Source organism: Homoserinimonas sp. A447, from assembly GCF_054489325.1.
Genome location: NZ_JBTMWW010000001.1, coordinates 2934514 through 2989605 on the forward strand (window position 1 = coordinate 2934514; position 55092 = coordinate 2989605).

At 66.0% G+C, this 55092-nt stretch carries 58 protein-coding genes and 1 tRNA gene (2 of these 59 cut by a window edge); 40 read left to right on the forward strand and 19 right to left on the reverse strand.

Annotated features, from left to right (window positions below):
* From ACX3O0_RS14515 to ACX3O0_RS14525, 3 genes are all read left to right on the forward strand, one after another.
* Positions 1-109 carry the 3' end of a heme-binding beta-barrel domain-containing protein gene (locus ACX3O0_RS14515; RefSeq protein WP_459093074.1) on the forward strand. 497 nt of this gene lie to the left of the window's left edge, so 109 of the gene's 606 nt are visible here — the last part of the coding sequence; the start codon falls outside the window, past its left edge; its stop codon occupies positions 107-109.
* Between the two features lies 1 nt (position 110).
* Entirely contained in the window at positions 111-1205 is a 1095-nt protein-coding gene (ygfZ, locus tag ACX3O0_RS14520; RefSeq protein WP_459093075.1) for a CAF17-like 4Fe-4S cluster assembly/insertion protein YgfZ, read from the forward strand.
* A gap of 69 nt (positions 1206-1274) precedes the next feature.
* A complete protein-coding gene (locus tag ACX3O0_RS14525) occupies positions 1275-2018 on the forward strand; it encodes a phosphoglyceromutase (protein ID WP_459093076.1) in 744 nt (247 codons plus the stop codon).
* Positions 2019-2192: 174 nt separating this feature from the next.
* Here the strand turns inward: ACX3O0_RS14525 and phoU are convergent, their stop codons facing one another.
* Positions 2193-2846, reverse strand: a complete 654-nt coding sequence (phoU, locus tag ACX3O0_RS14530; RefSeq protein ID WP_459108182.1) for a phosphate signaling complex protein PhoU — start codon at positions 2844-2846, stop codon at positions 2193-2195.
* 172 nt (positions 2847-3018) lie between these two features.
* On the opposite strand from phoU, the gene ACX3O0_RS14535 reads away from it, so the two are divergent.
* Positions 3019-4173, forward strand: a complete 1155-nt coding sequence (locus tag ACX3O0_RS14535) for a sensor histidine kinase (RefSeq protein WP_459093078.1) — start codon at positions 3019-3021, stop codon at positions 4171-4173.
* A complete protein-coding gene (locus ACX3O0_RS14540) occupies positions 4170-4853 on the forward strand; it encodes a response regulator (RefSeq protein ID WP_459093079.1) in 684 nt (227 codons plus the stop codon). The genes ACX3O0_RS14535 and ACX3O0_RS14540 overlap by 4 nt, the downstream gene beginning before the upstream one ends.
* A gap of 21 nt (positions 4854-4874) precedes the next feature.
* Here the strand turns inward: ACX3O0_RS14540 and ACX3O0_RS14545 are convergent, their stop codons facing one another.
* Entirely contained in the window at positions 4875-5339 is a 465-nt protein-coding gene (locus tag ACX3O0_RS14545) for a hypothetical protein (protein ID WP_459093080.1), read from the reverse strand.
* A gap of 195 nt (positions 5340-5534) precedes the next feature.
* Between ACX3O0_RS14545 and ACX3O0_RS14550 the strand changes: the two genes are divergently transcribed.
* The 12 genes from ACX3O0_RS14550 to ACX3O0_RS14605 all read left to right on the forward strand — a co-directional run bounded on the left by ACX3O0_RS14550 (position 5535) and on the right by ACX3O0_RS14605 (position 17369).
* On the forward strand, positions 5535-6017 hold the full coding sequence (locus ACX3O0_RS14550; RefSeq protein ID WP_459093081.1) for a CarD family transcriptional regulator: 483 nt from the start codon (positions 5535-5537) through the stop codon (positions 6015-6017).
* A gap of 94 nt (positions 6018-6111) precedes the next feature.
* On the forward strand, positions 6112-7278 hold the full coding sequence (gene ispD / locus ACX3O0_RS14555; protein ID WP_459108183.1) for a 2-C-methyl-D-erythritol 4-phosphate cytidylyltransferase: 1167 nt from the start codon (positions 6112-6114) through the stop codon (positions 7276-7278).
* A 112-nt stretch (positions 7279-7390) separates the two neighbouring features.
* Positions 7391-8809, forward strand: a complete 1419-nt coding sequence (gene cysS / locus ACX3O0_RS14560; RefSeq protein WP_459108184.1) for a cysteine--tRNA ligase — start codon at positions 7391-7393, stop codon at positions 8807-8809.
* A gap of 43 nt (positions 8810-8852) precedes the next feature.
* A complete protein-coding gene (gene rlmB, locus ACX3O0_RS14565) occupies positions 8853-9857 on the forward strand; it encodes a 23S rRNA (guanosine(2251)-2'-O)-methyltransferase RlmB (RefSeq protein ID WP_459093084.1) in 1005 nt (334 codons plus the stop codon).
* 169 nt (positions 9858-10026) lie between these two features.
* Positions 10027-10896, forward strand: a complete 870-nt coding sequence (locus tag ACX3O0_RS14570; RefSeq protein ID WP_459108185.1) for a branched-chain amino acid ABC transporter permease — start codon at positions 10027-10029, stop codon at positions 10894-10896.
* Positions 10893-11918, forward strand: a complete 1026-nt coding sequence (locus tag ACX3O0_RS14575; protein WP_459108186.1) for a branched-chain amino acid ABC transporter permease — start codon at positions 10893-10895, stop codon at positions 11916-11918. Before ACX3O0_RS14570 ends, ACX3O0_RS14575 begins: the two co-directional genes overlap by 4 nt.
* A gap of 12 nt (positions 11919-11930) precedes the next feature.
* Entirely contained in the window at positions 11931-13211 is a 1281-nt protein-coding gene (locus ACX3O0_RS14580) for an ABC transporter substrate-binding protein (RefSeq protein WP_459093087.1), read from the forward strand.
* 80 nt (positions 13212-13291) lie between these two features.
* Positions 13292-14110 carry an ABC transporter ATP-binding protein gene (locus ACX3O0_RS14585; RefSeq protein ID WP_459108187.1) on the forward strand — a complete coding sequence of 273 codons (819 nt, stop codon included), beginning with the start codon at positions 13292-13294 and terminating at the stop codon, positions 14108-14110.
* A 2-nt stretch (positions 14111-14112) separates the two neighbouring features.
* Positions 14113-14820, forward strand: a complete 708-nt coding sequence (locus tag ACX3O0_RS14590) for an ABC transporter ATP-binding protein (RefSeq protein ID WP_459108188.1) — start codon at positions 14113-14115, stop codon at positions 14818-14820.
* A 10-nt stretch (positions 14821-14830) separates the two neighbouring features.
* On the forward strand, positions 14831-15772 hold the full coding sequence (locus ACX3O0_RS14595) for an NAD(P)-dependent oxidoreductase (RefSeq protein ID WP_459093090.1): 942 nt from the start codon (positions 14831-14833) through the stop codon (positions 15770-15772).
* A complete protein-coding gene (locus ACX3O0_RS14600) occupies positions 15769-16665 on the forward strand; it encodes a cupin domain-containing protein (protein ID WP_459093091.1) in 897 nt (298 codons plus the stop codon). Before ACX3O0_RS14595 ends, ACX3O0_RS14600 begins: the two co-directional genes overlap by 4 nt.
* Entirely contained in the window at positions 16662-17369 is a 708-nt protein-coding gene (locus tag ACX3O0_RS14605) for an SDR family oxidoreductase (RefSeq protein WP_459093092.1), read from the forward strand. Before ACX3O0_RS14600 ends, ACX3O0_RS14605 begins: the two co-directional genes overlap by 4 nt.
* Before the next feature lie 25 nt (positions 17370-17394).
* Here the strand turns inward: ACX3O0_RS14605 and ACX3O0_RS14610 are convergent, their stop codons facing one another.
* Both ACX3O0_RS14610 and ACX3O0_RS14615 read right to left on the reverse strand, forming a co-directional pair.
* Positions 17395-18069, reverse strand: a complete 675-nt coding sequence (locus tag ACX3O0_RS14610) for a GntR family transcriptional regulator (protein WP_459108189.1) — start codon at positions 18067-18069, stop codon at positions 17395-17397.
* Between the two features lie 2 nt (positions 18070-18071).
* Positions 18072-18596 (reverse strand): VOC family protein, encoded by a 525-nt coding sequence (locus ACX3O0_RS14615; protein WP_459108190.1) that lies wholly within the window; start codon positions 18594-18596, stop codon positions 18072-18074.
* A gap of 210 nt (positions 18597-18806) precedes the next feature.
* On the opposite strand from ACX3O0_RS14615, the gene ACX3O0_RS14620 reads away from it, so the two are divergent.
* Together ACX3O0_RS14620 and ACX3O0_RS14625 are read left to right on the forward strand one after the other, a co-directional pair.
* Positions 18807-20993 (forward strand): alpha-ketoacid dehydrogenase subunit alpha/beta, encoded by a 2187-nt coding sequence (locus ACX3O0_RS14620; RefSeq protein ID WP_459108191.1) that lies wholly within the window; start codon positions 18807-18809, stop codon positions 20991-20993.
* Positions 20993-22273 carry a dihydrolipoamide acetyltransferase family protein gene (locus ACX3O0_RS14625; protein ID WP_459108192.1) on the forward strand — a complete coding sequence of 427 codons (1281 nt, stop codon included), beginning with the start codon at positions 20993-20995 and terminating at the stop codon, positions 22271-22273. Before ACX3O0_RS14620 ends, ACX3O0_RS14625 begins: the two co-directional genes overlap by 1 nt.
* 93 nt (positions 22274-22366) lie before the next feature.
* On the opposite strand, the gene ACX3O0_RS14630 is transcribed toward ACX3O0_RS14625, so the two are convergent.
* Positions 22367-23650, reverse strand: a complete 1284-nt coding sequence (locus ACX3O0_RS14630; RefSeq protein WP_459108193.1) for a DUF4032 domain-containing protein — start codon at positions 23648-23650, stop codon at positions 22367-22369.
* A gap of 93 nt (positions 23651-23743) precedes the next feature.
* A complete protein-coding gene (locus ACX3O0_RS14635; protein ID WP_459108194.1) occupies positions 23744-24838 on the reverse strand; it encodes an ABC transporter ATP-binding protein in 1095 nt (364 codons plus the stop codon).
* 260 nt (positions 24839-25098) lie between these two features.
* Here ACX3O0_RS14635 and ACX3O0_RS14640 point away from each other — a divergent pair, with 260 nt between their 5' ends.
* The 3 genes from ACX3O0_RS14640 to ACX3O0_RS14650 all read left to right on the forward strand — a co-directional run bounded on the left by ACX3O0_RS14640 (position 25099) and on the right by ACX3O0_RS14650 (position 27791).
* On the forward strand, positions 25099-26040 hold the full coding sequence (locus ACX3O0_RS14640; protein WP_459093099.1) for a DsbA family protein: 942 nt from the start codon (positions 25099-25101) through the stop codon (positions 26038-26040).
* A gap of 147 nt (positions 26041-26187) precedes the next feature.
* The gene (locus tag ACX3O0_RS14645; RefSeq protein ID WP_459108195.1) at positions 26188-26766 is read left to right on the forward strand and encodes an RNA polymerase sigma factor; all 579 of its coding nucleotides are present in this window, start codon (positions 26188-26190) and stop codon (positions 26764-26766) included.
* Positions 26763-27791: a CU044_5270 family protein gene (locus ACX3O0_RS14650; protein ID WP_459108196.1), complete on the forward strand. Its 1029-nt coding sequence runs from the start codon at positions 26763-26765 to the stop codon at positions 27789-27791. The genes ACX3O0_RS14645 and ACX3O0_RS14650 overlap by 4 nt, the downstream gene beginning before the upstream one ends.
* A 171-nt stretch (positions 27792-27962) precedes the next feature.
* Here ACX3O0_RS14650 and ACX3O0_RS14655 read toward each other — a convergent pair whose 3' ends face one another.
* From ACX3O0_RS14655 to msrB, 5 genes are all read right to left on the reverse strand, one after another.
* A complete protein-coding gene (locus ACX3O0_RS14655; RefSeq protein ID WP_459108197.1) occupies positions 27963-28388 on the reverse strand; it encodes a GntR family transcriptional regulator in 426 nt (141 codons plus the stop codon).
* 11 nt (positions 28389-28399) lie between these two features.
* Positions 28400-29311: a hypothetical protein gene (locus tag ACX3O0_RS14660; RefSeq protein ID WP_459108198.1), complete on the reverse strand. Its 912-nt coding sequence runs from the start codon at positions 29309-29311 to the stop codon at positions 28400-28402.
* Positions 29312-29422: 111 nt separating this feature from the next.
* Positions 29423-29499 (reverse strand) — tRNA-Thr (locus ACX3O0_RS14665).
* Between the two features lie 43 nt (positions 29500-29542).
* Entirely contained in the window at positions 29543-30067 is a 525-nt protein-coding gene (locus ACX3O0_RS14670) for a nitroreductase family protein (RefSeq protein ID WP_459108199.1), read from the reverse strand.
* Positions 30068-30093: 26 nt separating this feature from the next.
* Complete coding sequence (msrB, locus tag ACX3O0_RS14675; protein WP_459108200.1) at positions 30094-30498, reverse strand: peptide-methionine (R)-S-oxide reductase MsrB; 405 nt, start codon at positions 30496-30498, stop codon at positions 30094-30096.
* Positions 30499-30634: 136 nt separating this feature from the next.
* On the opposite strand from msrB, the gene ACX3O0_RS14680 reads away from it, so the two are divergent.
* Positions 30635-31372, forward strand: coding sequence for an HtaA domain-containing protein (locus tag ACX3O0_RS14680; RefSeq protein ID WP_459108201.1), 738 nt, complete (start codon positions 30635-30637; stop codon positions 31370-31372).
* Here ACX3O0_RS14680 and ACX3O0_RS14685 read toward each other — a convergent pair.
* Entirely contained in the window at positions 31369-32475 is a 1107-nt protein-coding gene (locus ACX3O0_RS14685; protein ID WP_459108202.1) for a heme/hemin ABC transporter substrate-binding protein, read from the reverse strand. The genes ACX3O0_RS14680 and ACX3O0_RS14685 overlap by 4 nt on opposite strands.
* A gap of 115 nt (positions 32476-32590) precedes the next feature.
* Between ACX3O0_RS14685 and ACX3O0_RS14690 the strand changes: the two genes are divergently transcribed.
* The 4 genes from ACX3O0_RS14690 to groL all read left to right on the forward strand — a co-directional run bounded on the left by ACX3O0_RS14690 (position 32591) and on the right by groL (position 35766).
* Positions 32591-32851, forward strand: a complete 261-nt coding sequence (locus tag ACX3O0_RS14690; RefSeq protein ID WP_459108203.1) for a DUF3263 domain-containing protein — start codon at positions 32591-32593, stop codon at positions 32849-32851.
* A gap of 70 nt (positions 32852-32921) precedes the next feature.
* Entirely contained in the window at positions 32922-33524 is a 603-nt protein-coding gene (locus ACX3O0_RS14695) for a LytR C-terminal domain-containing protein (protein ID WP_459108204.1), read from the forward strand.
* A 194-nt stretch (positions 33525-33718) separates the two neighbouring features.
* Complete coding sequence (locus ACX3O0_RS14700) at positions 33719-33925, forward strand: cold-shock protein (RefSeq protein ID WP_459093108.1); 207 nt, start codon at positions 33719-33721, stop codon at positions 33923-33925.
* Positions 33926-34137: 212 nt separating this feature from the next.
* Positions 34138-35766, forward strand: coding sequence for a chaperonin GroEL (groL, locus tag ACX3O0_RS14705; RefSeq protein WP_459108205.1), 1629 nt, complete (start codon positions 34138-34140; stop codon positions 35764-35766).
* 344 nt (positions 35767-36110) lie between these two features.
* On the opposite strand, the gene ACX3O0_RS14710 is transcribed toward groL, so the two are convergent.
* On the reverse strand, positions 36111-37307 hold the full coding sequence (locus ACX3O0_RS14710; protein WP_459108206.1) for a trans-sulfuration enzyme family protein: 1197 nt from the start codon (positions 37305-37307) through the stop codon (positions 36111-36113).
* Positions 37308-37410: 103 nt separating this feature from the next.
* Between ACX3O0_RS14710 and ACX3O0_RS14715 the strand changes: the two genes are divergently transcribed.
* Positions 37411-37929, forward strand: a complete 519-nt coding sequence (locus ACX3O0_RS14715; RefSeq protein WP_459093111.1) for an Lrp/AsnC family transcriptional regulator — start codon at positions 37411-37413, stop codon at positions 37927-37929.
* 75 nt (positions 37930-38004) lie between these two features.
* On the opposite strand, the gene ACX3O0_RS14720 is transcribed toward ACX3O0_RS14715, so the two are convergent.
* The 4 genes from ACX3O0_RS14720 to ACX3O0_RS14735 are packed head-to-tail and all read right to left on the reverse strand — an operon-like array spanning position 38005 to position 41490.
* On the reverse strand, positions 38005-38295 hold the full coding sequence (locus ACX3O0_RS14720) for a WXG100 family type VII secretion target (protein WP_459093112.1): 291 nt from the start codon (positions 38293-38295) through the stop codon (positions 38005-38007).
* A gap of 50 nt (positions 38296-38345) precedes the next feature.
* Entirely contained in the window at positions 38346-40028 is a 1683-nt protein-coding gene (locus ACX3O0_RS14725) for a sensor histidine kinase (protein WP_459093113.1), read from the reverse strand.
* A gap of 42 nt (positions 40029-40070) precedes the next feature.
* Complete coding sequence (locus ACX3O0_RS14730; RefSeq protein WP_459093114.1) at positions 40071-40763, reverse strand: response regulator transcription factor; 693 nt, start codon at positions 40761-40763, stop codon at positions 40071-40073.
* A 40-nt stretch (positions 40764-40803) separates the two neighbouring features.
* The gene (locus ACX3O0_RS14735; protein ID WP_459093115.1) at positions 40804-41490 is read right to left on the reverse strand and encodes a helix-turn-helix transcriptional regulator; all 687 of its coding nucleotides are present in this window, start codon (positions 41488-41490) and stop codon (positions 40804-40806) included.
* 109 nt (positions 41491-41599) lie between these two features.
* Here ACX3O0_RS14735 and ACX3O0_RS14740 point away from each other — a divergent pair, with 109 nt between their 5' ends.
* Genes ACX3O0_RS14740 through ACX3O0_RS14760 form a run of 5 tightly spaced genes read left to right on the forward strand, consistent with a single transcriptional unit; the run spans position 41600 to position 45576 of the window.
* Positions 41600-42049 (forward strand): hypothetical protein, encoded by a 450-nt coding sequence (locus tag ACX3O0_RS14740; protein ID WP_459108207.1) that lies wholly within the window; start codon positions 41600-41602, stop codon positions 42047-42049.
* Positions 42042-42647: a GTP cyclohydrolase I gene (gene folE / locus ACX3O0_RS14745; protein ID WP_459108208.1), complete on the forward strand. Its 606-nt coding sequence runs from the start codon at positions 42042-42044 to the stop codon at positions 42645-42647. The genes ACX3O0_RS14740 and folE overlap by 8 nt, the downstream gene beginning before the upstream one ends.
* A gap of 2 nt (positions 42648-42649) precedes the next feature.
* Positions 42650-43876, forward strand: a complete 1227-nt coding sequence (locus ACX3O0_RS14750) for an NAD(P)/FAD-dependent oxidoreductase (protein WP_459108209.1) — start codon at positions 42650-42652, stop codon at positions 43874-43876.
* A 43-nt stretch (positions 43877-43919) separates the two neighbouring features.
* A complete protein-coding gene (gene folP / locus ACX3O0_RS14755; RefSeq protein WP_459108210.1) occupies positions 43920-44840 on the forward strand; it encodes a dihydropteroate synthase in 921 nt (306 codons plus the stop codon).
* Positions 44830-45576, forward strand: coding sequence for a pyrimidine reductase family protein (locus ACX3O0_RS14760; RefSeq protein ID WP_459108211.1), 747 nt, complete (start codon positions 44830-44832; stop codon positions 45574-45576). Before folP ends, ACX3O0_RS14760 begins: the two co-directional genes overlap by 11 nt.
* On the opposite strand, the gene ACX3O0_RS14765 is transcribed toward ACX3O0_RS14760, so the two are convergent.
* Positions 45573-47030, reverse strand: a complete 1458-nt coding sequence (locus ACX3O0_RS14765; protein WP_459108212.1) for an aldehyde dehydrogenase (NADP(+)) — start codon at positions 47028-47030, stop codon at positions 45573-45575. The genes ACX3O0_RS14760 and ACX3O0_RS14765 overlap by 4 nt on opposite strands.
* Positions 47031-47196: 166 nt before the next feature.
* Between ACX3O0_RS14765 and ACX3O0_RS14770 the strand changes: the two genes are divergently transcribed.
* The 7 genes from ACX3O0_RS14770 to ACX3O0_RS14800 all read left to right on the forward strand — a co-directional run bounded on the left by ACX3O0_RS14770 (position 47197) and on the right by ACX3O0_RS14800 (position 53721).
* On the forward strand, positions 47197-48090 hold the full coding sequence (locus ACX3O0_RS14770) for a LysR family transcriptional regulator (protein WP_459093122.1): 894 nt from the start codon (positions 47197-47199) through the stop codon (positions 48088-48090).
* 133 nt (positions 48091-48223) lie between these two features.
* Entirely contained in the window at positions 48224-49138 is a 915-nt protein-coding gene (kdgD, locus tag ACX3O0_RS14775; RefSeq protein ID WP_459093123.1) for a 5-dehydro-4-deoxyglucarate dehydratase, read from the forward strand.
* Between the two features lie 100 nt (positions 49139-49238).
* A complete protein-coding gene (locus ACX3O0_RS14780; protein ID WP_459093124.1) occupies positions 49239-50018 on the forward strand; it encodes an amino acid ABC transporter ATP-binding protein in 780 nt (259 codons plus the stop codon).
* 44 nt (positions 50019-50062) lie between these two features.
* A complete protein-coding gene (locus ACX3O0_RS14785; RefSeq protein WP_459108213.1) occupies positions 50063-50956 on the forward strand; it encodes a glutamate ABC transporter substrate-binding protein in 894 nt (297 codons plus the stop codon).
* Between the two features lie 86 nt (positions 50957-51042).
* Positions 51043-51687 (forward strand): amino acid ABC transporter permease, encoded by a 645-nt coding sequence (locus tag ACX3O0_RS14790; protein ID WP_459108214.1) that lies wholly within the window; start codon positions 51043-51045, stop codon positions 51685-51687.
* Entirely contained in the window at positions 51684-52532 is an 849-nt protein-coding gene (locus ACX3O0_RS14795) for an amino acid ABC transporter permease (RefSeq protein WP_459108215.1), read from the forward strand. Before ACX3O0_RS14790 ends, ACX3O0_RS14795 begins: the two co-directional genes overlap by 4 nt.
* Positions 52525-53721: a pyridoxal phosphate-dependent aminotransferase gene (locus ACX3O0_RS14800; protein ID WP_459108216.1), complete on the forward strand. Its 1197-nt coding sequence runs from the start codon at positions 52525-52527 to the stop codon at positions 53719-53721. The genes ACX3O0_RS14795 and ACX3O0_RS14800 overlap by 8 nt, the downstream gene beginning before the upstream one ends.
* Before the next feature lie 126 nt (positions 53722-53847).
* Here the strand turns inward: ACX3O0_RS14800 and ACX3O0_RS14805 are convergent, their stop codons facing one another.
* A protein-coding gene (locus ACX3O0_RS14805) for a DNA repair helicase XPB (RefSeq protein ID WP_459108217.1) crosses the window boundary here: on the reverse strand, positions 53848-55092 show its 3' portion. 399 nt of this gene lie beyond the right edge of the window; the window shows 1245 of its 1644 coding nt (coding positions 400-1644); its start codon lies off the right edge, out of view — the gene reads right to left on this strand; it ends in the stop codon at positions 53848-53850.

The following is a 55092-nucleotide window of genomic DNA, read 5'->3' on the forward strand; positions in this document are numbered from 1 at the left end:
CAGGCTCTACGGGCTGGTCGAGAACCACCTGCTGTGGGCCTGGGACATCGCCGCCCTCGGCCAGAACCTGACCTCGCACGCGTCGGCCAGGCTCGCGAAAGTCGAGTGAGATGACCACCAACTTCCTGAACCTGCCCGGTGCCGTTGATGGCACCGGTCTCGATGCGGGGGTGCCCGCGCACTATGGCAACCCGTCCCTCGAGCAGCGGGCGCTGGCATCCGGTGATGCCATCGTCGACCTCTCGCACCGGGCCGTCCTCTCGCTGACCGGGCCGGACCGGCTCACCTGGCTCGACTCGATCTCCAGCCAGGCGCTGAAGGGCCTGAAGCCCGGGGAGTCGAGCGAGACGCTCATCCTGGACCCGAACGGCCGCATCGAGCACGTGCTGCGGCTCATCGACGACGGCGTAGCGCTGTGGATCCTTCTCGAGCGGGCGGAGGTGGACGCCCTGGTCGCCTGGCTGAACCGCATGAAGTTCATGATGCAGGTCGAGGTCGCCGACCGCTCAGACCAGTTCAAGACCGTGGGAACACTCGGCACACCTGAGTTGCCGGTCGCCGCCCCGAACGGTGTCCCGCTGGTGTGGGAGGACTCCTGGCCGGTGGTTCGGGCCGGTGGGCACCAATACGCGGCGAGCATCCATCCCGGTGCCGAGTTCAGCTACCGCGAGATCATCATCGACCGTGACGACCAGCTCGCGGTCACCGCGCTCCCGGTGGCCGGCATGCAGGCGCTGGAGGCGCTGAGGATCGCGGCGTGGCGCCCGCGCTTCTCCACCGAGGTCGACGAGAAGTCGATCCCGCACGAACTGGACCTGCTGCGCTCGGCCGTACACCTGAACAAGGGCTGCTACCGCGGGCAGGAGACGGTCGCCAAGGTGCACAACCTCGGGCATCCGCCGCGCCGTCTGGTGATGCTGCACCTCGACGGTTCGGAGTCGGTGCTGCCCGCGCACGGCGACCCGGTGCAGCTGGGGGAGAAGGTGGTCGGCGCGGTGACTTCTGCGGCACGCCACCACGAGTACGGACTGATCGCGCTCGCCGTCATCAAGCGCAACACCGATCCGGATGCCGTGCTCACGGTGGTCTCGGACGGCACCAGCATCGCCGCCTCCCAGGAGGTCATCGTCCCGCCGGATGCCGGTGCAACAGCCGACGTGCCCCGGCTCCCTCGTCTCGGACAGGTGCGTCGACCCCGCGAATAGTCCGCGGGTCGAGTAGCGCCCGAGCGAAGCGAGGACGCGTGTCGAGACCCGGTTCGCTACCCTTGGTGCATGACCTACAAGCTCATTCTCCTCCGCCACGGGCAGTCCACCTGGAACAAGAGCAACCAGTTCACCGGCTGGATGGATGTTCCGCTGACCGATCTCGGTCGCGAGGAGGGCCGGCGTGCCGGTGAGCTTCTGGACGAGTCCGGCCTGCTGCCGGACATCCAGTTCACCAGCCTGCTGAAGCGGGCCATCCACACAGCGAACCTCGCGCTGGAGACTGCCGATCGCGACTGGATCGACGTCAAGCGCAGCTGGCGGCTCAACGAGCGTCACTACGGCGCCCTCCAGGGCCTCGACAAGGCGGAGACCCTCGAGAAGTACGGTGAAGAGCAGTTCATGGCCTGGCGCCGGTCGTTCGACACCCCGCCGCCACCGCTCGACGACGACAGCGAGTTCTCGCAGGCGCACGACCTGCGGTACGCCGGACTCGGCGACGACCTGCCGCGCACCGAATGCCTCAAAGACGTCATCGAGCGGATGCTGCCCTACTGGGAGTCGGACATCAAACCCGAGCTGGCCACCGGCAAGACCGTGCTGGTGACGGCGCACGGCAACTCGCTACGCGGGCTGGTCAAGCACCTCGACAACGTCTCGGACTCCGAGATCGTCGGGCTCAACATCCCGACCGGCATCCCGCTGGTCTACGACCTGGGTGACGACTTCCTCCCCACGAAGGCGGCAGAGTACCTCGACCCGGAGGCGGCAGCCGCTGGCGCGGCCGCGGTGGCGTCGCAGGGCAAGAAGTAACCCGTCCGCACCGCGGAGGTGCTGCCGAATCGGGTCGTTCTGTGGGTGCCATTCGGCGCGCACCCGCACATTGACCCGACTCGCGCACTGTAGGTGACCGCACTGTAGGTGACCGCACTGTAGGTGACCACAGTGCTCGGGCGGCGGTTCAGGCGTGAGTGGCAGAGACTGTGCCTAGTAGTCGCCCGCGACCCAATCGCCGGTCGCGAGGTACTGCACCTTTTTGGCGATCGACACCGCATGGTCGGCGAAACGCTCGTGGTAGCGGGAGGCCAGCGTGGCATCCACCGTGTCCTCCGCGCCGCCCTTCCACGACTCGCCGAGCACCTTGTCGAACACACTGAGGTGCAGCGCGTCGATCTTGTCGTCCTCGTTGCGGATCTCCTCCGCCAGCCGCACGTCTTCGGTGCGCAGCAGCTCGGTGAGCTTGCGGGCGACCGTCACGTCGAGCTGGCCCATCTCGGCGAACGTGCCGCGCAGGGTCTTCGGAACGACCTTCTCGGGGAAGCGGTACCGGGCCAGCTGGGCGATGTGCTCGCTCATGTCGCCCATCCGCTCGAGTGATGCCGAAATGCGCAGTGCGCTGACGACGATCCGCAGGTCGCGGGCGACCGGCTGCTGGCGGGCCAGGATGTTGATGGCCAGCTCGTCGAGGTTGACGGTGAGCTCGTCGATCTTGTCGTCGTCGGCGATGACCTGCTCGGCCAGTGTGACGTTCGACTCGTTGAAGGCGCGGGTGGCGTTCTCGATGGAAACGGCAACCAGCGTCGCGATCTCGACAAGGCGCTCCTGTACTTCTTCGAGCTCCTGTTGGAATACTGCGCGCATGGATCCCTCCCGGGGCCGTCTTCTGGGGCGGGCACGTTCCCGCGCACCATCTCCGCCATGCTGCCCGGTGGAGGTTAACGTTCGGTGATTGCCTGGTGAACAACCGCCGAAATCGCGTGCCGATCTATCTGGGCGGCGTGGGCGTGCCGGAGATGTAACTAGTCTAGTGCTCATGGATCCCAGCCTGCTGGTGGCCCTGTCGCTGGTCTTCGGCCTTGCCGTGGGTGCCGGGCTGGTCGCCCTGATGCACTTCGCCGCGCGCCGCGGTTACCGTGCCGTTCAGGTGGTCAGCGGGGCGGTTCCGGACGGTGTCGGACAGGTTCTCGACGCCCTCGAATCGGCCGGCGTCGTGCTCGACCCGTCGAACAACGTGGTGAAGACGTCCCCGGGGGCGCACGCGCTCGGCCTCGTGTGGGGGCAGTCCCTGATCCACCCCGAGCTGGTGGCGCTGGTCGACGAGGCGAGGCGCAGCGGCGAGCCGCAGACCGACGACGTCGAGCTCGCCCGCGGGCCGTTCGGTGAGGCGAACATCCACCTGCACATCCGGGCGGCGCGACTCGGCACCCGCTACGTGTTGCTGCTCGCCCAGGACCGCACCGAGTCGTACCGGCTCGAGGAAGTGCGGCGCGACTTCATCGCCAACATCAGCCACGAGCTGAAGACCCCGATCGGGGCGGTGAGCCTGCTCGCCGAAGCACTCCAGGCGGCATCCGACGACCCGGAGCAGGTGCGCAAGTTCGCCAAGCGGCTCACCAAGGAGTCCGAGCGGCTGGGCCGGATCACGCAGGAGATCATCGAGCTGTCGAGGCTGCAGGCGGCGGATGCGCTCGGCGCCCCCTCGGTCGTCGACATCGACAACGTGGTCGCCCAGGCGATCGACCAGAACCGGGTCCACGCCGACTCGAACCACGTCACCATCGCCAGCGGCGGCGACGCCGGGGCGCAGGTGTACGGCGATGAGGCACTGCTGGTGGTCGCACTCGACAACCTCATCTCGAACGCGGTGCAGTATTCGCAGAAGCGGTCGCGGGTGGGCGTCGGGGTGAGCGCGACGAACGGTGTCGTGGAGATCGCCGTCACCGACCAGGGCCCCGGCATCCCCGAGGCGGAACGCGACCGCGTGTTCGAGCGGTTCTATCGCATCGACGATGCGCGGTCCCGGCACACCGGCGGCACCGGACTGGGCCTCAGCATCGTGAAGCACGTGGTGCAGAACCACGGCGGCGACCTGCGGCTGTGGTCGCAGCTGGGCAGCGGATCGACGTTCACCATCCGACTTCCCGAGGCGAGCGACGCCGGGGCAACTGAGCTTAAGGAGATTTCTTGACCCGCATCCTGATCGTCGAGGACGAGCGTTCCCTCAGCGAACCGCTGGCCTACCTGCTGGAACGTGAGGGCTACGAAACGGTGGTGGCCGACGACGGGTTGAAGGCGGTGGCAGAGTTCGAGGCGAACGGCGCCGACCTCATCCTCCTCGACCTGATGCTGCCCGGGATCTCCGGCACCGAGGTGTGCAGGCGGGTGCGGATGCAGTCCCAGGTTCCGATCATCATGCTGACCGCCAAGGACAGCGAGGTCGACATCGTGGTCGGGCTGGAGCTGGGGGCGGACGACTACGTGACCAAGCCGTACTCGACCCGGGAACTGCTGGCACGCATCCGCGCGGTGATGCGGCGTCGCGTCGACGACGGCGACGACGACGGGGACACCGTCATCGAGATCGGCCCGGTGCGGATGGACCTCGAGCGCCACACGGTCGCGGTCGCCGGCGAGGACATCGCCATCCCGTTGAAGGAATATGACCTGCTCGAGGTGCTCATGCGCAACGCCGGCCGGGTACTGACCCGCGGGCAGCTGATCGACCGCGTCTGGGGAGAGAACTACTTTGGCGACACCAAGACGCTGGACGTGCACATCAAGCGCATTCGCTCCCGCATCGAGGAGTCGCCGTCAGAGCCGCAACTGCTCGTCACGGTGCGAGGGCTCGGCTACCGTTTCGAGGCCTGACCCGCGAGTTCTGCGCCGAACCTACGGAAGCAGGTCGGCGTAGTGGTCCATCCCGCCGGCGAGCACCGGAACCAGCAGCTGCTTGCCCTCCGCGTCGCCGTACTGCAGGTAGATCGGGAACAGGTCGCCCGGCTTCGCATCGATGTTTTCAAGCACCAGGTCAAGCCCGCTGCCACCAAGGTTCTGCACTTCGCCCGCCCCGATGGTGAACTTCTTGTCGATCTTCTCGCTGCCTGACTCGTACTGCAGTTTCAGCTGCACCCGCGAGGTCGACGAGTTGACCACACTGGCGACCAGGTTCGCTTCTTCCCCGGTCTCGGTGAACAGCATCGCGTTGAGCACCTTGACATCGCCGATGGTGGCTGCCGTGCCGTCGCTCGCCGCGTACACGTCGAGCGTCGCCTGCGGTGCGACGAAGTTGCAGGCAGAAGTTCCGAGCAGCACCAGGGCCGCCACGGCAACGGATGCGACAGCGCGCCTTCTCACAGTGCCCTCCAGGGGGTAGTCACGGGCTTTTCAGGCCACCGGATCAGGTGGTCCGCTGCGGAGCTGTCCGCGCAAGCCAGAACAGAGTTTAGCTTACCGGCCAACGGGGGCCAGGTCGCGGTGCGACCGGCGTCCGGCCCGGCGGGAGACCCTGGCGCTGTGGTATTCTAGTAGTCAATGAACGGAGCTTTACCCATGCTTTTCGAGGTCGGCGAAACCGTCGTTTACCCCCACCACGGTGCCGCAACAATCACCGAGGTCAAAAAAAGAACCATCAAGGGCGAGGAAAAACTCTACCTGAAGCTCAATGTCACCCAAGGTGACTTGACCATCGAGGTTCCCGCCGAGAACGTCGACCTGGTCGGCGTTCGCGATGTCATCGGCCAGGACGGCCTTGACCAGGTGTTCGAGGTGCTGCGCGCGCCGTTCACCGAGGAACCCACCAACTGGTCCCGCCGTTACAAGGCGAACCTGGAGAAGCTGGCATCCGGCGACGTCATCAAGGTCTCCGAGGTCGTTCGCGACCTGTGGCGCCGCGACCAGGACCGCGGTCTTTCCGCCGGCGAGAAGCGGATGCTGGCCAAGGCACGCCAGATCCTGATCTCCGAGCTGGCACTGGCCGAGAAGACCGACGAAGAGAAGGCGTCCAGCGTTCTCGACGAGGTGCTGGCCTCCTAGCTAACGCTGGTCGAGCTTGTCGAGACCTCATCGAGGTTCTTCCAGGCGAGGTCTCGACGAACTCGACCAGCATTGGTCGCGCTAACCTCGACGCATGAGTAATGCGCCGCGGGTTGCCGTCATTGTTGTCGCTGCCGGCTCGGGCTCCCGACTGGAGCGCCCGGAACCGAAAGCGTTCGTCACGGTGGGCGGCCACAGCCTCCTGGCGCACGCCCTCGAATCGATTTTCGGGATCGCCGAGCCTGTGCAGGTGGTCGTGGTCGCGCCGGAATCCCACCTCGATGACGCGAGGCGCATCGGCAAGGCCGTCGCCGGGCCCGCCGCCGTCTACCTGACGACGGTCGCCGGCGGGACAACCAGGCAGGACTCGGTTGCCAGCGGGCTCGCGGCGCTGCACCCGGACGCCGAGACCGTTCTCGTCCACGACGCCGCTCGCGCTTTCACCCCTCCCGCGCTGTTCAATGCGGTGATCGCGCGCGTTCGCGAGTTTGGTGCCGGCGTTGTTCCCGGCCTCCCGGTCAGCGACACCATCAAGCAGAAGGACGCCATCGGTACGGTGCAGCGCACCCTCGACCGGTCCAGCCTGGTTGCGGTGCAGACCCCGCAGGGGTTTCCCCGCGCAGCACTCGCCGCCGCCTATGCGGATGCAGACCAGGAGTTCACCGACGACGCCGCCCTGTTCTCCGCGGCTGGGCACGACGTGACGGTCGTGGACGGCGATCCCCTCGCTTTCAAGATCACCACGGCGTGGGACCTGCGCCGGGCGGAAACCCTGACCGGTGGTGCGCCATCGGTCAGCACCGGCGTCGGCATGGACATCCACGCGTTCGACGATGACCGCCCGCTGTGGCTGGGCGGGCTCTACTGGCCGGATGAGCCCGGACTGGCCGGGCACAGCGACGGCGATGCCCTCTGCCACGCCATCTGCGATGCCCTACTCTCGGCTGCCGGGCTGGGTGACATCGGCGGACGCTTCGGCACGACAGAGGAGCGGGTGAAGGGTGCCCACGGCGATGTGTTCGTGAGCGAGACCGTGCGGCTGGTCACCGGTTCCGGGTTCACGATCGGCAACGTCGCCGTGCAGGTGCTGGGCAACCGGCCGAAGCTCGCGTCTCGCCGCACCGAGTTGGAAACGTATCTCAGCGGCCTGGTGGGAGCATCCGTCAGCATCGCCGCGACGACGGCGGACGGCCTCGGCTTCACCGGCCGCAGCGAGGGCATCCTCGTGATCGCCACCGCCCTCCTCAACCGCACTCCCTGACCTCCTCCTTCCTCTTCCTTCCGCGAGACCGCAGTTTCGGCTCAACCTTCCTGCGTTTTCGAGCCGGAACTGCGGTCTCGGGATGCTTGGGCGCACCAAATAGGCTTAGGGCATGACCGTGCGCCTCTATGACTCCAAATCCCAGGAGCTGACCGACCTGGTTCCCCTCGTCCCCGGGCAGGTCGGAATCTACGTCTGCGGTCCCACGGTGCAGTCATCGCCGCACATCGGCCACCTGCGGTCGGCGCTCGTCTACGACCAGTGGCGCCGGTGGCTGAGCTATCGCGGCTACCGCGTAACGCTGGTACGCAACGTGACCGACATCGACGACAAGATCCTCGACGCGGCCGATGACGGCGAGGAATGGTGGGCCCTCGCCTACCGCTACGAGCTGGAGTTCACCGCCGGCTACAACCGCCTCGGCATCCTTCCGCCGACCTATGAGCCGCGCGCGACAGCCAGCGTCGGCCAGATGCAGGAGCTCATCCAGCGCCTGATCGATGGCTGCAACGCCTACCCGGCAGCGGATGGCTCTGGTGACGTCTACTTCGACACCGCCAGCTGGCCGCAGTACGGCACGCTCACCCGGCAGAAGCCGGCCGACATGGCACCGGCAGCGGATGCGGACCCGCGCGGCAAGAAGGACCCGCGCGACTTCGCCCTCTGGAAGGGCCACAAACCGACCGAACCGGCATCCGCCGCCTGGCCTTCGCCGTGGGGCAGGGGACGGCCGGGCTGGCACATCGAATGCTCCGCCATGGCGGCGCGTTACCTCGGCGACCGGTTCGACATCCACGGCGGCGGGCTCGACCTGCGCTTCCCGCATCACGAGAACGAGCTGGCGCAGTCGACTGCGGCCGGCGACCGGTTCGCCACCTATTGGGTTCACAACGGGCTGGTGAACATCGGCGGGCAGAAGATGAGCAAATCGCTCGGCAACTCGATCTACGCCGCCGAGTTCCTCGAGCTGGCCCGCCCGCTGGTCATCCGCTACTACCTGGGATCGGCGCACTACCGCTCGACGATCGACTACCACGACGGCGCATTGGTGGAGGCGGAGGCCGCCCTCGAGCGCATCGAGGTATTCCTCGACCGCGCTGAGCGCAGGCTGGCCGACACCCGCTTCGCCGGCAAGGCCCTCCAGCAGATTCCGGAGGAGTTCGCCGAGGCGATGGATGACGATCTCGCCATTCCACAGGCGATGGCAGTGCTGCACGAACACGTCCGTGCCGGCAATGCGGCCCTCGACGCGGAAGACCTGGGCGCGGTCGCCACGCTGTCCGGCGAGGTGCTCGCCATGGCAGAAGTTCTCGGAATCAACCCACTGGCCGTAGAGTGGCAGACTGCCACCAACGAGCCGACCGCCGGTGCACTGTCTGCGCTGGTCGAGAAGTTGCTCGAAGACCGCGACGCCGCCCGCAAGGCGAAGGACTTCGCGTCTGCCGATCGCATCCGCGACGAGTTGACGGCGGCCGGCATCCAGATCGAGGACACCCCGGCTGGTTCCCATTGGAGCCTCGGCACAGACTGACAATGCAGAATGCCTGCAGCAGCCAACCCAGGAATTGAGAATCATGAAGAGCAGCGGAAACAAGCCCCGGGCGGGTGCCGTGCGCAAGACGCGCCGCGGCCCCCAAGTCGGCTCCGGCGGGCAGGGGCGCCAGGCGCTCGAAGGCAAGAAGCCCACGCCCAAGGCTGAGGACCGCCCGTACCACCCGGCCGGCAAGCGCAAGGTCGCACAGGATCGCCTGGCCGAGAAGCGCGGTGGACGTAAACCAGCGGATGCCGGCCAGCGGCCCCAGCGCCAGTCACGCCCCAAGCAGTCAGAAGACATCGAAGTGGTTACCGGCCGCAACTCGGTGCTCGAGGCACTGCGCGCGAAGATCCCGGCCACCGCCCTCTACGTGGCGACCCGCATCGAGTACGACGACCGCGTCAAGGAGGTCATGTCGATCGCCACCAAGCGCGGCCTGCCCATCCTGGAGGTCATGCGCCCGGAGCTCGACCGGCTGGCCGGGTTCGACTCGGTACACCAGGGGCTGGCATTGAAGGTTCCGCCGTACCAGTACGCACACCCGATCGAGTTGCTCGACAAGGTCATCTCACGCGGGCAGGTTCCCCTGTTCGTCGCCCTCGACGGCATCACCGACCCGCGCAACCTGGGCGCGATCATCCGCTCGACTGCAGCTTTCGGCGGGCAGGGCGTGATCGTGCCGCAGCGTCGTTCTGTCGGTGTGACCGCATCGGCTTGGAAGACCTCGGCCGGTGCGGCTGCCCGCACACCGGTGGCCATGGCCAGCAACCTGACCCAGACGCTCAAGGCGTTGAAGGAGCGCGGTGTATTCGTGTTGGGCCTCGACGGGGGAGGCGACGTGTCGCTTCCCGGGCTGACCTGGTCGAAGGAGCCCGTTGTCGTTGTCGTCGGCAGCGAGGGCAAGGGCTTGTCCCGCCTGGTGACCGAGACCTGCGATGCGGTGGTCTCGATTCCGATCAGCGCATCGACGGAGTCGCTCAACGCGGGAATCGCCGCCAGCGTCACCCTGTACGAGATTTCCAGGCAGCGCGCTTCCGGGAAGTAGTCGCAAGCCGGAAGGCCTCCCAACGGTGTCAAGAGCCACACCTTGTGGCGCCTTTGGCGACCGCAGAAACCCGGGCCGCGTCAAAGAACGTTGGTAAGCTGTACTGAACATAGGGTAATCTCTACTGAACGGAGAGTCCTACCCGGGCTCGACGCGACGAGGGAGTTGCGTGGACGCAGTACTGGTGATTCAACTGGCCCTGAACGGGCTGAGCTTCGGCGCGCTGCTGTTCCTGGTCGCGAGCGGGTTCACGCTCATCTTCGGGCTCATGCGGATCTCCAACCTCGCTCACGGCGCCTTCTATGTGATCGGCGCGTACGTGGCGATGGTCGTCGTCACGGCAACGCACAACTTCTGGCTTGCCCTGCTCTGCGGTGCCGTCGTCGCGGCCGTCATCGGGCTCATCGTTGAGCTCGGCCTGCTCCGCCGGGTGCGCAACAAGGAGATGCCCGAGGTTCTGGTCACGGTCGGAGTTCTGTTCGTGCTCACCGACGTGGTGCTCGCCTTATTCGGGGGCGACGCGAAGACCGTGAGCTCGTCGAGCGGGGGCGCGCCATCCGGAGCCTTCATCCTCGGGGACTTCGCCTACCCGCAGTACCGGCTGTTCGTCATCGCGGTCACAGTGGTGATCGCCGTCCTGCTGTTCGTGCTGCAACGCAAGACCAGACTTGGAGCCATCGTCCGCGCCGGCGTCGACGACCGCGAGATGGCCGCCGCCATGGGCATCGGCATCGACAAGGTGTTCACCGGGGTGTTCGCCTTCGGTGCGCTCCTGGCCGGAGCCGCCGGCGTGATCGGCTCCGGGCTGGTGAGTTTCACCCCGTACTCCGGAACCGAGATCCTGCTCTACGCCATGGTCGTCGTCATCATCGGCGGACTCGGGAGCGTCGGAGGGGCGGCCGTCGGCGCAGTCCTGATCGGCCTCATCGACGCCTTCGCGAAAGCCTTCATCCCCGAACTGTCGTACTTCACCATCTTCGCCCCGATGGCAATCGTGCTGGTCCTCCGGCCACAGGGACTGTTTGGGAAGGTCGCATGAGCGCGCTCACCGAGAGGTTCATCGACCAGCGGCCGCGCCGGGGAGGCGCCACGCGCTGGATCGCCAGTGGCGTGCTGCTGGCGTTCGCCGTCGCGCTCCCGTACATCGTCACCGGCTACTACGTGAACCTGGCATCGCTGATCCTCGCCTCCGCGATCTTCGCGGCAAGCATCAACCTGCTCGCCGGGGACGGCGGACTGGTCTCCCTCGGGCATGCCGGCATCGCCGCCGCTGCCGGATACGGGCTCGCGTGGTCGTCAAAACAGGGCCATGAGATCTGGATGCAGCTGCTCATCGCACTCGCCATGACGCTCCTGGTGAGCGCCATGTTCGGCCTTGTATCAATGCGCACCCACGGCGTGTTCTTCCTCATGGTCACCCTGGCGGCCGGCATGATCTGCTACGGCATCGCCTACCGCTGGTCGGCGGTGACCGGCGGAGACAACGGGCTGTCCGGCATCCGCCGCCCGGAAACCATCAGCGACTACTGGACCTTCTACTTCGCGGTTCTGGCCGTCTTCGTCATCGTCACCGTCATCCTCTGGGTCATCTCCCGCTCCCCATTCGGGCTCGTGCTGCGCGGCATCCGCGACAGTGAGAGCCGCATGCGCAGCATCGGCTACTCGATCGCCGCCTACAAGTTCGCCGCGATGATGCTCTCCGGGCTGTTCGCAGGCACCGCCGGCGTACTGCTGGTCTGGCGGGCGGAGTTCGTCAGCCCGCCGATCGGCGACTTCATCGCCTCGGCGCTCGCCCTCATCATGGTCGTGCTCGGTGGCCTCGGAACGCTGAGCGGCCCTCTCGTCGGAGCCGCCCTGGTCATCCTCATCCAGCAAGTGCTCAGCAGCTACTTCGACCGGTGGGAAACCGTGCTCGGACTGCTGTTCATCGCATCCGTGATCCTGGCGCCCAAGGGCCTGGTCGGAGGTTTCCACTCACTCGTCTCCTGGACCGGTGAGCGGATGGAGAAAAAGCGTTCCCGTGAACGCGAAGCAGCGAAAATCCCCAGAAAACAAGAGTGAAGGGTTAGACAAATGCACAGTCGCATTCCCATCCGAAGCATGGCCGTGGTGGCGGCGGTCGCCACCACGCTGGCACTCGCATCCTGTGCGCCCCCCGGTGCTGAGAACGAGGAGGAAGACACCGGAACGGCGGGCGCAGTCAAGGTCGGCCTGATCGCGTCGGAGACCGGATTCGCCGCGGCATTCGGTGCCGACATGAAGAGGGGCTGGGACCTGTACTGGGAGCAGCACGACAACACCTCCGGCGAGTTCACCATCGAGTCCATCTACGAGGACGACGCGAGCGACGCCGAGACGGCGCTCAACAAGGCCACCCGCCTGGTCGAAGAAGTGAACGTCGACCTCCTGGTCGGGCCGATCCTGGCGAACAACTCCCTCGCGGTGGCCGACTACGCCAACCAGGCCGAGGTGGCGGACCTCACCCAGACGTCCGCTGACGACCTCACCCAACGTCAGTCAAGCCCGTACGTCCTGCGCACGGGTGCGTTCGCCGGCAGCCAGATCACCTTCGCAGCCGGACAGTGGGCCGCGGATGAGGGCTACGAGACCGCAGCGACGATCTGCCCGGACTACGCATTCGGGTGGGACAACTGTGGCGGATTCTCCAGTGCATACCTGGCCGCCGGTGGAGAGATCACCGAGCGTCTCTGGTACCCGCCGGGAACCGCGGACCTCAGCACCTACATGACCCAGTTGGCCAGCGCTGACGTCGACGTCATCTTCACCGGTACAACCGGTGGAACGGATGCCATCGGCTTCCTTCAGGCGGCCAATGACTTCGGAGTGCTCGACAGCACGCCGATCATCACCGGTGCTGCGACCACGAGTGCCGCACCGCTGGAGCAGGTGGGTGACATCGCCATCGGCGTGCACTCGGTCACTTACTACGCCGAGGACTCCGACGAACCGGTGAACGTGGAGTTCCGCGAGGCGTACGAGGCGGCTTACGGCGTTGTTCCATCCGTCTACGCCTCCGGCGCGTACCTGACCGCGCAGTTGCTCGACAAGGCGCTGTCGAACGCAGGCAGCGAGAAGCTGACCGGCACCGACCTGATCGATGCGATCAAGACGGCGGCGCCTGAGTCCGACGACCTGGTCTGGGGCGACGTCTCGTTCGATGAGTACAACGGAATCGTTGCACCGCTCTACGTGAACACGGTTGAGAAGCGCGACGACGGAAAGCTCTGGAACGCGGTCGACAAGACCTACGAGGACGTCAGCCAGTTCTGGACCTTCGACCCGGAGGAGTGGCTGGCGAACCCGACATTCAGCCAGAGCTTCACCAACCAGTAACACCCACCGCTGGAACCGGTGTTCCGGACGGCGATCGCCCGGAACACCGGCGCAGCAGCACAGAAACGGAAGGCACGACAATGACGCCGAGCTCACAGTCGGGAGCAGTGCTTTCGGTCGGCGCGCTGCCAGGAGCCGATCTCGTCGACCCGGATGCCGCGGCGCTGGTCCTGAGGGGAGTCACCAAGAAGTTCGGCGGCCTGACCGCGGTGAACGACGTGAGCGTCGTACTCCCGGCCGGCGGCAGACTCGCCGTCATCGGCCCGAACGGTGCAGGCAAGACGACACTGTTCCGCACCATCGCCGGTGAGATGAAACCGACCAGCGGAACCGTCACCCTGTTCGGCGAGAACGTGTCGCAACTCAGTGAGCGGGCGAGGGCCCGCCGAGGATTGTCCCGCACCTTCCAGGTTTCCAACCTGTTTCCGACCTGCACCGTCGAGCAGAACATCCGCATCGCCGCCATGGTCGGGACGCCCGCCAGCCGCCGATTCTGGGCCCCGCTGCGGAAGTCCGACGATTTCGCCGACCGGGTGGCCGAGGCTGTCGACCGGGTCGGCTTGCAGTCCCGCGCGAATGAGACCGTCTCGCTGCTCTCCCACGGCGAGCAACGCCAGGTCGAAATCGCCATGGCACTCGTGACCCGGCCGCGCCTGATCCTGCTCGATGAGCCGGCCGCCGGACTTTCCGCAGCGGAGCGGGCGGTGCTCCGGGCCATGCTGGAAGAGCTGCCGAAGGACGTGACCTTCCTGCTGATCGAGCACGACATGTCGCTCGCGCTCGAACTGGTGGAGCGAGTGCTGTGCCTCGACAACGGAACGACGCTCGCCTACGGAACGCCCGACGAGATCCGCGCCAACGACACGGTCCAGTCCGTCTACCTCGGCCGGAGGAAGTGACCGTGCTCGAAGTCACCGACCTCAAGGTCTCGTACGCCACAGCCCAGGTGCTCGACGGCGTGTCCCTGTCGGTCGCCGAGGGCGAGACGGTCGCCCTGCTCGGTCGCAACGGAATGGGCAAGACCACCCTGGTACGGGCCTTGTGCGGGCTCACGCCGCCGACGGTCATCTCCGGCAGCATCCGCCTGGACGGCAAGAACATGGTTGGTGCCCCACCGCAGCGCATCGCCAGGGCGGGCGTCGGGCTGGTTCCGCAGGGGCGGCGGATCTTCGGCAGTCTCTCCGTCGAAGAGAACCTCGCCGTCGTCGGCAAGCGCCGCCCGGCCGAGGGCAGCTGGACGACGACTCGGGTCTACGAGTTCTTTCCCCGGCTGAAGGAACGGTCGGGTTCCCAGGCGCGAACGCTTTCCGGCGGCGAGCAGCAGATGCTCGCCATCGGGCGGGCGTTGATGACCAACCCGCGACTGCTCATCATGGACGAGCCGTCCGAAGGTCTGGCCCCCGCCGTGCTGCGGATCATCGAAGACCGGCTGCAGGAGTTGCGGCAGACCGGGCTGGCCGTCCTGGTGGCGGAACAGAACGTCGACCTGGCCCTCTCGCTGAGCGACCGGGTCTTCATCCTCGGCGATCACGGCCGCCTCAGCTGGTCGGGAGCATCCGCCGACCTGTTGGTCGACTCGTCGCCGATCCACAAGCATCTCGGACTGTGAGGGCGACAACATGACCGCTTCCATGAGGATCGGCTGGATCGGTGCAGGGCGGATGGGCGTCCAGCTCGCCACCCGCCTGATCGATGCCGGCTACGACGTCGCGGTGTACAACCGCACCCAGGCGAAGGTGCAACCCCTGATCGACCGTGGGGCAACCCTGGTGGCCCGGCCGGCCGACCTGGCCGATCGCGATGTGGTGTTCAGCATGGTGGCAGCCTCGAAGGACCTCGAGCAGGTCATGCTCGGGCCCGACGGGCTGCTGAGCGGTGACCTGATCCCGCGCATCATCGCGGACTCGTCCACGGTCTCGATCGAGACGAGTGCCATTCTGCGCACCGAGATCGAGGCCCGCGGAAGCGCCTTCCTCGCCACACCGGTGAGCGGGAACCCAGCCGTCATCGCGGCCGGCAAGCTGACGGTGGCGGTGTCCGGCCCACGCCGGGCCTTCGAGGAGGCCGAACCGGTGCTGCAGCATTTCGGCCAGCGAGTGACCTGGGTGGGCGAAGGGGAGGTGGCACGACTGGTCAAGATCGCCCACAACATCCTGCTCGGCGTAGTCACCCAGACCCTGGCCGAGGTCACCGTGCTGGCCGAGAGGGGCGGGGTCAAGCGCTCGGACTTCCTCACCTTCCTCAACGACTCGGTGATGGGCTCGGTCTTCACCCGGTACAAGACCCCGGCGCTGGTCAACCTCGACTTCACGCCCACCTTCACGAACGTGCTGTTGCAGAAGGACTTCGACCTGGGCCTCGACGCTGCACACCGTCTGGCCGTGCCGATGCCGATAGCCTCGGCAACCAGGCAGATCGTCGCGCAGGAGGTCGGAAGCGGCAACACCGAATTGGACTTCGCAACGCTCCTGCTCACCGTGGCCCGCGGCGCCGGACTGGAACTCGAACCCGAAGGAGTCGCCGTCGGCGACGGACTGACAGCTGAACAGGGGATCGCATGACCGCTCGATTCGTGGTGGGCCGGGGCGACGACGCCCACTATGCGCCGATCGGCGCACTCGCCCCTGGAGCCGAGGGGCTCACCCGATGGAACCCGGTGGGGGAGCACCAGGGGGCAGTGCACACCGACTTCGGCATCAGCAGGCTTGCGCCCGGCGGGTTCACCCCCACACACGTTCACTCGTTCGAGGAGAGCTTCCACCTGCTTGAAGGCTCGGTCATCCTCGCCACCCCGGAGGCCACCGTCGAACTGGTGGCCGGCGACTACGGCGTCATCCCGATCGGCGTGCCCCACGCCTGGCGTGCGACCGGCGACGCCGTAGCCGTCTGGTCCGACGTGTTCAGCCCAGCGCCGCGCGAGCGTCACGGCTACGACACCTTCCGGGTGCCCGAACTCGCGGATGCGGCGCCGGTGCGCGTAGACCCCCGGGACCCGCGCACCCGGTCGTTCGGTGCGATCACCCCCGAACAGATGGACCCCGGCCGGCAATCGCAGGCGAACCTGGCGATGTCTGCCAGCATGCGCACCGCATTACTCGTCTACAGCGGGATCTCGCTGAAAATGATGGTCGACTCCGACCTCGGCGCCGTCCTCTCGACGATGTTCATGGTGCAGTACGAACCGGACGGGGTGGCCGGTCCCCACGATCATCCGCTCGAGGAGGCGTACCTCATCGTCGATGGCGACGTGGATGCCACCTTCGACGGTGAGCAGTTCCGGCTTCGTCCAGGTGACATCGCCTGGGCCGCCGTCGGATGCGTTCACTCCTTTTCGGCGGTCGGCGCACCGGTGCGCTGGCTGGAGACCCAATCCCCTCAGATGCCCCCACGTCACGCATACCGTTTCGCCCGCGACTGGAACTACCTCGCGGAGCAATTGAAGGAGGAGAAATGAGCAAACGCACGATCGTCATCATTGGCGGTACGTCCGGAATCGGACTGGAGCTTGCCAGGGACACCCTCGCCCGAGGCGACAAAGTTGTGTTGTCCGGTCGGGACCTCGGCAAGGCCAGGGAGATTGCCGCGTCCCTCGGTGAAGGCGCAACCGGGGTTGCAATCGACCTCTCCGAGCCGGAGTCGATCGCGGCCGGGCTGACCGAGGTCGGGGAGGTGAACGGCCTGGTGCTGGCCGCCATCGAGCGTGACGCGAATACCGTCCGCGACTACGACATCGCGCGGGCGATCCGCCTGGTGACGCTCAAGCTGGTCGGTTACACCGAAACCATCCACGCCCTCACCGACCGGATGGCGGCATCCGTCGACACCGGGATCGTGCTGTTCGGTGGTCGCGCCAAGGACCTCCCGTATCCGGGGTCGACGACGGTGTCGACGATCAACGGCGGTGTCGAGGGAATGGTCACGACGCTCGCCCTCGAGTTGGCGCCCATCCGCATCAACGCCATCCACCCCGGCATCATCGGGGACAGTCCGTTCTGGAAGACGAAGCCGGACGGCGTGCTCGACGGTTACCAGGCGCGAACGCCAGGTGGACAGCTGGCGACCATGGCGGATGTGGTGGACGCCGTGCAGTTCCTCTTGCGCAACCGCGGGATCTCGGGCACGAGCATCTACGTCGACCGGGGCTGGCGCGTCACCTGATCCGGCGTTTTCGGTACCGATGCTCCTAGTCGGTACCGGAGTGCTCGAAGAGGCCAGGGTGCCTGGCCAGCTCGAGGCGCGTGCGCCTGATGTGGCCGTACAGCATCCGTTCTGCGTCTTCCACGTCGCGCCGCTCAATGGCGTGGGCGATCAGGTGGTGCTCGTGATGTACCGTCTTGTCGGCCTCCACCGTGAACAGCCGGGTGAACGCCCGGCGGTAGTGCTGGGTCGCGTTCCAGAGCCGCTGCACCGTCTCGCCCAGCACATTGGTGTCTGCGGCGCTGTAGCTGAGCCAGTGGAATGCCCGGTCCAGGCGCAGGAACGCCTCGACGTCGTCGCCCTTCTCCATCGCATCCGCCAACCGGTGAAGCTCGGCCACGTTCTCCCCGGTCAGGTTGGGCACGCTGAATCGAAGCAGCAGCGGCTCGATGCGTTCCCGAATCTGGTACAGCTCCTCGCACTCGGCCAGGCTGAGGCGGGACACCCAGGCACCGGTGTTGGCGACCAGGGTGACCAGGCCCTCGGCCTCCAGGATCCTCAGGGCTTCGCGCACCGGAACGCGGCTGGCACCATACCGGGCCGCGACCATCTCCTGGCGCACGCGCTCGCCCGGACCGATCTCCCCGTCGAGGATGGATTCTCGCAGACCGTCGGCGATACGGTGCGCGGAGGCGCCGTGCTCGGACTTGACCAGGCTCACGGCTACTCCGCCGGTCGTGCTGGATTCCACAGCTTGACGCGGGCGGTCTTCTCGTAGGCCTTGCCGTTCGGGAAGCTCACCAACTCGAACTGCATGCCCCACGGCGACAGGAAGTAGACCCAGCGCTGGCCCTCGCTGGCATTCCTGCTTGCCGTCGGTTCACCCAGGATCCGGATGCCGTGGGCGCGCAGGTGGGCAACGGCAGCATCGAGGTCGTCAACGTAGAAGGCGAGGTGATGACCGCCGAGGTCACTGTTCCTCGGCTGCTCGCGCTGGGCATCCGCCGCCTCGAACTGGAAGACCTCGAAGTTGGGGCCGAACTCGCACCGGTAGAAGTTCAGCTGCCTCATGACGGTGCGGGGGTGCACGTTCAGGTGCTCCAGCATCCAGTCGTCGTCGGATTGGAAGGGGCCGAGCGAGTACACCCGCTCGCATCCGATGACGTTGACGAAGAAGTCGTCGGCCTCGTCGAGGTCGGGAACGGTGAAGCCCACATGTTCGGTTCCCCGTAGTCCTGGTAGTCCCATCGCGGTAGCCTCTCTGCTCACCTCAATCATGGCGGATACTGCGATTGTATTCATTGGGGCACAACTGCGCAGCAAAGCATGGCACAATTCCCTAAAGTTTCTTGCCATTGGATTCAATACGGACGTATGCTGGCCTGAAGGAACTCTGCTCGCACGCCCCTGGGGCCGCGCGTCCTGCCAACGGAGGCCTGTCAATGGAGAGAGGTAGTCATGCCCGAAGTGCAACGCCTGGACCCGGCCCAGCCGTGGGTGCGCCTGTCGACGACGGCGGACGACTGGAAAGCAGCCGACCCGCAACTGCTGACCACCATGCTCGGCGAACTCCACCTCATCCGCGCCTTCGAGGAGACCGTTCTCGAGCTCGCTGCCGAAGGCCTGGTGCACGGCCCGGCCCATTCGAGCATCGGCCAGGAGGGCGGCGCCGTCGGCTCCATCGTCGGCATGCGGGCGACGGATGCCATCAACGGCTCGCACCGCGGCCATCACCAATTCCTGGCCAAGGCGATCACGTACGTCTCGCAGGGCAAGCTCGACCTCGACGCCCTGGTCACCATTGACCTCCAATCGGTACTGCAGCGCACCCTGGCCGAGATCCTCGGGCTTGCCCAGGGCTTCTGCCGTGGCCGAGGCGGGTCGATGCACCTGCAGTGGTTCGAGGCGGGAGCGCTCGGCACCAACGCCATCGTCGGCGGGGGAGTGCCGCTCGGCGCCGGGCACGCCTGGGCGCAGAAGAACGCCGGAACCACCGACCTGACGATGAGCTACTTCGGTGACGGCGCCACGAACATCGGCTCCGTCCTCGAGTCGATGAACCTGACATCCGCCTGGAAACTGCCACTCGGCTTCTTCATCGAGAACAACCTGTACGCGGTCTCCACCCACGTCAACGAGGCAACCGGTGAGCCGCGGCTGTCGGCGCGCGGGCTCGGATTCGGCATTCCATCCTGGCAGGTGGACGGGATGGACCCGCTCGCCGTCTACCTCGCAACCCAGCAGGCTGAAGAAGTGATGCGGTCCGGCGGGGGCCCGGCCATCATCGAGGCCGAGGTATACCGGTTCTTCCACCAGAACGGCCCATACCCGGGAAGTGCCTTCGGCTACCGCACCAAGGAAGAAGAGGCTGCCTGGCGTTACCGTGACCCGCTCACCCGGGTCGCCAGCGAGATGATCAAGCTCGGGCTCATCACCGAGGAGATCGTGGCCGGCGTACGCGAGCAGGCCCAGGCCGCCATGCGCGCCGCGGCAGGTGAACTGCTGGAGGCGGACCCGGATGCTGCGGGCAAGCGTCGCATCATCGCCACCCTGTGGCCAGACGCCTCCTTCGTCGATGTCGGGTTGCGCGGGGATGCCAGCGAGCTGGCCGACGCGCGCACCCTCGACCCGCTCGACTACACCGGTGACACCGAGGAGAAGCGATTCGTCGACGCCGTCGCCGAAGTGATGGGACGCCGCATGCACGAGGACGAGCGCATCATCGTGCTCGGAGAGGACGTTCACCGACTCGCCGGTGGAACCAACGGGGCAACCAAGGGACTCTCAGCCGCGTACCCCGGCCGCGTGCTGGGCACACCGATCAGCGAGAACGCCTTCGCCGGGCTCGGCGGAGGAATGGCGCTGGACGGACGCTTCCGCCCGGTGGTCGAGTTCATGTACCCGGACTTCATGTGGGTGGCCGCCGACCAGGTCTTCAACCAGATCGGCAAGGCGCGTCACATGTTCGGGGGCGAGAACCCGGTGCCGCTCGTGCTCCGCACCAAGGTCGCCATGGGCTCCGGCTACGGTTCCCAGCACCTGATGGACCCGGCCGGCATCTTCGCCACCAGCCCCGGATGGCGCATCGTCGCCCCGTCGACCGCCGCTGACTACATCGGACTCATGAATGCCGCCCTGCAATTGCAGGATCCCGTGCTCGTCATCGAGCATGTCGACCTCTACGGCCAGAAGCAGGAGGTCCCGGCTGGCGACCTCGACTACCTCCTGCCTTTCGGCAAAGCCGGCATCCGCCGCGCAGGCAACGACGTGACGGTCATCAGCTACCTGTCCATGGTTCAGCACTGCCTGGAAGCCGTCGAACAGGCTGGCATGGACGCGGAGGTCATCGACCTGCGCTGGCTGGACCGCGCGTCCATCGACTGGGACACTCTCGGTGAGAGCATCCGCAAGACCAACAGCGTGCTGATCGTCGAACAGGGCGCGAGGGGAACCTCCTATGGCGCCTGGCTCGCCGACGAGCTCCAGCGCCGCTTCTTCGACTGGCTGGACCAGCCCATCGAACGCGTCACCGGCGGTGAGGCAAGCCCCAGCATCTCCAAGGTGCTGGAGCGTGCGGCGATCGCCCGTACCGACGAGGTCGTCGCCGGCCTCGAGCGGATCCGAGCCGGAATGGGAGGCAAGTGATGGCCATCCTCATCCGGATGCCGGAGGTGCTGACCGGCGCCACCGAGGCGGCCCTGCAAAGCTGGCTGGTCTCTCCAGGCGACGAGATCACCGTCGGGCAACCGCTGGCCGAAGTGGAGACCGAGAAGGCGACGGTCGAATACGAGGCGGAGCAGGCTGGGACGCTCGCCGGGCTCCTCATCGAGGTCGGCGTGCAGGTCTCGGTCGGCACCCCCATCGCGGTGCTGGCCGGGCCGGGCGAGACGGCGGAAGAGGCGCTCGCCGCCGTCGACACCGGTGCCGCGCCCGACGACGATACCGAAGTGGCTGCACCGGAGACGATTGCGGTCGATGGGGTGACGACTGCCTCCACCGACCCGGAAAACCTCGATGTCGAGCCGCAGGCTCAGACCGAACCGGATGCTGCGGTGCCCGCCCCCCGCGCTGACGGCGAGCGGCTCTTCGCCAGCCCGCTGGTGCGCCGAATGGCCCGCGAGCAGGGTCTTGACCTGAGCGCGGTGAAAGGCACCGGCCCTGGTGGACGTATTGTCCGCCGTGATATCGAGGGACTGGAAGCCGGCACCAAGCCGGAACCGAAGGCAGCGCCAGTGAGCGCCGGCGGGTTCACCGATGTTCCGCACACCGGGATGCGCCGGGCCATTGCCCGCCGCCTTACCGAGAGTAAGGGCACCATCCCGCACTTCTACCTGAGCGCCGACTGCCGCGTCGACGAGCTTCTGCAACTGCGCACGCGGGTCAACGACGCCGCCACCGACAAGGTGTCGGTCAACGACTTCGTGGTGAAGGCTGTCGCTGCGGCGTTTGCGGATGTGCCGGACGCCAACGCCATCTGGACGGATGACGCGATCCGGCGGTTCGATGACGTCGATATCGCAATCGCGGTCGCCATCCCCGGCGGGCTGGTGACACCGGTCGTGCGCGCCGTGAACCGGCTGACGCTGACCGAACTGGCTGCGAGCATCCGCGACCTGGCGGGACGTGGCCGGGAAGGCAGGCTCAAGCAGCACGAACTGGAGGGCGGATCGTTCGCGGTCTCCAACCTCGGGATGTACGGCACACGGGAGTTCTCGGCCATCATCAACCCGCCGCAAGCGGGGATCCTCGCCGTCGGGGCGGCGTCACCGCGCCCGGTGGTGGGGGCGGATGGCGAGCTCACGGTCGCGAACGTGATGACGGTGACCCTGTCGGCCGATCATCGAGTGCTCGACGGCGCGCTCGCCGCCGAGTGGCTGGCAGCCTTCGTCGCCAGGATCGAGAACCCGGTGAGCATCCTCATCTGACCCATCTGCGGGTTGAGTAGCTCGCGAAGCGAGCGTAGGTCCCCTGAGTAGGGCGCTCCGCGCCCGTATCGAAGGGTCGAAACCGCAGAAGGATCAGACGCGGTCGCGCCAGTCGGGTTCGCTGTCGCGGATGACGCCGATCGGCAACGTCACCGCGCCCGTCATCGGGGCGATCACCGTTGCCTCATCGCGGCGGTGCCGCAGCACGGTGTCGATGTAGGAGGTCACCGCCTCAGCCAGCGGAACGTCCCTCCGCTCGTTCTGCGACAGGAACCAGCGGTGGTCGAGCATCTGGTGGAACACCTCGGCGGGCTCCAGCTTTCCCCGCAAGTCACGGGGGATCGCCCGCACCACCGGTTCGAAAACCGTGGCCAGCCACTCGTGGGCGACCATCTCCTCGTCCATGTCTCGGGTGCCGTACGCGGCGGTGTACGAGTCCAGGTCGTTGAGCAGCCGCCGTGCCTGGTTCTCCTGCGCGTCCAGCCCGGTCAGGCGCAGCAGCCGGCGCTGGTGATGCCCGGCATCCACCACCTTCGGCTGGATGCGCACCTGGGTGCCCGTCTCATCCGTCCTGATGGCCAGCTCTTCAATGTCGAAACCGAGCTCGTGCAGGCGTTCGACACGTTCGGTGATGCGCCAACGCTCCGATGAGGCGAAGGACTCCGCCCCGGTCAGCTCCTGCCACAGGCTGCGGTAGGCCGCCACGATGCCGTTGCTGACCTCCACCGGGTCCACGTTCTCGTCGAGCCGGCCGCCGGCCGCCAGGTCGAGCAGCTCGCCGGCGATATTCACCCGGGCGATCTCCAGGTCGTTCTCACGCTGCCCGTTGGAGAGGCCGTTGTAGAGCTTGCCGGTCTCAGCGTCCACCAGGTAGGCCGCGAATGATCCGGCGTCGCGCCGGAAGAGCGTGTTGGAGAGCGAGACGTCGCCCCAGAAGAAGCCAATGATGTGCACGCGCACCAACAGCACGGCGAGCGCGTGCACCAGCCTGGTCGCGGTCTCCGGTCGCAGCGTCTGCGAGTACAGCGCCCGGTAGGGGAGGGAGAACTTGAGGTGCCGGGTGACCAGGCAGGCGTCGAGGGGTTCGCCGTCGGCATCCGCCCGGTTGGTGATCACGGCGACCGGTTCAACGCAGGGGATGTCGAGTCGCTGCAGGGTGCGCAGCATCTCGTACTCGCCCTTGGCGAGTTCCGGAGAGGTCTCCTTGATGGCGACCACGTAGCCGCTCAGGTGCGCGAACCTCACCAGGTGGCGCGAGATGCCCTTCGGCAGGGCCGCGATCGTCTCATCCGGCCACACCTCAAGCGGCAGGTGCCAGGGCAGGTCGAGCAGCGCAGAGTCGACGGTAGCCGAGATGATGCTGAGGGATCCGCTCATGGTGTGCCTAACCCGGGTTCCGCTGGTCGAGCTTGTCGAGACCTCGTTCGCAGTACGAGGAGGCCCCGGCAAGCTCGATCGGCGACGATTGCGTTAGACGGTGACCGGCGCGTTCAGGCGCAGGCCGGACTCGCTGTCGAACACGTGGATGTGGTTCGGCTCCGGGAGGATGAACACCTTGTCGCCGGCGTTCGGGTGGTTGCGCCCGTCCACCCTGGCGACGATGTCGACACGCGAACCGTCGATGTCGGTGTGCCCGTACAGGTAGCCGTCAGCACCCAGTTCTTCGATGACGTCGACGTCGACTGCGAGGCCCTCGCCGGTGGTCGACACTTCGACGTCTTCCGGGCGAACACCGATGGTGACGTTCTTCGACGTGGTCTGGCCCAGAACGTCGCGACCCACCCTTGCGGTCGCGCTTCCGAACCTCAGGCCATCCTCGACGACGTCGGCGGGGAACAGGTTCATGGCCGGCGAGCCGATGAATCCGGCGACGAACAGGTTGACCGGCTGCTCGTACAGGTCGCGCGGAGTGCCGACCTGCTGCAGCACGCCGTCCTTCAGCACGGCGATGCGGTCGCCCATGGTGAGCGCCTCAGTCTGGTCGTGGGTGACGTAGACGGTGGTGACACCGAGACGCCGCTGCAGCGATGCGATCTGCGTGCGAGTCTGCACGCGCAGCTTGGCGTCGAGGTTCGACAGCGGCTCGTCCATGAGGAACACCTGCGGCTGGCGCACGATCGCGCGGCCCATTGCAACACGCTGCCGCTGGCCACCGGAGAGGGCCTTCGGCTTGCGCGCCAGGTATGGCTCAAGGTCGAGCAGCTTGGCGGCCTCGAGGACGCGGGTGGCGCGCTCCTCCTTGTTGACGCCGGCGATCTTCAGGGCGAAGCCCATGTTCTCGGCCACCGTCATGTGCGGGTAGAGCGCATAGTTCTGGAACACCATGGCAATGTCACGATCCTTCGGCGGAACGTCGGTGACGTCGCGATCGCCGATGAAAATGTGACCGTCGTTGACCTCTTCAAGGCCGGCGAGCATCCGCAGCGCCGTTGACTTTCCACTACCGGACGGGCCGACCAGCACCAGGAATTCGCCGTCTGCAACGTCAAGGTCGAAATCGCTGACGGCGGGAACGGTGGAACCCGGGTAGAGGCGGGTGGCCTTCTTGAATGTGACTGATGCCATGACGAACGTTCTCCTTCACCGGCAGGTACGTGCCGGACGATCCGTAGTGAATGGATGGGAATGCCGTCCCGAACCCGGGGCGGCATCCTTGCCATTATGTCATCGCACCCCGTTTGCGGGTAACCGACTGCTGATTCCACTGGCTAGGCTGTTTCAGCAACCGTTTGGTGGGCTCCCAGATTGGCTGACTAGCATCGTTGGGTAGCATGCGTGCCGCGGCTGATCCCGACGGACACCAGTTGAGGCAAAAGCGAGGATAGATGACGAACGACGGCGCGAGCACGCGGCCTCCCACGGGAGCAGAATCGCGGGCCGGAAAACGCGCTGTTGCACGTCAGAAGGCACGCGAGCTCCGCATCGAGCAGCGCAAGAAGGATGTCCGGAATCGGCGCCTGCTGCAGGGTGGCATCATCCTCGCTGCCATCATGGTGGTCGCCGTCGTCGCCGTGACCATCTGGTCGCAGATCCCTTCCGCGCGCACCGGTCCCGTCAACATGCTCAGTGACGGCATCAAGATCGGTGAGGGCTTCGTCGCCGAGACGACGCCTGGGCTGAAGCCCGGTGATGCGCCGGTACCGTCGGAGGTCACTGCGGGGTCTGAGGTCATCGACATCCGCGTCTACCTCGATTACCAGTGCCCAGGGTGCCGAGATTTCGAGGAGACCAACCACGCGCAATTGGCCACCTGGGTCGAGACCGGGGCGGCGACCGTCGAGTTCCACCCGATCGCACTCTTCGACCGCCACTCGCTGGGCACCAAGTTCTCGACGCGTGCCGCCAACGCTGCGGCCTGTGTCGCCAACTACTCCCCGGACGCGTTCTTCGACTTCAACTCACTGATGTTCGCCAACCAGCCGGAGGAGGGCACCGAGGGGCTCACCAACGAGCAGATCATCGTGCTGGCCAAGAGGGCGGATGTCATCAGTACCGAGCTCATCGAGAAGTGCGTGAACGACCAGAACTACAAGACCTGGGTCAACGCGTCGACCGCACGCGCCATCGCCGGGCCGATTCCGAACAGCACGGTCGAACGGGTTGCCGCCACACCGACGGTCATCGTCAACGGTGTGCAGTACAACGGGCCCCTCGACGACGCTGAGTCGTTCGCGACTTTCGTCAGCACCTCGGCCGGGAACGCCTTCACCGAGAAGTCGACCATGGAGACGCCGACGCCGACCCCCACGCCGGTTCCTGCGGGATAGCTTGCATTTCGCTCCCTGAGCTCGTCGAAGGGGGACTCGCTCGGCGCAGTGAGGCGGATCAATACCGTTGGGCACTTCTGAGACGATTCGGTTTCAACCGACATCTGTTGGGTGAGGCATCCAAGCCTCAGAAGGATGGCGAGGAGTATGCGTGCAGTCCCCGTGTTCGATGAATTGACCGAGTCGCGAACCGACGCTGAACTCCTGCTTGCCTCGGAGGTCGGCGACAAACAGTCGTTCGGTCTACTTTTCGACCGACACAGCCGAGTGATCTATGCGGTGGCCCTTGCCATTGTGAAGAACCCCGCTGACGCGGAGGAACTGCTATCCGACGCGTTCTTCTTGTTATGGCGGAAGTGGGCAGCCATCGAGTTCTTCGGCGACTCGCTCCTGCCATGGCTGATCACGACGGTCAGGTATCTGGCGCTGAATCGGCGCCGAGCGGCACGACTCTCTATAGTCCTCAACGACGAGATCGACCTTGGTGCGTCGCCTTCGGCTGAGCATGCAGCGGAGCATCGAGTGCTTGCCCAGCGCCTCGAGGCGCTGATCCGAACGCTGAGTCCCCTGGACCAGCAGATCGTCCAACTCTGCCTGGTTGACAGCCTGACCTACGAGCTAGCTGCACAACGACTGGGGATCACTCACGGGACGGTCCGCAATCGCCTCTCGCGCAGCAAGAAACAACTTCGAACGGAACTTGATCCCGAAGGGCAGAGCCGATGAACGTCCCAACAATTGAAAGCGAGTTGCTTCCGAGCAGCAGCGACTTCGAGCGCATGAAAGCCGACCTCTTCGAGCGAATCGAGGATGCCGACATCCGTACCGTCCCGCACGCTTTGCCGATCACAATGCGTAAGCGACCGATTGTTCGGCGCGCGATTTGGGCAGCAATTCCGGCCGTCGCAGCGGCGGCCATAGTGGCCACTGTGATCTCGACAACGGTGTTCGGGTCCGCCGGAGCCTCAGCGGAGGCTGCGGAAGTCCTCCATAAGGCTGCATCCTCGACGATTAATTCGACAGATCCCGTCGTCGGCCCGGGCCAGTTTCTGAAGGTCGAGTCCAACCAGGTCGCACTGAGTTTCTCGGGCCAGGACGCAGCGTACGAGCAACCCCGCTCGGTTACTCTCTATATCCCTGAGGACAAGAGCGGCACCTGGTTGCGCGGCACGCAATGGCTGTCGCCCGGGGAGAACTACGGCAATGCCGAGCCCATGATTGATGAGTTTTGGAGCGACCCGAACCGAGGGACGCTCCGCCTCTACGAGGCGGAAGCCGGAAATTTCGGTGGAACGCAATACGACTACGCCGGCGAAATCGCAAAGTTGCCACGGGACGCAGACGCGCTGCTGGCTTACCTGTACGAGCGAGCCGAAGGTTCAGCGTCGAAAGAGGAGGCGGTCTTCGAAAAAATCCGCGGGCTTCTGACCACAGGCCTCGTTCCCGCCGAAGTTCGTCGCGCGATGTATACGGCGTTGGCGGAGCTCCCCGGGGTGTACTTGGCTGATCGGCAGGCGAATCTTGACGGACGAACCGGAGTGGCGATTAGCCGGAAGGAACCTTCCCGACCATTCGTGCAGCAGATCATCATCGACCCGGCGACCGGGTTGCTCATTGGTGACCGCATGCTCACCGTGGAGAAGTGGGGGCCAGTCCCGGTCGGATCTACCGCGAGTTGGACCGCCGTCACAACTTCAGTCGTCGACGCACTCCCTGCGGGACCGTATTCGACAATGCCCCCGGCAGGATGATGTCGAGCCCGACCCCGGCGTCATCCCGTCCTGAGCATCGCCGTCGCATCACGTACTGGATTGACATCACGTATGCCGTGGCTGAAGCCCTCGATGACCAGAGCGCCGAGCGTGAGGGGATTTCGATGGGCGCCGCGGACCCACCAACCAGCCGGTGAGGAACGAGCGACCTTAGCGGTCATACGAGATCGTTGACGCATCGCGGTCGACGGAGATCTGCGTGACCACGTCTACTGCCTCGATCTGCTGGCGGCGCGTGTGGTGGGGCCAGACCGCTCGCAGGATACGGATGGCGTCATCGAGGTCAGTGCCGGCGCGGCTGCTCGTGTCGGCGAGTTTGCGAGCAGCTTCCAGCACCGGTCGCGGGGTGGTGGCAGCGCTTCGGCTGACCCGCGTTCCGCCTCCGGTTCGAGCGGTGAGGTAGCCCTCGGACTCGAGCGCTTTGTACGCCTTGGCGACGGTGCCGGGCGCGACGCCCAGGTCATTCGCCAACTGGCGAACCGACGGCAGCCGTTCGTCCGCTGCGAGCTGACCGGAGGCGATCAGTCCGCGAATCTGATCGCGAATCTGCTCGGTCGGTGCGGCGGAGCCTGACAACGAGATGATCATCACGTGCTCGAGGTCGAGGCGCGTCTCCGGTTCGGTATCGCCGACAGGGCCACGGCGACCCAGAATGCGATTCCGAGGGACGCAGCAACATAGGATGCGACCCGGAGTGTCGGCTCAAGCGCAGCGAAAGCAGTCCAGGACATCATGCTGCCCTCAGAAGTGGAGAATGCGCCTCGAAGCGAGGCGGTTCCCGCCAGTGAACCGAGGATGGTCCCGAGGTGCACCAATAGCGCGCCTGTCCCGACCGCAACAACATTGCGGGTGCGGAGGGTTCGGATGTGCACGTCCCGCTCCTGATGATGGTCGAGCGGAGGTCGTGCGATGAGGAACAGGGTGAAGGCGGCGACCATAATCATGACCGCGGTGAGAATCAGGGCCGGAACGGAGCTGAACCACCCGTAAATGCTGGTGCCCATGCTTCGCTCGCCGCCGAGGTCGACGACGTACATCGTGTAGTGGCCGGTCTCTGGGTCGGGCTGTGAGGCCGCGCCGGCTGCGATGGTGAGCGCCAGGATGATCGCAAGAACCACGGCTGGGACGACGAACCACCACCCGCGCGCGAAACTCAGCGGCGTTCGAGGCGTCAACTCTGCAACACCCCGCCCCTTTCGGGCTCGAACCGGGACGGCGAGGAGCACCGTGCCGAGAACCGCGAGCACCAGCGGGAAAATGAACCGGTAGTCCGTGTACCAGAGCCAGAACTCGAGTGGTAGCTCCAGCGGCAGCAAAGGCAAACCCAGTGTGCGCGGCGCGATCGCGCCGAGCACGAGAAGGATCCCGGCGGCCAGAGAGAATGCGGCCACGCTGCCGCCCGGAAAGCGAGTCTTTCGTCCCAAGATCAGCCACCACACCAAGGCGAGGGCGACGCCCGCGAGAACGGACCCCCACACCATGAGGTAATACCAACCCATCGCTACAGCCCCTCACCTTGTGTCATCCAGACGATACACCTATGTATCACTGGACTGCTACAAGCATCCGGGGAGTGCGGACGGCGCGCAGCGAAAAGAGGAATGAACTGATGGAGCCCCCAGTCGGATTCGAACCGACGACCCCCGCTTTACAAGAGCGGTGCTCTGGCCAACTGAGCTATGGAGGCGAATTGACCTCCCTATGCTAACGGGAAGTTCGCGGACATCCGATCACAGCTGGGTCAGGTGCTGCTCCACGTCGAAGCTCGACTTTCGTTCGGATCCGGCCTTCTTCGGGGTGCCAACGTACAGCCAGCCGAGCAGCTGCTCATTGTCGTCGAGGCGGTGCACTTCCCGCACCGCCGCTGATCGGGTGAACGGCCCGGTTCGCCACATGACACCCCAGCCGGCCTCCGTGAGCAGCAGGCTGAGGATGTGCGCGACACCGGATGCTGCGGCATCCTGCTCCCAGATCTCTACCTTGTGGCTGGGTTTCCTGCACGCCACGACGGCGATCAGCAGGTCTGCCCGCAGCGGCTTCCCGGCAAGCTTGTCGCCGTCTTTTCCATGCTTACCGGCGGCGGATGCCATTGCCCGCCCCAAATGATCACGGGCGCCTTCGCGCAACTCGATGAGCCGCCACGGCCTGAGCGCACCATGGTCGGCGACATTCGCGGCGGCGCGTACCAACGGGACCAGCTGGTCGTGCGTTGGCGCGCCCGCGCTGACCTTCGGCGCCGAGCGTCGGCTCGCCACCGCCGTCAGTACCGGAGCGTCAGCGATCAGTTCTCCTCGGCCTTGAAGTCGAGGGACAGCGAGTTCATGCAGTAGCGGTCGCCGGTGGGGGTGCCGAAACCGTCGGGGAAGACGTGGCCGAGGTGCGAGCCGCAATTGGCGCAGCGCACCTCCGTGCGTGTCATGCCGAGGGTGTTGTCTTCCAGTAGCTCGACCGCCTCTGGGCGCACCGACTCGTAGAAGCTGGGCCAGCCGCATCCGGAATCGAACTTGGTGCCGCTCTTGAACAGTTCCGCGTTACAGGCCGCACAGGTGAAGACGCCCGACCGCTTCTCATCGAGCAGTTCGCCCGTCCAGGGGCGTTCGGTCGCCGCCTCGCGCAGCACCGAGTATCGGTCAGTGCCGAGCTCCTCGCGCCACTCTTGTTCGCTCTTGTTCACCTGGTATGTCATAGTCCAGCCTTTCGCTGATTATCTCTGCCCATACTAAAACCCCTGCCTGACAGGTTCTGTTCCCGATGGCTTCAGCAAACCGCGAGTGTGCCGGCGTTGGTAAGGTGAACCTAACTTCCCTGTCGTTGGAGTGCCTGTGAGATCCGGTGTGCGCCTCGTGCTCGTGGCGCTCGCCGCGCCGGCGCTCGTCCTCGGCTCAGCCGTCACCGCAACCGCGACTGATGCTCCTGTGCCGACCGCCGCATCCTGCGCCGTCGACGACGCCACCATCACCTGGGGTTTCAAGGAGTCGTTCCGTTCCTACATCAGCGGTGCCATCGCGAACGGGCAATGGGCGGTGTCGGGTGGGGCCGAATACGAGACCCCCGACTTCCGGTTCGGCGGCGGCAGCGGCCTGCTCGACCGCAGCGCGGGGGTCGGCAGCGTCGAGTTCCCCGGAGCCGTAACCTTCACCGGGCACGGAGGCATCCTGAACACCACCATCGAGAAACCGGTCATCGAATTCCGGGACGACAGCGGCGCCCTCTACTTCGACGTCAACGGCACCACCCAGGACGGTGCAGAGGTCGATGCGCGAATGGTCGAATTCGTCACCCTGGCGCTGGATGCGGGCGAGCTCGCCGAGCGCACGGATGATCGACTGACCATCAGAGACGTTCCGGCGACGCTGACGGATGCCGGCGCCGAGGCATTCGGCACCTACCAGGCCGGTGAACCGTTCGACCCGGTCACCATCGAGCTCACGTTCGACGGCGAATGCGAGGCCCCCGCGGAGACGAACTGGTGGCTGGTCGGCGGACTCGCGCTCGGAGCCGCTGCCGCGCTCGTCGCGGCGCTCGTCTGGTACCGGGTCCGCCGCTACTCGGAGGGCTAACCGGTCGGCGCGTACACGGCGCGGGCGACCGCGTCGATGACGTCGGCCGTGCGGGGGCCGAAACTCAGGATCTCGCCGTCCGCCATCGTGACGAAACGCCGATTCTGGCCGGCCGGGGTGATGCCGATCGCCGCCTTCGTCTGCAGCAGGCCGTCCACGCCACCGGCGCTCTGAAGCCCGGAACTCATCACCAGAATCAGGTCGGGCGCAGCCGCGATGATCGCCTCGTCGGTCATCGGTTTCATGCCGGACCAGCCGATCTCGGTGGCCACGTCGATGCCGCCGACCGCGTCGATCAGGTCGTCGGCGCCGGACTCCGCGCCGAACAGGTAGTAGATGCCGGAGTCCCCGCGAAGGTAGAGGAACAGCATCCGCAAGCGGTCGCCCGGTTCCTTCGGCGCGATCGCTGCGACCTCCGCGACCTTGGCCGAGATCTCGGTGCGCAGCCGCTCCGACAGTTGCCGGCCGGCTTCGTCGGCGCCGAGCGCGTGTGCGACCTGCTCGGTCAACTCGTAGACGCCATCAAACCCGGTGCCGGCGTCCACGAAGACGATCGGGATGCCGACATCGCGCAGCTGCAGCATCACGTCGATCGGTCCGATCGTGCCGTCGGTGATGATCAGTGTCGGACGCAGGGCGATCACTGACTCGTTGTTGATGGTGTGCCCGCCGGTCGTCACCAACGGCAGGTCGACAACTCCGGGGAAGGTGGAGGACGAGTCGCGTCCGACCAGATGGTCGCCGAACCCCAGCCCGGCGATGGTCGCCGAGATCGAACCGGCCAGGTCGAGGCCCAGGATGCGCGACGTGTCGGTGACCGTCACCTCCACGTCACCGGCGAGGTCGTGCGAGGTCACCGTGGCCGGCAAAGACTGGGCAGGGTCATCCGTCACCGGCGTGATCGAGGTCTCCCTCAGCACGGCCGTGGTCTCGCCCACCCACGACTTCGGGTCATCCAGCAGGTGCAGTTCGGCCAGTGGAACCAGGGGGCCGGATGCCTGCGGCTCGACGGTCGGCTGCGGCACCCCGCTGGCACATCCGGCCAGGAGGGTTGCCAGAACCAGCGCCGAGACGGCGATGCGGGGGAGGGAGGCGACGGGCATACTTAGGTAATCCTAACTAGCCTGGCTGATCAGCTGTACGGATGGGTTGTGCGACCTGCCCAGAGCCTCCGCGGCGAGGCACTCGACCGACCCTAGGATTGCAGCGGAGGAAGCAGTGGACGCAGCAACAGGCCGGCAGCGCACCGAGCTCTCCGAAAGCGACGCGGGACTGCTCGCATTCGAGAGCCGCGGGTGGCGCAACCCCGGCACCAAGGAGCAGGCGATCCGAGTGGAGCTCGGAATCTCGGCCGCCCGGTACTATCAATTGCTGAACGCACTCATCGACTCCCCAGCCGCTGCTCGGTACGATCCCTTGTTGGTGAGCCGCTTGCGGCGCATGAGAGCGGGCCGAACCCAGGCCGGCGCCGAACGCTAGACCCACGGTCGTATCCACACGGTCGTATCAAGAACGTCGTCTGAGAACGCAGAGCCACCGAAAGAGAGCCATGGCTGCCCCAACCACACAACGGCCCGTCACACAACGGCCCGTCCGTGACCGGTTCGACGCGGTACCGGATGACCTCCATCGGGTGGGCGCGCACCGCGCCAAAGCCCATTGGGGCCAGGGCTGGGCGAACCTGGCTTGGGTCGTCGGGGCGATCCTCGTCCTCTCAGTCGGTGGCCTCTGGGGGCTTTCCCAGATCAACAGCGACTTCCAGTTCGGCCTGCCGTTCATGAACGCCGCCGAGGAAGAACCGGGCGATGCCCCGCCAGCGGACAGTCCCGAAGCGGTCGAGCCGAAGCTCGACCCGGCGATCGTCATCACGGTGCTCAACGGAACAGGAACCCCCGGCCTGTCCAACACGGTCGGCGACTACCTCGTCTCGCAGGGCTGGGAGGGTGCGGCATTCGGTGTCGGCGCCCGCGTCAGCGCATCCGCCTCCGATGTGGAGATCACCCAGGTGATCTACAACAACCCGGACAATGAGGCCGCTGCCCGGGCCATGCTCGAGACGCTGGGAGTGGGGGAGCTGGTGCTGGCCAACACCTACCCGGCATCCCCGCTGGCGGTACTCATCGGCAGCGATTATGTGCTTCCGGCGGGCTGATTCGGCCGCCATCCCGGCGATGTCGCATAAAATCGCGTAAAAATTCATGACTTTTGCCCAAGAAGGGCAGATTGCCCCTCCCCAAAGCGAGCGGATGCCCGTTACTATCTGGGAACGCGGGATTACCCCCCGCGTTGCGGCGCACCCGGATGCACCATCCGGCTCGCCGTTCGAACCACAGCAGGGAGTTATCAATGGCGAACGGAACCGTCAAATGGTTCAACGCTGAAAAGGGCTACGGCTTCATCACCGTCGATGGAGGGGAGCAAGACGTTTTCGTCCACTACTCCGCCATCGAGATGGGTGGATACAAGGTTCTTGAAGAAGGCCAGAAGGTCGTCTTCGAAGTTGGCACCGGAAACAAGGGACCCCAAGCCGAGTCGGTTCGGCCGGCGGAGTAGCGAAGCTTCGTCGCCACCACTGGCAGGCAATCCCAGACTGCGCCGCCCGGTTCACCGGGCGGCGTCAGTTGTTAACGGACCGATGCTCCTCCCGCGGTCGACCGCAGCTTGCACTCGCAGGGTCAGAGTGCCAGAATCATTTAGCACTCTCTTATTGCGAGTGCCAAAGCTGTTGCAACTTTCACGACGTCCGGGAGGGACGAGAAACACACATGGCAAAGATCATTGCTTTCAACGAAGAGGCCCGTCGCGGCCTTGAGCGTGGACTGAACACCCTGGCAGACGCAGTCAAGGTGACGCTTGGCCCGCGCGGCCGCAACGTCGTACTCGAGAAGAAGTGGGGCGCGCCCACCATCACAAACGATGGTGTGTCGATCGCCAAGGAAATCGAACTCGACGACCCCTACGAGAAGATCGGCGCAGAGCTGGTCAAGGAAGTCGCCAAGAAGACGGATGACGTCGCCGGCGACGGAACGACCACCGCAACCGTCCTCGCCCAGGCACTGGTACGCGAAGGCCTGCGCAACGTCGCAGCCGGCGCCGACCCGATCAGCCTGAAGCGCGGAATCGAGAAGGCCGTCGCATCCGTCACCGAAGCCCTCGTCAACCAGGCGAAGCCCATCGAGACGAAGGAAGAGATCGCGGCCACGGCCTCCATCTCGGCCGGCGACCCGGAGATCGGCGCGCTGATCGCCGAGGCGATCGACAAGGTCGGCAAGGAAGGCGTCGTCACCGTCGAGGAGTCGAACACGTTCGGCACCGAGCTGGAGCTGACCGAAGGTATGCGCTTCGACAAGGGTTACCTGTCGGCATACTTCGTGACCGACCCGGAGCGCCAGGAAGCCGTCTTCGAAGACGCGTACATCCTGATCGTCAACGGCAAGATCTCGCAGATCAAGGACCTCCTGCCGATCGTCGACAAGGTCATCCAGAGCGGCAAGCAGCTGCTCATCATTGCCGAGGATGTCGACGGCGAAGCCCTCGCGACCCTGGTCGTGAACAAGATCCGCGGCATCTTCAAGTCGGTTGCCGTCAAGGCTCCGGGCTTCGGCGACCGCCGCAAGGCGCAGCTGCAGGACATCGCCACCCTCACCGGTGGACAGGTCATCTCCGAGGAGGTCGGACTCAAGCTCGAGAACGCCACCCTCGACCTGCTCGGTCGTGCACGCAAGGTCGTCATCACCAAGGACGAGACCACGATCGTTGAGGGTGCCGGCGAGCACGACGCCATCGCCGGTCGCGTCGCGCAGATCCGTTCCGAGATCGCCAACACCGACTCCGACTACGACCGCGAGAAGCTGCAGGAGCGCCTGGCCAAGCTGGCCGGTGGCGTTGCAGTCATCAAGGCCGGAGCGGCAACCGAGGTTGAGCTCAAGGAGCGCAAGCACCGCATCGAGGACGCCGTCCGCAACGCGAAGGCTGCCGTCGAAGAGGGCATCGTCGCCGGTGGTGGCGTTGCACTCATCCAGGCCGGCGAGGTCGCTTTCGCCAGCGCTGCGCTGACCGGTCTCGAGGGTGACGAAGCGACCGGTGCGAACATCGTTCGCGTCGCCATCGACTCGCCGCTCAAGCAGATCGCCGCCAACGCGGGCCTCGAGCCCGGTGTTGTCGCCGAGAAGGTGCGCAACCTGCCGACCGGTCACGGCCTCAACGCCGCAACCGGTGAGTACGTTGACATGCTCGCTGCCGGTATCAACGACCCGGTGAAGGTGACGCGTTCTGCGCTGCTCAACGCCGCGTCGATCGCCGGACTGTTCCTCACCACCGAGGTTGTCATCGCTGAGAAGCCGGAGAAGAACCCGGCTCCGATGGGTGACCCGTCAGGCGGAATGGACTTTTAAGGTCTAGCAACAAACAGGGGCGGTTCCTTCGGGAGCCGCCCCTTTTGCGTGCTCGGCTTGGTGTCGTGTGAGGCGTCCGGGCGGGTGTTGCATGGTCTCCGTCCATAGAAGCCCGGCCCACCCGAGACCCTGCAACACCCGCCCGGCCCGATCCCGTAGGGCCAAGGCCCCTTCCGTGGCATCCGCCCCTCTGTCAACAGGATGGAATTTGCGGCACGCCGGTGGCGCGGCGCGGCTGAGCGGGGTGCTGCCGAAAGCAACCTGTTGACGGCGGAACTTCCAGGGTCTGATTAACAACAACAAGGGCGGCTCCTCGCGGAGCCGCCCTTGTTGCGTGTTTGGGGCTAGGCGGCGGAGGTGCTCGCATCCGCCGCTTCGAGCGCCTGGGCGAGGTCCGCCCAGAGATCGTCGACGTGCTCGAGACCGATCGAGATCCGCACGATGCCTCCCCCCGGCTTCGCCGCAGCGGCGACCGGACGGTGGGTGAGGGATGCCGGGTGCTGGGCGAGCGAGTCGACACCGCCGAGCGAGACGGCGTGGGTGATGAGTCGCATCGATTCGATGAACCGGGCTGCCGAGTCGTAGCCACCGGCCAGGTCGACCGAGACGATGCAGCCGGCGCCATCCGCCTGAGTGCCGATGAGCCCCAAGGGGTCGCCGCCGGGCAGCGCCGGGTACATGACCCGGGCAAGCGCGGGGTGCCCCTGCAGCCTGGTGGCCAGTTCGCCGGCGGTCTCCTGCGCAGCGCGCACTCGGATCGGCAGCGTGCGCAGCCCTCGGTGCAGCAGGTAGGCGGCGAACGGGTGCAACAGGCCGCCGGTCAGCGCGCGGATGTGGCGCAGGCGGGTCGCCCACTCCTCGGTGGTGGCGATCACGCCACCCATGACGTCGCCGTGACCGCCCAGGTACTTGGTGGCGCTGTGCAGCACCAGGGTGGCACCGTGCTCGATCGGGCGCTGCAGCACCGGCGTCGCGAAGGTGTTGTCCACCAGCACCGGAACACTGCCCGCCTCACGCACAATGGCCGCGATGTCGACCAGTTCGAGGGTGGGGTTGGCCGGCGACTCGATGATCACCAGGCCGGTGTCCTCACGAATCGCGGATGCGACGCTGCCGGCCTCCGCCCAGGTCACCGTGGTGCCGAGCAGGCCGGCATCCAGAACGTGGTCGGTGCCGCCGTAGAGCGGCCGAAGGGCCACCACGTGGGGCTTGCCGGCGCTGGCCGCGGCGAGCAGGCAGGCGGACAGCGCTGCCATACCCGTCGAGTAGGCGACGGCCGTCTCGGCGCCCTCCAGGGCGGCGAGGCTCTCTTCGAAGCGGGCAACGCCCGGCTGCCACAGCCGCTGGTACACGGCGGACTGGCCGTCGAGCAGCGGGCCACCGGTGGCAAGCTGTTCGTAGGAGTCGCCGCCGAGTTCGACGTTCGGCAGGGGGTTGGTGGTGGACAGGTCGATCGGGGGGACGTGGACACCGGCTTCGTTGAGTCCGCCCATTCCGGCGTGTACGGCGCGAGTTTCCAGTCGTGAGTCAGATGGCAGCATAGTCTGACAGAAACAGAATCTGTCGCGGAATGCAAGCTCTGCCGAAGATGATGGGACGGCAGGCTCGTTCATCGCAGATCGTGCAGAATCCTCGGAGGAACCCTTGACTCAATCGAAGAAAATCGAACGGCGCAACGACGCTGGTGCGGCCGGGCCAGAACAACTCGACGAGATCGACCGGGCCCTGCTTCGCGCCCTGGCGAGCAACGCCCGGGTTTCGGGCGCTGCCCTCTCGGCGACGGCCGGCGTTGCGGAGTCGACCGTGTCGCTTCGGCTGAAACGCCTGCACTCGGCGGGATACCTGCGTGGGTATCGGGCGGACATCGATGTCACGACGCTTGGCGTCACCGTTCAGGCGCTGATCTCGGTGCGGTTGGTGTCCATCGTTCGCGAGGAGGTGGACCGGTTCCGCCAGGAGGCCCCGCACTGGCCGGGAGTTCTTGCACTGTTCCACATGGCCGGCGTGGACGACTTCCTGCTGCATGTGGCCGCCCGCAATGCCGCCGAATTGCGCGACTTCGTGCTCGAACACCTGGCCGGGCATCCGGCCATTGCGCACACTGAGACCAACCTCGTATTCGACCATGTTCCCGGGGACGGAGTGACCGAGCTGCTGCGCTAGCCTGTCCGGGTTTCGATGCGGCCCTGGAGGGCCTACTCAACCCACAGAAGACGGACTATTCAACCCACAGAATGGCTAGCGGGCGAACAGCCGCGCGTTGCTCTGCTCGATGTCGGCATACTGCTGGGCGGCCTGGGTGAGTGCCTGGTTCAGCGAGGCCAGGTTCTCTTCGACGCGCTGCTGAGTGGCCTTCCACTCCTCGAACACCGACTGGAACGATGTCGCCGCCTGCCCGGACCAGGAGCCCTGCAAGTTCACCAATTGGGCGGACAGCCCGCTGAACTCTCCCTGGATGCGGTTCATCGAGCCTCGCACCGCGGCGGTGGCGCCGAGCACCGCCTCGCTGTCGACCTGGTATCGCGTCATGACTGCTCCCGTGTATGTGCCCAGACCGGGCGCCTGGGGTGCAGCCAACGCTAGGAGGAGGGCCGGTCCTGCTGCTGCCAGCCGTTCGATCCTGTTGAACTGGGTGCGACATAGTCCTGGGGGAGGAGGGGAAGCACGATCCGGAACGTTGCGCCGCCGCCGGGGGTGTCGAGCACGTCGACCGACCCCTTGTGTTGCGCGACGATCGCCGAGACGATGGCAAGGCCCAGCCCGCTTCCACCGGTCTCCCTGGTGCGTGAGGAGTCCGCACGCCAGAACCGCTGGAAGATCTTCTGCCGGATCTGGGGCGGTACCCCTTCACCGTGGTCGATGATGTCGAGCATGGCCACCCGCCGGTGACGGTCGACCCGCACGCCGAGCTCGATCGGGCTCCCGGGCGGGGTGAACCGCATGGCGTTGCCCATCAGGTTGGTGACGACCTGGCGCAGCTTGTTCTCCTCGCCGAGCACCACGGCGGGGACCACCAGCCTTATCGGCTCGGGGTTGACGGTCAGCCGCTGGATCTCCTGCTTGAGCTGGCGGGATCGCATCGAGCGGAGGCGGGCCAGTTGGGCGCCGGCGAACGCGATCGGGCCGGTTGCCGTGGTCAGTGGCTTGGTGGTCGGCTCTGGTTCGGCGTCCAGGTTGTGGGACTGGGAGAGTTCTGGTTCGGCGACGATGACTTTCACCGTTCGCTCGGGCTGCGAGGCCATCGCGTCGAGGGCGGCATCCTGGGCGATCGGCAGCAGGTCGACGGGAGTGAGGCGAAGCGGTTTGGCCTCGTCGGCGCGGGCCAGCTCGAGGAGGTCTTCGACCAGCTCGCCCATCCGGATCGCCTCTTTCTCGATGCGTTCCATCGCCTGGGAGACGTCTTCCTCGTTCTGCAGAGCCCCCATACGGTAGAGCTCGGCGTAGCCGCGCACCGATACCAGTGGTGTGCGCAGTTCGTGGCTGGCGTCACCGACGAAGTGGCGCATCTGGTCGATGGTCCTTGCCCGGTCGGCGAACGCGCGGTCGATTCGCCCGAGCATCAGGTTCAGCGAGCGGTTGAGCCGCCCGACTTCGGTGTTGGGGGTGGCGCCGGGCAGGCGCTGGCTGAAGTCACCGTCGGCGATGGCGGCGGCGGTCGCCTCCACCTCTCGCAGCGGACGGAAAGTGGAGGTGACCAGCACCCGGGTGAGGGCAGCACTGAGCAGGATGACCGAGAGCGAGAACCCGAGGAAGATGGCCGTGTACCGGGCGATGGTGGCGTTCGTGTCGTTGAGGCTGAGTCCGACCACCTGGGTGACGATTTCACCGCTGTCGAGCACCTCGACCGGGAACGCGATCACCCGCATCTGCGAGGTGCGGGCCTCATTCTGCACCGTGAACGGCCCCTCATTGCTCAACACATACCTGATGGTGAGTTGGTCGAGTACCGGTCGCAGTTCGTCCTGCCCGTTGCCGAGGTTGTCCCTCAGCAGGTTGCCCTCGTGGTCGATGGCCGCCCGGTAGAAGGGAGACGGGAGGCCGTCGCGATTGGCCGACAGCGCATCCAGGTCGATACGTGCCGGCAGCAGGCTGGCGGATGCGCGGATCTGGTCATCCAGCTTGTCGAGCAGGTAGGTGCGCAGCACGGTCATGGTGCCAACCCCGGCGACGAGGAGTCCCATCGTCACAATGAACACCGTGACGCCGGTGATCTTGGACCTGAGGGAGACCCCGCTCCACCAGTCCGTCGGTTGTTCGTGCATCAGGCCTCAAGGCTACGTCGTGCGGGCCGGCATGCGCGCAAGTCAGGCCTTGGTCGCCTTGAGCATGTATCCGAAGCCGCGCTTGGTCTGGATGACCGGCTCCTCGGAGTACTGGTCGAGCTTGCGCCGCAGGTAGGACACGTAGGACTCGACGATTCCGGCATCGCCGTTGAAGTCGTACTCCCAGACGTGGTCGAGGATCTGCGCCTTGCTGAGCACCCGGTTGGGGTTGAGCATCAGGTAGCGCAGCAGTTTGAACTCGGTCGGGCTGAGCTCGATCTGCTCACCACCGATGGTGACTTCGTGCGTGTCCTGGTCCATGGTGAGTTCGCCGGCGCGGATGATCGCGTCTTCCTCTTCCTGCATGGTGCGGCGCAGGATGGCCTTGATGCGTGCCACGATCTCGTCCAGGCTGAACGGCTTGGTCACGTAGTCGTCACCGCCGACGGTGAGACCGGTGATCTTGTCCTCGGTGTCGTCTTTGGCCGTCAGGAAGAGGATCGGTGCGGTGTAGCCGGATGCCCGCAGCCGCTTGGTCACGCCGAACCCGTTCATGTCGGGCAGCATGACGTCGAGGATGATCAGGTCTGGCTCTTCTTCCAGCACCGCCGAGATGGCCTGCGCTCCGTTGCCCACCGCACGCACGGCGAAGCCAGCGAAGCGAAGGCTGGTTGTCAGCAGGTCTCGGATGTTCGGTTCGTCATCGACGATCAGTACTCTGGGTCCACCACTCATGGTGCCAGTATCTGCGTGTTGCCTGAGCGTTGTCTGGGAGTCAGGTGGTGGTGTCGGTTTCGCCATGACGCGCGGTGATCCGCACGCAGCACTGACCGTCACACGGATCGAAAACGACATTGTGCTCGGTGTCACCGGCGCCTTCGGCGACCCCTCGCAGCAGGTTGAGGTTGGCATCGCAGACGACATCGGTGTGGCTCATAGCCAGGCTGTGGAACGGGCAATTGGCCAGGATCGTGTCACCATTCTCGGCCTGCCGGGGTTCGTACCCGCCGATCTCGAGTGCGTTCCGCAGGGTGCCGGCGCGCTGGCCGAGTTCTCGTCCGCGCTCGGTTGCCACCCGCGAAAGTGCTTGCCTGGCCGGCTCCCCGGTGCGGTCGGACTCTTCAATCGATGAAGCGAGCACGCTGCCGGCGAGGTCGTAGTGGCGCTCCGGGATGGAGACGAGCAACTCCTCGGCTGCGCGCCGGTACAGTTTCGCCGGGCGCCCGGATCCTGGCCCGGTCTTGCCGCTCAACCGCTTGAACTCGACCGTGAGAACGCCGTCGTCGACGAGGCGGTCGAGGTGGAACGCCGCCGTTCCGCGGGCCATGCCGAGCGCGCCCGCCGCTTCGTCCCGCCCGACCGCAGTGCCTGACGCGGAGATGAAATCGAAGAGCGCGCGTCGCAGGGGATCGTGGATCGAGGCCACTGCCGTCAGTCGCGAATTCTGTTCTTCGTTTGCCACGCATTCATCCTAACTCTAAAACGGGATTTCTTGACAAAAGAATTCGGGAGGCTCTAAAGTCAAGACCACAGGCTTTTGGAAGCCTTCACCCTTTCAACGAAGGAAGAACATGACCCAGGTAAAGCGCGACGTGGCGACTAGCCCGCAAGCATCCGTTCTCAAGCGTGACCCGTCATGGCAGGCATTCGCGCTGCTGCGAACGGTGTTCACCATTGCCCCGATCGTCTTCGGGCTCGACAAGTTCTTCAACCTGCTGGTCGATTGGCCGGTGTACCTCACGCCCGAGGTCACGGATACGCTCGCCATCACCGACCAGCAGTTCATGTACGTCGTCGGGGTCATCGAGATCATCGCCGGAATCTGCGTTCTCGTTGTCCCCCGCTACGGGTCGCTCCTGGTCGCCGCCTGGCTGGCCGGCATCATCGTCAACCTCCTGGTAATGGGTGGCTTCTACGACATAGCGTTGCGTGATTTCGGGCTGATGGTGGCGGCACTCGCGCTCTGGAGACTCTCAGTGGTGCATGCGCCGAAGCTGCCGTTCGGCCGCTCAGATGACTGATCTGCCGGCCGAGCGAGAGCACGCTCCGCGGCTCACCGTCATCGACGGTGGTCGTGACGGCAACCGGGCGCGAGCCGAGGCAGCGGTAGCCGACTTGCTCACCGCGCTCGGGCGCGACCTGGCGCACGATGGGCTCAAGGAGACACCCCGCCGGGTTGTCGACTCCATGATCGAGCTGCTGACCCCGCAGGAGTTCGCCCCGACAACCTTCCCGAACACGGAGGGCTACCGCGACCTCGTGCTGGTCAGGCACATCCCGTTCCACTCACTCTGCGAGCACCACCTGCTGCCGTTCCGCGGCGTGGCCACCATCGGCTACCTGCCGGGAGAGCGACTGCTCGGCCTGTCGAAGATCGCCCGGGTACTCGAATACTTCAGCCGCGACCTGCAGGTGCAGGAGCGGCTGACCAAGCAGGTGGCGGACTGGTTCGCCAGGGAGCTCTCACCACGCGGCGTCGGGGTGGTGCTCGAAGCCGAGCACCTGTGCATGTCGCTCCGCGGGGTGCAGTCGGCGGGCTCGACCACCGTGACATCGACCTTCAGCGGCGAGCTCGAGCACGCCGGCCCGCTTCGGGCACAATTCGGATTGGACAGATAGACATGGCAACGAACGAGAGCATCCTGATCGTCGGCGGTGGCCTGGCCGGCGCAACAGCAGCGGAAACTCTGCGCGACGAGGGCTTCACCGGGAGCATCCGCATCCTGGGAGCTGAGGGGCACCTGCCATACTCCCGGCCGCCGCTGTCCAAGGAATACTTCACCGGCAAGGCCGAACGCGACAGCATCTTCGTGCACCCGGCTGCCTGGTACGCCGAGAACGACATCGATGTCGAGGCTGGGGCGAAGGTCGTCTCCATCAACCCAGCCCTGCACCAGGTGACGCTGGCGGATGATCGCAGCCTGGCCTACGACAAGCTCCTGCTGGCAACGGGGGCGACACCGCGCACGGTGAGCGTTCCAGGGTCCGACGCCGACGGCATCCACTACCTCCGCACGGTCGAGGACAGCGAGCGGCTGCACAAGGCGCTCGCCGAAGGCGGCCACACCATGGTGGTCGTCGGCGCCGGGTGGATCGGGCTGGAGGTGGCATCCGCTGCCCGTGGCTACGGCAACAGCGTCACCATGATCGGGCGGGAGACGATTCCGTTGCAGGGGCCGCTCGGCGACGAGCTGGGCGCGGTGTTCCAGGAGCTCCACGAGTCGAACGGGGTCGTGTTCCGGCTGCCGTCGGACCTGGTCTCGTTCACGGTGGACGGCGGCCGGGTGACTGGAGTCGTCACCGACTCGGAGACCCTGCCGGCCGACCTCGTCGTGGTGGGGGTCGGGGCGATCCCGAACATCGAGCTGGCCGAGAAGGCCGGGCTGACGGTGGAGAACGGAATCGTGGTCGACGCTGGACTGCGCGCCAGCGCCGACGACGTGTTCGCGGCCGGCGACGTGGCCAACTCCTTCCACCCAGTGGTGGGACAGCGGATGCGCAACGAGCACTGGGCGAACGCGATCGCCAGTGGCAAGGTGGCGGCGAAGTCGATGCTCGGCCAGGATGCCGCGCTCGACGACATCCCATACTTCTACACCGACCAATTCGACCTCGGGATGGAATACTCCGGCTACCCGCCGTACACACGGGACGCCGATGTCGTCATCCGCGGCGACAAGTCCGGGCGCGAGTTCGTCGCGTTCTGGGTGAACGACGGCCGCGTGGTCGCGGGCATGAACGTCAACATCTGGGACGTCAACGACCAGGTGCAGGACCTCATCCGTTCGGGCCGGCAGGTGGATGCCGCCAAGCTCGCCGACCCGGCGGTGCCGCTCGCCGAGGTGTGACGGGTCGCGCGCGCTTACCCGGCCGGATGAGACGATGGACCGCATGACCTTCGCACTGCCGCCGCTGACGTCGCCGGTGCGCACCATCGGGGAGCGCACCTTCGACTTCTCCAGGCGCGTGGCGGTGATGGCGATCATCAATCGCACGCCGGACTCCTTCTACGACGCCGGCATCAACTTCGAACTCGACAAGGCGGTCGCCGCGTCGCTCAAAGCGGTGGAGAACGGCGCCGACTGGGTCGACATCGGCGGGGTGCCGTTCTCTCCCGGCGACCCGCTCCCGCTCGAGGAGGAGGCCGCCCGGGTGGTGCCGGTCATCGCTGAGTTGCGCCGGGCATCCGATGTCGTCATCTCGGTCGACACATTCCACGCGGAGGTGGCGCGGCGCAGCATCGAGGCCGGTGCGACCGTCGTCAACGACACCACCGGGCTCAGCGACCACGACCTGGTGCGGGTGGTCGCAGACAGCGAGGCTTCGCTGGTGATCGTGCACTCGCTGGCGACCCCGCGAACGCAATACCCGCATCCGCAGTACGCGGATGTCGCTGCCGAGGTCTCCGACTTCCTGCGCCGCCGGGTAGAGCTGGCCATGAGCCTCGGAGTTCCGGAGGAGCGGATTATCGTCGACCCCGGCCACGACCTGAACAAGAACACGCTGCACACGCTGGAGTTGACCAGGCGGCTGCGGGTGGTCACCGAGCTGGGACTGCCGACCATGGTCGCCCTCTCGAACAAGGACTTCATCGGGGAGACGCTCGACGTGCCGAAACGGGAGCGACTGGAGGGTTCGCTGGCGGCGGCGGTCGCCTGCATCCTGCAGGGCGCCCGGATCGTGCGGGTGCACGAGGTGGCGCAGACGGTGGCGGCGGTGCGGATGACGGAGGCGATCCTCGGGCTGCGTGAACCGGCGTACCTGAAGCACAACACCATGGAGTTCAACGTGAGGGAGCCGGATGTCGGCTGACGAGATCCGGCGGGCCGGGGCGGCGGATGCCCTCAGCGACGACGAGCTGCTCGACCTGTATGCCGCGGGCGACCGCGAACGCACGTGGTTGCGGGCGAATTTCGTCTCCAGCCTGGACGGGGCGGCCACGCACAATGGGCTCTCCGCCGGGCTCGGATCACCGGCCGATCGGCGGGTGTTCGACCTGTTGCGCCGTCTCGCCGACGTCATCGTCGTCGGTGCCGGAACGGTACGCGCCGAAGGCTACGGGGGACTGAGCGTCGATGACGCCTCCGCCGACTGGCGGCTGCGCAACGGGCTGGCGGCGCAGCCGGTGTTCGCGGTGGTGTCGGCCAGCCTGGACCTCGACCCGCCGATCTTCGCGGACAACCCGGTGCGACCGCTGGTGCTGACCGTCCCGGGCGCGCCCGCTGACCGCCGAGCGGCGCTCGCCGGGGTGGCGGACCTGGTCGACTGCGGTGAAGATCGGGTGGACACCAGGCGGATGCTGCGCGTGCTGGCCGAACGCGGCCTCACCCAGGTGCACAGCGAGGGCGGCCCCCATATGCTCGGCGCCATGACCGAGGAGGGCACTCTCGACGAGTTGTGCCTCACCCTGAGCCCGCGGCTGGAGGGCGGCGTTGCGCGGCGCATCACCGACGGGCATCCGACCGCCCCCACGCCGATGACCCTCGCCCACGTGCTGACCGCAGCCGACGGAACCCTGCTGCTGCGGTACACGGGGGCCCGCTTCTAGGCGACGGTCGCGCCATTCACGCGGCGCGGCACCGCCAGCGGGTTGTCGTCACGCAGCGCTGCGGGGAGCAGGTGCTGCGGCAGGCCCTGGTAGGCGACCGGCCGCAGGAAGCGCTCGATCGCCGCGGTGCCGACGGAGGTGGATGACGACGCGGTGCTCGCCGGGTACGGGCCGCCGTGCTGCTGGGCGTAGGTCACCGACACCCCGGTGGGCCATTGGTTCCAGAGCACCCGGCCGGCACGCTTCGACAGAAGGCGGATCAACTCCGGGGCGATCTCGTCGTCGTCCTCGCCGACGATGGTGGCGGTCAGCTGGCCGTCGATCGCCCGGGCGACGTCCAGCAGCTGCGCCTCGTCGTGGTACTCGACGACGAGCGCCGTCGGGCCGAACACCTCGGTCACGAGGGCGAGCGGGTCACGGAGCACCGCCTCGACATCGGTGAGCAGGACGGTCGGGGCGGGCGGGTCAGCCAGGGCGCCATCCGAGGAGACCAGCACGCGAACATCCGCCCGGTCCTGAATGGTGGTGAGTGAATCGACGTAGCCCTGCTGGATGCGCGTGTTGAGCAGTCGCGCGGCCGGCGGCAACGGGATCTGGACGAGTTCGTCGACCATGGTTGACGACCTGGGCACGAACAGCACGCCCGGCTTGGTGCAGAACTGGCCGGCTCCCATGGTGAAGGATGCGACGAACTCCTGCGCGATGCTGGCGCCGCGGACGGTTGCGGCCGCCTGGCTGACGAAGACGGGGTTGACGCTGCCGAGCTCGCCGTAGAACGGGATCGGCTCCGGGCGGGACTGGGCGATGTTGAACAGGGCGCGACCGCCGCCGATCGATCCGGTGAACGCACCGGCCTTCACCTCCGGGTGCTGCAGCGCCAGGCGCCCAGCCTCGGTTCCGGTGATCAGCGTGAACAGGCCGTCGGGGGCACTGGCCGCGGCGAGCGCATCGACGATGATGGCCGCGGTGGCCTGTGACAGCTCGGGGTGGCCGGAGTGGGCCTTGAGGATCACGGCGGATCCGGCGGCCAGCGCTGAGGCGGTGTCGCCGCCGGCCACGGAGAAGGCGAACGGGAAGTTGCTGGCGGCGAAGACGACGACCGGCCCGACGGAGGTCAGGATGCGCCGGAGGTCCGGGCGCGGAACGCCCATCGGCCAGGTGCTGTCGGCTTCGTCGATGCGGGCGCCCAGGAAGCTGCCGTCGCTGAGCACCTCCGCGAACAGGCGGAGCTGGAAGGTGGTGCGGGTCAGTTCGCCGCGCAGGCGGCCCTCGGCGAGGTGGGTCTCGGCGATAGCGATCGGGACCAGGCGGTCGGCGGCGGCGTCGAGCGCATCCGCGACGGCGACGAGGGCGCTACCCCGCTCGTCGGTGCTGGTGGCCGCCCACTGGTCGGACGCCAACGCGGCTCGGCTTGCGATCTGCTCGATGGCTTCGGCGGGGGTCTGGTTCGTCATCATGTCCTCTTGCGCTTGTGCGAGCCGCGACAGCCGGATGTCGGTGTCGGGCGTCGCTGGCAAGCCTAAGTTGCGAGCATGATGCCAGTCCAAGCCCCGAAACGCATCCGGTGATGCGTCTAAGGTATTGATTGCGGGCAGCGCACCTGAGAGGCCGGGAGGGCCGATGTTCACGTTCGACCAACTCAAGAGCTTCGTCGTCCTGGCCGAGGAACTGCATTTCGGCAGAGCCGCTGAACAACTGAATATGACGCAGCCGCCGCTCAGCCGGCAGATCCAGAAACTCGAGGCGGAACTCGAGTTCGCCCTGTTCGACCGCACCAAGCGGGCGGTGAGCCTCACCGCAGCCGGCCGCGCCTTCCACGGGGAGGCGCAGAAGATCCTCAGCATCGCTGACGCCTCCCGCAGCATGGCGAAGCGGATCGCCGAAGGGGCGGCCGGGGAGATCAAGATCGGAATCACCGCCACCGGGATCATGGAACTGCTGGGGGAGATCCTCGCGCGACTGGATGAGCACGCTCCCGAGCTGACCGTGGACATCCAGGAGATGGTGTCGCAAGACCAGATCTCGGCGGTCCTGAGCGGGGCCATCGACATCGGCTTCGTGAGAGAGGTGCCGCGGTCGGCTGAGTTGGAAGCATTGCTGGTGCGGCAGGAGCCGCTGATCACCGCCATCAGCAGCCGCCACCGACTGGCGGTGACCAGCAGGGCGATTCGGATTGCGGAGCTGGAGGGCGAGCGGGTGCTCACCTATTCACCGAACCAGGCGCATTACTTCCGGGCGCTGGTGGAGACCGTGCTCGCGGCAGTTCCCACACTCCCCAGCCAGGAGATCACCCAGGTGCACAGCATGCTGTCGCTGGTCGCCGCCAACAAGGGCATCGCGCTGGTTCCCAAGTCGGCGGCCAAACTCGGGATGTCCGGCATCGTCTTCCGGCCCATCGCCGAGCATCCGGATCCGAAGGTGAAACTGCACGCCGTCTGGCGGTCGGACAACTCGAATCCGGTGTTCAAGTCGGCCCACGCGGTGCTGACGGAGTTGAACGCAGGCCTCGCATAACCATGCACGAAAGGTATTGATAGATACAAAAGAGCAGTTGATCAGGTATTCAAGCGTCCCTACGCTGAGACGAACGTCGAGGAAGCCCAGCCTCCCTCGGCGGAGAAGCCACCTGAACAAAGGAACATCGACTGTGAATGCTTATAGCCCGCAAGACCTCGCCACCAAGGTCGGCAGCGGACTTCTCTCCTTCCCCGTGACGGCATTCGCCGCGGACCTCAGCTTCGACGAGGCCCGCTACCGTGAGCACCTCGCGTACATGAGCAGCTACGACGTCGCAGGCCTTTTCGCCGCCGGCGGAACCGGTGAGTTCTTCTCCCTCACTAACCCCGAGATCTCCCGGGTCGTCTCCGCGGCCGTGCAGGAAGTCAACGGCAAGCTCCCCGTGCTGGCTCCGGCCGGCGGTTCCGTTGCCAACGCCATTGAGCAGGCGGGCATCGCACAAGCAGCAGGCGCCGCAGGCATCCTCCTCTTCCCGCCCTACCTGACCGAGGCATCGCAGGATGGGCTCGCCGCCTACATCGAGGCAGTGTGCAAAGCCACCTCGCTCGGCGTCATCGTATACAGCCGCGCCAACATGGCCCTGGATGCCGACACCGTTGCCCGGGTCGCCGACCGCAATGCGAACCTGATCGGGTTCAAGGATGGCGTCGGCAGCCTCGACCAGATGACCAAGATCTACACGAAGCTCAGCGACCGCCTGATCTACATTGGTGGCCTTCCCACCGCCGAAACCTATGCGCTGCCGTACTTGGAGCTTGGTGTGACAACATACTCGTCAGCCATGTTCAACTTCGTTCCCGAGTTTGCTCTTCGTTTCTATGCGGCCGTCCGCGCCAAGGATCACGAGTTCGTCTTCGCCGGTCTTCGCGACTTCGTTCTGCCGTACCTGGAAATCCGGGACCGCAAGCAGGGCTACGCGGTGTCCATCGTCAAGGCAGGCCTGAACGTGACGGGACGCCCGATCGGTAGTGTGCGCGCTCCTCTCACCGATCTCACCGGTGACGAGAACGAGATGCTCCGCGAGCTGATCGCCCGAGTCCAGTAACCACGCACCCCACGCGCTGACGCGTGCACTGGGGCAGCTCTGCGCTGTCCGCTGCCCCAGTGCCGGTTCGCCCGCACCCAACCAAGAGCAGGAAGCCTCCATGGATCTTCACAACACAGTCTCGATACCGTCGGTATCCTCCGACGACGCCCTGGTGATCCTCAAGCAGGTCAACAAGTTCTACGGCGACAATCACGTGCTTCGCGACATCAACACGGTGGTGAACCGTGGGGAGATCGTCGCGCTGATCGGCCCGTCGGGAGCCGGCAAGTCGACGCTGTGCCGGGCGATCAACCGCCTTGAGACGATCACGTCCGGTGAGATCTACATCGACGGAGTTGCACTGCCTGAGGAGGGCCGCGAGCTGGCCACGCTGCGCGCGGACGTGGGTATGGTGTTCCAGTCGTTCAACCTGTTCGCCCACAAGACGGTGCTCGAGAACGTCGCCCTCGGCCCGATGCTGGTGCGGAAGGCCAAGAAGGCGGATGCCCACAAGCTGGCCATGGAACACCTGGACCGGGTAGGCGTTGCCAACCAGGCCGGCAAGCTACCTGCGCAACTCTCCGGCGGGCAGCAACAGCGGGTGGCGATCGCGCGGGCCCTGGCCATGAAGCCCAAGATCATGCTCTTCGACGAGCCGACCAGCGCCCTCGATCCGGAGATGGTCAGTGAGGTGCTGGACGTGATGCTGGCACTCGCCAAGACCGGCATGACCATGGTCGTCGTCACGCACGAGATGGGATTCGCCCGCGAGGCCGCCGACCGGATCATCTTCATGGCCGATGGCCAGGTCGTCGAAGAGGCACCACCGACCGAGTTCTTCGCCAACCCCAAGACCACCCGCGCCCGGGACTTCCTGCAGAAGATCCTGGCCCGTTAACTTCACCGCCGAAGTCCAACCTGACAATCACAATGAGGAGAAATATGTCAAAGAAAAGAATGACCCTGGCGGTCGCTGCTGCGGCAGCGATCACGCTCGCGCTCAGCGCTTGCGCGACTGCAGGCCCGGCCACCGATGCGGATGCTCCCGCTGATGCGGCGAAGTTCCCGGTCAATTCCAGCGTCGAGCTGGAAGGCAGCCCCACGCTTGAGGCCATGCAGGAGCGCGGCAAGATCGTTCTCGGCGTCAAGGAGGACCAGCCCGGCTTCGGCATGCGCGACTCGGCCACCGGAGAGCGCTCCGGCTTCGATATCGACCTGGCCACCTGGGTTGCCGCTGAGCTCGGCTTCGGCGCAGACAAGATCGAGTTCGTCACCATTCCCAGCCAGAGCCGCGAGCAGGCCCTGACCAACGGTGACGCGGACCTGATCATCGGCATGTACACGATCTCGGACAAGCGCAAGGAACTCATCGGCTTCGCGGGACCGTACATGACCAACGGCCAGAGTCTTCTGGTGCGCGCGGACAACACCGACATCAAGGGCGAGGCCGACATGGCCGGGCACAAGGTGTGCTCGATCACCGGTTCGACCCCGATCCAGTACGTCAAGGCGAACCACCCGGACGTCGAGACTGTCGAGTTCGACAACATGGCCCAGTGCGTCGAAGCACTCACCAGCGGCCAGGTCGACGCCGTGACCACGGATGAGGCACTGCTCATCGGTTACAGCAGCCTCGCACCGGACGAGCTCAAGGTCGTCGGAAAGCCGTTCACCTCCGAGGGCTTCGGCATCGGCGTGGCCAAGGTGGATGACGCCCTGCGCAAGTTCGTCAACGAGCTCCTCACCGGCAAGTCGGATGTTCTGCAGCAAATCTACGACGACAACCTGGGTTCCTCGGGTGTCGAGTTCCAAACCGCTGAGGTCGACAACTACTAAGAGTCACTTCGCGCGGACTGGGGAGGGGGCCGAATGCGGCCCTCTCCCCGGTCTCAACTACAGCGCACAGATCGGAAAGTCCCCCCATGCAGGTTCTCTTAGACAACCTCGACCTGTTCGTCCTAGGGTTCACCAACACCGTGATCATGTTCGTGATCTCCGCGGTGTTCGCGCTGATCCTCGGATGCATCATCGGCATCCTGAGGATCGCCCCATCGGCCCCGATGCGAGCGGTCGGCACGGTGTACGTGAACACCCTGCGCAATACCCCCCTCGCACTGCTCATGATGTTCTTCGCGCTGGGTTACCCGAAGCTCGGGCTGCCGCCCCTCGACTACATGACTCTCGCGATCATTGCCCTCGTTCTGTACACCGCCAGTTATGTCGCCGAGGTCTTCCGCTCCGGCATCAACTCGATCAACAAGGGGCAGACCGAGGCGGCCCGTGCGCTCGGGCTCACCTTCGGCCAGGTGATGCGCGTCGTTCTGCTGCCGCAGGCATTCCGCAACGTCGTCCCCCCGCTGGTCAGCGTCTTCATCGCCGCCCTGAAGAACACCACCGTCGCGAGCGGTTTCTCGGTCATGCAGGCCGGCGCCATCTCCGCCAACATGTCCGAGCGCGGCGAGAACCTGCTGGCCACCCTGCTGTGGGTCGCCCTGTTCTTCTTCATCCTCGTGATGGGCCTGGCCGCCCTGCAACGGAAGCTCGAACGAAAGTGGGCGCAATCATGAGCTACGCCACCCAGGAACTCTTCGATGTCCCAGGGCCTAAGGGTCGCCGCCGCAGCAACATCGCCGGGTTCATCACCATTGCGATCGTCGTGCTGTTCCTCGGCTTCATCGTCTTCCAGCTCTACCGCTCCGGGCAGTTCGACGCCCAGAAGTGGCAGCTGTTCTCCTTCCCGCTGGTCCAGCAGGAGATCCTCAAGACCACCGTCTCCACCCTGAACGCGTTCCTGGGCGGTGCCGTGCTGGCGCTGGTGCTCGGCGTGCTCCTGCTGCTCGGACGGCTGTCGCAGATCAAGTGGGTGACCGTCGCGTTCAGCTGGCTGACCGAGACCTTCCGCGCCATTCCCCTGCTCATCCTGATGATGCTCATGTACTACGGGCTGCCAGTCCTGGGTGCCACCTTCGTGACCCCGTTCGTCGCGGTCGTCGGCGGGCTGATGATCTACAACGGCTCCGTTTTCGCCGAGATCTTCCGCGCCGGCATCCAGTCCCTGCCGAAGGGGCAGAGCGAGGCCGGCTACGCCATAGGACTGACCCGTGGGCAGGTGCTGCGGGTGATCCTCGCCCCGCAGGCGATCAAGAACATGCTGCCGACGATCATCTCCCAGCTCGTGGTCGCCCTGAAGGACACCGCGCTCGGCTTTATGGTCACCTACCCGGAACTGCTCTACCTGGCGAAGTTCTACGGGACCCAGTTCCAGTACGGCAGCCCGATCATCCCGGCCGCCATCGTGATGGGGTCCATCTACATCGGGCTCTGCCTCCTGCTGTCCTTCGTCGCCGTGAAGGTGGAGAAGTGGTCGAATTCCGGAAGAAAGTCCAACCAGGAGATCCCGCAATATGAGTGACCTGATCGTTTCCCGCCTGCTCGCCTCGGTCACCGAGTCGGCCCCGCAGGCGATCGACGCCCTGGCCAAGAAGTACCGCAGCCAGGGGCGCCCGGTGATCGCGTTCGGCGCCGGGGAGCCGGACTTCGACACCCCGGCCTTCATCACCGAGGCCGCCAAGGCTGCCATCGACGACCCGAAGAACCACCACTACAGCGGGCCGTCCGGGCTGCCGGAACTCCGCGAGGCGGTCGCCGAGTACACCACCGCCTACACCGGGACCCCGTTCACCGCGGCCAACGTCGCCATCGCGAACGGCGGCAAGCAGGCCATCTACAACACCCTGTCGGCCATCCTGAATCCGGGTGACGAGGTCATCCTGCCCGCCCCCTACTGGACGAGTTACCCGGAGCAGGTCAAGCTCGCCGGCGGCATCACGGTGCCGGTGGTGACGGATGTCGACAGCGAGTATAAGACCACCGTCGCCGACCTGGAGAAGGCGCGCACCGACCGCACCAAGGCGCTCATCTTCACGTCGCCGTCGAACCCGACCGGCTCGGTGTACACCGCCGAAGAGATCCGCCTGATCGGCGAGTGGGTGACCGAGCACAAGATCTGGGTGCTGTCGGACGAGATCTACCACGACTTCGTCTACGACGGTGCCGAGTTCGCCTCGATCTCCCGGTTCGTGCCGGCGGAGCAGCTCATCATCGTGAACGGACTGGCCAAGAGTCACGTGCTGACCGGATGGCGGCTCGGCTGGATCGTCTCGACTCCGGCGATCATCGATGCGGTCAAGAACTTCCAGTCGCACACCACGGGCAACGTGTCCAACATCTCCCAGCAGGCCGCCTTGGCGGCCATCCGTCACGGTCAGGACTTCCCGGAGCAGATGCGCACCGTGTTCGATCGGCGCCGGCGCATCGCGTACGAGTTGATCCAGACGTTCAAGAACGTCAGGGTGGCGAATCCGCTGGGCGCCTTCTATGTGTTTCCGGATGTTCGAGGGCTCCTGGACGGAACGCTCGAGCTGAACGGGTCACCGGTCACGACCAGCTTCGAACTGTCGCAACTTCTACTGGAGGAGATCGATGTCGCGGTCGTTCCGGGCGAGGCATTCGGGGCTCCCGGGCACCTGCGGTTCTCCTATGCCCTGGATGATGATGCACTGGTCGAAGGTCTGGAGCGCATCCGCGACTACCTCGCGTAGTTAAGCGGGTCGAGCTTGTCGAGACCGGCTGAGCTTGCCGAAGCCACCAGCAATCTCGACAAGCTCGATTGGTCTCGACAAGCTCGACCCACGAAACTCAGGCAGCTCAACCCACTTTCCGTGGTGTTACGCAGCAGTCAGGCTGTGCGCGTCGAGGATCTCGTAGCTGTAGCCCTGCTCGGCGAGGAACCGCTGCCGGTTCTGCGCGAACTCCTGGTCGACGGTGTCCCGCGCGACCAGTGTGTAGAAGTTGGCGGGCAGCCCGCTTTCCTTCGGGCGCAGCAGGCGTCCCAGCCGCTGGGCCTCTTCCTGGCGTGAGCCGAACGACCCGGACACTTGGATGGCTACGGTCGCCTCGGGCAGGTCGACCGAGAAGTTGGCGACCTTCGACACCACGAGCACAGTGATCGAGCCTTCACGGAACGCCTGGTACAGCCTCTCCCTCTCGTCGACCGGCGTCGCCCCCGTGAGCTTGGGTGCGTTCAGCGCATCCGCCAGCTCGTCGATCTGGTCCAGGTACTGGCCGATCACCAGGATGCGCTCGCCGGCATGCTTGGCGACCAGGTCTTTGACGACCTCCAGTTTCGCGGGTGCCGTGGCCGCCAGGCGGTACCGTTCGTCGTCGGCGGATGCCGCGTACACGAGCCGTTCGTCCTGGGGGAGGTCGATGCGCACCTCGTAGCAGGAGGCGGGGGAGATGAAGCCCTGGGCCTCGATCTCCTTCCACGGGGCGTCGAACCGCTTCGGGCCGATGAGGCTGAACACGTCGCCCTCGCGGCCGTCCTCCCGCACCAGGGTCGCGGTCAGGCCGAGCCGACGGCGAGCCTGCAACTCGGCGGTGAGCTTGAATACCGGGGCCGGCAGCAGGTGCACCTCGTCGTAGATCACCAGGCCCCAGTCGAGCGCATTGAGCAGTTCGAGGTGGGCGTACTGGCCTTTCCGCTTGGCCGTGAGAATCTGGTACGTCGCGATGGTGACCGCCTTCACCTCTTTCACCTGGCCGGAGTATTCGCCGATCTCGTCCTCGGTGAGGGTGGTACGGCGCAGCAGCTCCGACCGCCACTGGCGGGCCGAGACGGTGTTGGTGACCAGGATGAGCGTGTTCGTCTTGGTGGTCGCCATCGCCCCGGCACCGACCAGGGTCTTGCCGGCACCGCAGGGAAGTACCACCACGCCGGAGCCGTGCTCCATGAAGTTGCTGATCGCGTGCTCCTGGTACGGGCGCAGCGACCAGTCGGTGTTGTCGAGGGAGATCTCATGAGGGGTCCCTGGCGTGTAGCCGGCGAGGTCCTCAGCCGGCCAGCCGAGTTTCAGCAGTTCCTGCTTCAGTTGCCCGCGCGCCCAGGGTTGCATGACGAAGGTATTCGGCCC

Bases quoted from the DNA above. Each gene is read 5' to 3' on its own strand.
- ygfZ (WP_459093075.1), top strand. From the start codon at position 111: ATGACCACCAACTTCCTGAACCTGCCCGGTGCCGTTGATGGCACCGGT.
- ACX3O0_RS14525 (WP_459093076.1), top strand. From the start codon at position 1,275: ATGACCTACAAGCTCATTCTCCTCCGCCACGGGCAGTCCACCTGGAAC.
- phoU (WP_459108182.1), bottom strand. From the start codon at position 2,846: ATGCGCGCAGTATTCCAACAGGAGCTCGAAGAAGTACAGGAGCGCCTT.
- ACX3O0_RS14535 (WP_459093078.1), top strand. From the start codon at position 3,019: ATGGATCCCAGCCTGCTGGTGGCCCTGTCGCTGGTCTTCGGCCTTGCC.
- ACX3O0_RS14550 (WP_459093081.1), top strand. From the start codon at position 5,535: ATGCTTTTCGAGGTCGGCGAAACCGTCGTTTACCCCCACCACGGTGCC.
- ispD (WP_459108183.1), top strand. From the start codon at position 6,112: ATGAGTAATGCGCCGCGGGTTGCCGTCATTGTTGTCGCTGCCGGCTCG.
- cysS (WP_459108184.1), top strand. From the start codon at position 7,391: ATGACCGTGCGCCTCTATGACTCCAAATCCCAGGAGCTGACCGACCTG.
- rlmB (WP_459093084.1), top strand. From the start codon at position 8,853: ATGAAGAGCAGCGGAAACAAGCCCCGGGCGGGTGCCGTGCGCAAGACG.
- ACX3O0_RS14575 (WP_459108186.1), top strand. From the start codon at position 10,893: ATGAGCGCGCTCACCGAGAGGTTCATCGACCAGCGGCCGCGCCGGGGA.
- ACX3O0_RS14580 (WP_459093087.1), top strand. From the start codon at position 11,931: ATGCACAGTCGCATTCCCATCCGAAGCATGGCCGTGGTGGCGGCGGTC.
- ACX3O0_RS14585 (WP_459108187.1), top strand. From the start codon at position 13,292: ATGACGCCGAGCTCACAGTCGGGAGCAGTGCTTTCGGTCGGCGCGCTG.
- ACX3O0_RS14595 (WP_459093090.1), top strand. From the start codon at position 14,831: ATGACCGCTTCCATGAGGATCGGCTGGATCGGTGCAGGGCGGATGGGC.
- ACX3O0_RS14600 (WP_459093091.1), top strand. From the start codon at position 15,769: ATGACCGCTCGATTCGTGGTGGGCCGGGGCGACGACGCCCACTATGCG.
- ACX3O0_RS14605 (WP_459093092.1), top strand. From the start codon at position 16,662: ATGAGCAAACGCACGATCGTCATCATTGGCGGTACGTCCGGAATCGGA.
- ACX3O0_RS14615 (WP_459108190.1), bottom strand. From the start codon at position 18,596: ATGGGACTACCAGGACTACGGGGAACCGAACATGTGGGCTTCACCGTT.
- ACX3O0_RS14620 (WP_459108191.1), top strand. From the start codon at position 18,807: ATGCCCGAAGTGCAACGCCTGGACCCGGCCCAGCCGTGGGTGCGCCTG.
- ACX3O0_RS14625 (WP_459108192.1), top strand. From the start codon at position 20,993: ATGGCCATCCTCATCCGGATGCCGGAGGTGCTGACCGGCGCCACCGAG.
- ACX3O0_RS14630 (WP_459108193.1), bottom strand. From the start codon at position 23,650: ATGAGCGGATCCCTCAGCATCATCTCGGCTACCGTCGACTCTGCGCTG.
- ACX3O0_RS14635 (WP_459108194.1), bottom strand. From the start codon at position 24,838: ATGGCATCAGTCACATTCAAGAAGGCCACCCGCCTCTACCCGGGTTCC.
- ACX3O0_RS14640 (WP_459093099.1), top strand. From the start codon at position 25,099: ATGACGAACGACGGCGCGAGCACGCGGCCTCCCACGGGAGCAGAATCG.
- ACX3O0_RS14645 (WP_459108195.1), top strand. From the start codon at position 26,188: ATGCGTGCAGTCCCCGTGTTCGATGAATTGACCGAGTCGCGAACCGAC.
- ACX3O0_RS14650 (WP_459108196.1), top strand. From the start codon at position 26,763: ATGAACGTCCCAACAATTGAAAGCGAGTTGCTTCCGAGCAGCAGCGAC.
- ACX3O0_RS14660 (WP_459108198.1), bottom strand. From the start codon at position 29,311: ATGGGTTGGTATTACCTCATGGTGTGGGGGTCCGTTCTCGCGGGCGTC.
- msrB (WP_459108200.1), bottom strand. From the start codon at position 30,498: ATGACATACCAGGTGAACAAGAGCGAACAAGAGTGGCGCGAGGAGCTC.
- ACX3O0_RS14685 (WP_459108202.1), bottom strand. From the start codon at position 32,475: ATGCCCGTCGCCTCCCTCCCCCGCATCGCCGTCTCGGCGCTGGTTCTG.
- ACX3O0_RS14695 (WP_459108204.1), top strand. From the start codon at position 32,922: ATGGCTGCCCCAACCACACAACGGCCCGTCACACAACGGCCCGTCCGT.
- ACX3O0_RS14700 (WP_459093108.1), top strand. From the start codon at position 33,719: ATGGCGAACGGAACCGTCAAATGGTTCAACGCTGAAAAGGGCTACGGC.
- groL (WP_459108205.1), top strand. From the start codon at position 34,138: ATGGCAAAGATCATTGCTTTCAACGAAGAGGCCCGTCGCGGCCTTGAG.
- ACX3O0_RS14710 (WP_459108206.1), bottom strand. From the start codon at position 37,307: ATGCTGCCATCTGACTCACGACTGGAAACTCGCGCCGTACACGCCGGA.
- ACX3O0_RS14720 (WP_459093112.1), bottom strand. From the start codon at position 38,295: ATGACGCGATACCAGGTCGACAGCGAGGCGGTGCTCGGCGCCACCGCC.
- ACX3O0_RS14725 (WP_459093113.1), bottom strand. From the start codon at position 40,028: ATGCACGAACAACCGACGGACTGGTGGAGCGGGGTCTCCCTCAGGTCC.
- ACX3O0_RS14730 (WP_459093114.1), bottom strand. From the start codon at position 40,763: ATGAGTGGTGGACCCAGAGTACTGATCGTCGATGACGAACCGAACATC.
- ACX3O0_RS14740 (WP_459108207.1), top strand. From the start codon at position 41,600: ATGACCCAGGTAAAGCGCGACGTGGCGACTAGCCCGCAAGCATCCGTT.
- folE (WP_459108208.1), top strand. From the start codon at position 42,042: ATGACTGATCTGCCGGCCGAGCGAGAGCACGCTCCGCGGCTCACCGTC.
- ACX3O0_RS14750 (WP_459108209.1), top strand. From the start codon at position 42,650: ATGGCAACGAACGAGAGCATCCTGATCGTCGGCGGTGGCCTGGCCGGC.
- folP (WP_459108210.1), top strand. From the start codon at position 43,920: ATGACCTTCGCACTGCCGCCGCTGACGTCGCCGGTGCGCACCATCGGG.
- ACX3O0_RS14760 (WP_459108211.1), top strand. From the start codon at position 44,830: ATGTCGGCTGACGAGATCCGGCGGGCCGGGGCGGCGGATGCCCTCAGC.
- ACX3O0_RS14765 (WP_459108212.1), bottom strand. From the start codon at position 47,030: ATGACGAACCAGACCCCCGCCGAAGCCATCGAGCAGATCGCAAGCCGA.
- ACX3O0_RS14770 (WP_459093122.1), top strand. From the start codon at position 47,197: ATGTTCACGTTCGACCAACTCAAGAGCTTCGTCGTCCTGGCCGAGGAA.
- ACX3O0_RS14780 (WP_459093124.1), top strand. From the start codon at position 49,239: ATGGATCTTCACAACACAGTCTCGATACCGTCGGTATCCTCCGACGAC.
- ACX3O0_RS14785 (WP_459108213.1), top strand. From the start codon at position 50,063: ATGTCAAAGAAAAGAATGACCCTGGCGGTCGCTGCTGCGGCAGCGATC.
- ACX3O0_RS14790 (WP_459108214.1), top strand. From the start codon at position 51,043: ATGCAGGTTCTCTTAGACAACCTCGACCTGTTCGTCCTAGGGTTCACC.
- ACX3O0_RS14795 (WP_459108215.1), top strand. From the start codon at position 51,684: ATGAGCTACGCCACCCAGGAACTCTTCGATGTCCCAGGGCCTAAGGGT.
- ACX3O0_RS14800 (WP_459108216.1), top strand. From the start codon at position 52,525: ATGAGTGACCTGATCGTTTCCCGCCTGCTCGCCTCGGTCACCGAGTCG.